Below are 56549 nucleotides of genomic sequence, written 5' to 3' on the forward strand. Positions count from 1 at the left end.
GACACCGCCATGGCCGACCAACTCGACACCGCCGTCGAACAACACGGCAAGGGCGACCTCGCCGCACTCCTGGCAGGCGGCGACACCTGGACGGTCGTCGGCTGACCCTGCCGTTCGCTGTCACGGAGCCCGGGAGCGCTGCTGCTCCCGGGCTTCGTCGTAGGCGCTGCGGGCGCCGAACACGTCGTCCATTTTGACGCTCTTTCGCATACTTACTGCTATGCCAGTACCTTACTTCAAAGTGGGTACTTTCAAATGGTTAGCGCCCCTCGTAGAGTGAGTGCATCGGCACGGGCCGACAGGCCACCACCCCCGCAAGGAGTCAGCACCATGAGCATCGTCGTCACCGGAGCCACCGGACAGCTCGGCAAGCACGTCATCGAAGGCCTGCTGGAGCGCGTCCCGGCCGACCGGATCACCGCCGTCGTACGCGACGAGGCGAAGGGCGCGGCGCTCGCCGCGCGCGGAGTGCGGCTGGCCGTCGCGGACTACGACCGCCCCGAGACCTTCGCCGGCGTGTTCGCCGCCGGCGACCGGGTGCTGCTCATCTCCGGCAGCGAGATCGACAAGGACCGGGTGGCCCAGCACCAGGTCGTCATCGACGCCGCCAAGGCGGCCGGGGTCGCGCTCCTCGCCTACACCAGCGCACCGGGCACCCTGACGAGCGCACTCGCCGACACGCACCGCGGCACCGAACGGGCGATCCTCGCCTCCGGGCTGCCGTACGTCCTGCTGCGCAACGGCTGGTACCACGAGAACTACACCGAGAACCTGGCCCCCGTGCTGGCGCACGACGCGGTCGTCCAGGCCGCCGGTGACGGCCGTGTCTCCTCGGCCTCCCGCGCCGACTACGCGGCCGCCGCCGTCGCCGTACTGGCCGGCGAGGGGCACGAGAACGCGACGTACGAGCTGGGCGGCGACGAGTCGTGGAGCTTCGCCGAGTACGCGGCCGAGCTGAGCCGGCAGACCGGCCGGGAGATCGTCTACACCCCGGTCTCCGTCGAGGCCCTCACCGGCATCCTCACCGGCGCCGGGCTGCCCGAGCCGCTGGCCGTGGCCCTGGCCGACACCGACGCCTCCATCGAGAAGGGCGAGCTGGTCGTCACCAGCGGCGACCTCGCCCGTCTGATCGGCCGGCCGACCACCCCGATCGCCGAGTCGATCGCCGCCGCGCTCAAGGCCTGACCCCTTTCCGGCACCCCCCGGCTGTCATGACCGTATGCCGATACGGGCATGACAGCGGGGGGTGCTCGGCGCTACCGTCGTTCCCGCGTGCCGACGACGGGGCACGCGAGGACGCGAGAGGGGGCCCTGTGGCCGGGAAGTCGAAGAGCGAGCACCGTACAGGTCTGCTGAACGGCTTCGCCGCCTATGGGATGTGGGGGCTGGTCCCCCTGTTCTGGCCCCTGCTGAAGCCCGCGGGCGCGCTGGAGATCCTCGCCCACCGCATGGTGTGGTCCCTGCTCTTCGTCGCCGCGGCCCTGCTCTTCGTACGGCGCTGGGCCTGGGCCGGTGAGCTGCTGCGCCAGCCGCGCCGGCTCGCACTGGTCGCGGTGGCCGCCACCGTCATCTCCGTCAACTGGGGCGTCTACATCTGGGCCGTGAACGCCGGCCATGTGGTCGAGACCTCCCTCGGCTACTTCACCAACCCGCTGGTCACCATCGCGATGGGCGTCCTGCTGCTGAAGGAGCGGCTGCGGCCCATACAGTGGGCGGCGGTCGGGACAGGCCTCGCCGCCGTCGTCATCCTCACCATCGGCTACGGCCGCCCGCCGTGGATCTCCCTCTGCCTCGCCTTCTCCTTCGCCACCTACGGGCTGGTGAAGAAGCGGGTCGGACTCGGCGGTGTCGAGTCGCTGGCCGCCGAGACCGCGATCCAGTTCCTCCCCGCGCTCGGCTACCTGGTCTGGCTCGGCGCGCACGGCGACTCCAGCTTCCTGAACGGCAGCCCCGGCCACGCGGCCCTGCTCGCCTCCAGCGGCCTGGTCACCGCGCTCCCCCTGGTCTGCTTCGGCGCGGCCGCGATCCGGGTGCCACTGTCCACACTCGGGCTGCTCCAGTACCTGGCGCCCGTCTTCCAGTTCGCGCTGGGCGTCCTGTACTTCCACGAGGACATGCCCCCCGTGCGGTGGGCGGGGTTCGCCCTGGTCTGGGCGGCGCTGCTCCTGCTGACCGGCGACGCGTGGCGCGCCGCGCGCCGCCCGGCGCCCCCGCTCGCCGTCCCCACCGCGCCCCGGGCGGACGCGGCACCGGTGGACGCCTAGCCAGGGCTGCTCCCAGGGGGACCACAACCTGGTCTCCCCCTGCTTCCCCCGCCCGGTCTCTCCTCTTTTCCACAGCCCGTTGGGCTGCTTTTCCACAGCCCGGTCGGCTTGTCGGACCCATGCACTATCGTGATCAATCGCCTGGTCGCAGGGGCCAACTGCCCCGGAATCAGGGCGACAACGCAGCGGCGATCACGGAAATCGGGGGACGGGGCGATGGTCAACGCACCGGCGGGAGGCACCGCCGACTGGGCGGCCACCGGATCGGCACCGGGCGTGCCGCCGGCGCCCGGCGTGCTGACCGTCTCCGCGGGCCCGACCACATGGGCCTGGGTCGCGGTGCGCATCGACGCGGCCGCCGACCTCACCGAGACGGCGGAGTACGCGGCGCTGACGGAGACGGAACGCCGCATCAAGGCGGTCGCGGCCGAGACCGCCTGGCTGAGCGGGCAGTGGAACACCAGCCACGGCGAGCGGCTCGAACTGCGCTATCTCACCGACCCGGCGGAGCACCGGATCTCCTGCGCGCTGCTCGGCCGGGTCCAGGCGCCCACCCCGGCCGCCGCGGAGGCCGCCGCGCTCGCCCTGCGCGGCCGGCTGGCCACGCTGCCGCGCCATGTGAGCGCCAGCCCGGTCGAGGACCCGGCCGAGGTGGCGCGTCTGCTGACGCCGTTCACCCCGGAGCCGTACTCGGGCCTGGCCGAGATCCGCAAGCGGTACCGCACGGGCCTGCCCAACCGCCCCGACGCGGGCGTCCGCTACTACCTCTCGCCGCAGCCCTTCACCGCCTCCGCGCCACCGTGGGACGCGCTGTGGCGGGCGCTGGCCGAGCACCCGCACCCGGTGCTGCTGACCATCGGCCTGGAGCCGTACGTCGTACCGGACGACCTGGGCCCGCTGCTGCACCGGATCGCCACCCAGTACGGCAGACTCGGCACCCCCGGCCAGCTGCCGGACGGCCTGTGGTCGCCGGGCGCCCAGCTCGCCGCGGACGCCTTCGCCGTCGACGCCTCCCGGATCTACGCGGACGCCGCGCGCCGCTACACCGACCGCGCCTTCCGCACCCGTATCGCCCTGGCCTCCCCCGCCCCGCTGCCCGAGTCGCTGGCGGAACTGGCCGGCGCGACGATCTCACCGCAGGAGCTGGCCCGTGAGCAGGGGGTGCTCACCGAGACGTTCACCGGCCCCGCGCACACCGTGATCCGCCCCACCCCCGCGGAGCTGCCGGGCGCCTGGCACGCCCTGACCACCCTGGAACAGGCCCGCTGGGGCGGCGACCATGCCTGGCGGCTGCCCGAGCCGCTCTCCCCTCCGCTGCGGCTGCTCGCCGAACTGGTCGACGCCCGGGAGGCCAGCGCCGCCTTCCGGCTCCCGCTCGCCGTGAACGGGCATATGGCCGGCTTCCCGGTACGGCGGCCGGGCCTGGCCGGCGAGACGGTGTACCAGGCGTCGGGCCCGTCGCTCACCCTGGGCCGCCAGCTCGTCAACGACACCCCGGCCGGCCCGCTGGGCATCGCCCTGGGCGACCTGACCCGGCACGCCCTCTTCGTCGGCACCACCGGCTCGGGCAAGACCAACACCACCCTGGCCTTCTGCGAACAGATCTGGCGCGACCACGCGGTGCCCTTCCTCGTCCTCGAACCGGTCAACTCCGACCTGGACGACTACCGCTGGCTGGCCACCCGCCCCGGCTTCGAGGACCTGCTGGTCCTGACGGTCGGCGACGAGACCACGGCGCCGTTCCGGCTGAACCCCTTCGAGGTGCCGGCCGGCGTCCGTATCAGCACCCATATCGCCGGGCTCATGGCCTGCTTCGACGCGGCGTTCGGCCTGTGGGACCCGCTGCCGAACATCTACAACCGCGCGCTGCGTGCCACGTACGCCCGCAAGGGCATCGTCCCGACGGACATCGCGGACTCCGCTCAGGAGTGGCCCACACTGCGGGACTTCATCGCCGAGATGCGCCGGCAGTGCGAGGCGCTCGACTACTCGGGCGAGGTCCGGGACAACATCATCGCGGCGTCGCGGCTGCGGGCCGAGGCGCTGGCCGAGGGCGCCTGCGGGAGCACGCTGGACGTGGCCCGGTCGTACCCGGTGACCGAGCTGCTGAACCGTCCGGTGGTGGTGGAGCTGGCGGCGGTCGGTGACAACGAGAAGGAGCAGTCGCTGATCACCGCGCTGATCCTCCAGTCGATGACCGAGCACTACAAGGCCAACCGGGCCGGCGGCTCCCTCGCCCATGTCACGGTGATCGAGGAGGCGCACCGTCTGCTCGGCCGGCCCGCGGGCCAGTCCGGTGACAGCAAGGAGGGCAACGCCCAGGCCCGCGCCGCCCAGGCCTTCGCCAACACCCTGGCGGAGAACCGGAAGTACGGCGAGAGCATCGTGATCGTCGAGCAGGTGCCGGGCAAGCTGGTGGAGGACGCCTACAAGAACACCAACCTGAAGGTGATGCACCGGCTGCCGGCCGCGGCCGACCGGGAACTCATCGGCGGCACCATGCGGTTCTCCGCCGACCAGGAGCGGTACGCGGCCACCCTGGAGCCGTTCCAGGCCTTCGTCCACCACGACCGGCTGGACCGCCCGGCCCTGGTCGCGGTCCCGGACGTGCGCGCGGCGGCGGCCCGCGAGGCGGGTGTCCCGCGGGCGCCCCTGGCCACTCCCGCCGAACTCTCCGCCCGGTTCCGCTCGATCGCCGCGGCCCACCCGTCGATCGAGGACGCCCTCGCCCCCTTCCCGGAGTGCGAGGGCTGCCGGCACCGCTGCCTCTTCCGCTCCCGTGCGGCGACGGCGGTCTGGCCGGAGGACGGCAAGGAACTGCGGCAGCGCGTCACCTCCTACCCCAAGTCCAAGCAGGAACAGGCGACCTGGTGGCAGTCGACGGCCACCTGGATCGGCGACATCGCGGACCGGGTCCCCCTCCCCGCAGCAACCAGCGAGCCCACGGCTGCCGCCGACTACCAGGCCTGCGTCTTCACCCACGTCGCCCGGGAAGCCTGGCAACGCAAAACCCTTCCCTGGGTCCGCCTCTTCCGCACCCACCAACCCCCCGAGGGCGGCGCGTGACCGACCGCCGGCCGGTGGGCGCCGGTTATGGCTTTGCCAGCCGGGCCGCCCTGTCCGTCAGGCGGATCATGCGGGCGCGGGCCGAGTCCAGGGGGTGAAGGTCTTCGGCGGCGGGGCCGGGCTCCGCGGCGAGGTGCGTCCAGAGGTCGATGAGGTCGTGGCCGAGCCGCAGCCCCACCTCGGGGTCGCGTACCGCACGCCACGCCATCGCCGCGCTCTGCACATTGCCGTAGGCCGCCTCCGCGTCCCGCGCCTGCCGGCGCTGGCGGGCGAGGTCGAGGGAGAGGCGGAAGGCGCGGACCGGGTCGCCCGCCAGGTAGGCGATGTAGGCGGTGAGTTCGCGCAGGTGCAGCACCTCGGCGTGGTGCGGGCCCAGCGCCGCCGTCGCCTCTTCGACGGTACGGTCCACGAGGTCCACCGCCAGCTCGATACGCCCTTCCCGCACGGCCTCGTTGATCCGCGCGATCGGCTCGCCCAGCAGCTCGGCGCCCTCCGCGGTCTCGGTCAGCGGGCCGTCGCCCAGCATCTCCTCGGCGACGGCGTCGAATCCGCGGGGAGGGGTGTGGGTGGTCGTGTAGTCGGGGAGGACGGACTCCGCTTCGGGGGCTGCCGGTGCCGGGGCGGACATCACCGGGACGGGGGCTGCCGGTGCCGGGGCGGACATCACCGGGGCGGGGGCGGACTCTTCCGCGGGCTTCTGCGGCCGTACCGGCGGCGCCACCCGCGTCGGCTCCCCCGCCACCCTGCTGGATCCGTCCGCCGAGACCTCCAGGGGAACCACGCAGCCGGCGACGTCGTCCTGGATGGTGGCGTGTATCGGGGCGCCCAGGCTGATGGCCAGGCGCTGGAGGTGGTTCAGGACGGCCTGCTGGATGTCCTCCCCGGGGGCCGCCATGACCGATGTGCCGCCCACCGACGCGTCGCCCGCGCCGAACACCCGGACGGCCACCGCCGCCGGGTGCGCCACGGGCTGTAGTGCCCGCTTCTTCTCGAAGCTGAGTCGGGCCATCGGTGTGCCTCTCTCCCCCGCCGTGCGATCCGGTCGTACCCCTCGTGTCGTACTCACCAGTCTGTCCCCTCGGTACGGCTCACGCGTCACCGCGACGTCACAGCCTCGTCCCAGATGCCGGGCCGTCCCGCCTGCGCGAGGGTTGCTGTTCATGGTGGTCATGCCGCTCGCCGTGATCTCGGGGAGCCAGCGGCAACTGCGTTGGTGCGAGGAGGGGTTTGTGGTGCGGTGGACGGTTCACGGGGAACGGGCGGTATACGACACGCCCTGGGTGCGTCTGCGGTCGCTCGACGTCGAGCAGCCCGACGGCGCCCGGGTCGACTACCACGTGGTGCGGTTGCGGGATGTCGCGGTGACGGCCGCCGTCGACGGGCAGCGGCGGGTCCTGATGCTGTGGCGGCACCGGTTCGTCACGGACACCTGGGCGTGGGAGTTGCCGATGGGCCTGGTCGAGGACGGTGAGGAGCCGGTGCGGGCGGCCGCGCGGGAGCTGGAGGAGGAGACGGGCTGGCGCCCGGGATCGCTGCGGGAGCTGGTGTACGCGGAGCCCGCCGCCGGTATCACCGACGCCCGGCATTTCGTGTTCCGCACGGACGACGCCCGGCGGATCGGTGCCCCGACCGAGCGCAACGAGTCCGACCGGATGGAGTGGATCCCGCTCTCCCGGGTGCCCGCGATGATCGCCCGCCGGGAGATCGTCAGCAGCGCGACGCTGGTCGGTGTCATGGCGTTGCTGCTCGGCAGTGGTTCCGGTGACGGGTCTTCCACCTGAGCACTATTCTCTTGCGTGTGCATATAATGCAGGTGCATTGTGTTGCGCAGTGCCCGTCCGCCGGTGATCCCTGGGGGTAGTCATGACCACACGCCGTTTCCTGTTCGTGCTGGGCAGTGCCCGTGCCGAGGGCAACACCGAGCTGCTGGCCCGCGCGGCCGCCGAACAGCTGCCGGCGGATGTCGAGCAGCAGTGGATACGGCTCGCCGAGCATCCGCTGCCCGACTTCGCGGACCTGCGGCACGGCAGCGACCACGCGCAGCCGCCGTCCGACAGCACGGAGGCCCTGCTGCTGGACGCCACCCTCGCGGCCACCGACATCGTGATCGCCTCGCCGCTGTACTGGTACTCGGTGTCCGGCCTCACCAAGCGCTACCTGGACTACTGGTCGGGCTGGCTGCGCACGCCCGGCGCGGACTTCCGGGCGACCCTGGCCGGCCGCACCCTCTGGGGCATCGCCGCCCTGGCGGCGGAGGAACCGTCCGTCGCCGATCCCTACATCGGCACGCTCAACAACTCCGCCGCCTACATGGGCATGCGGTTCGGCGGGGTGCTGCTCGGCAACGGCACCGCACCCGGTGACGTACTGAAGGACACCGAGGCGCTGGCCCGCGCGAAGACGTTCTTCGACCGGGAGGCACCCTTCGCGCGCTACCCGCACGAGACGGCCGGGGAACCGCCCACGACTACGCGCTGATGTCCTTCGTCGTGAACCGGGCCCAGGCCGCCGAGCCGAACACGGCCGCGTACAGGGCCTGGAGGCCGAGGTTGTTCATCAGGTCGTCCCAGTAGACGGGGTCGCGTATCAGGTCGGCGAAGGACAGCCAGTAGTGCGAGAAGAGGTACGGCTGCACGGCGTGCAGCTGGGGTATCTGGTCGAGGATCTGCACGGTGATCAGGAGCCCCACGGTGGTCGCCATCGCCGCTATGCCGCTGTTGGTGAGGGTCGACACGAACAGGCCGAGCGCCGCCACCCCGACCAGTGAGGCGGCCACGACCAGGGCGATCAGCAGGGCCCGGCCGAGTCCCTCGGCGAAGCCGATCCGGGTGCCCGATATGGTCGTCAGCTCGCCGAGCGGGAACAGCAACGCGCCGACCAGCAGCGCCGAGACCGCGACCACCAGCGTGGCCAGCAGACAGAAGGCCAGCACGGTCGCGTACTTGGTGAGCAGCAGACGGGTCCGGCCGGCCGGGGCGACCAGCAGATAGCGCAGGGTGCCCGCGCCCGCCTCGCCCGCTATCGCGTCGCCCGCGACGACACCGACGGCCATCGGCAGAAAGAACGGCAGGGTCGCGGCCAGCGCCGTGAACACCAGGAACAGGCCGTTGTTGGTGACCTGCGTGATGAACGCCGGGCCGCCCGCCCGGTGGTCGCCGCCCACCCCGCCGCGCGTCTCGATCTTCACCGCGATCCCGATCAGCACCGGCACCGCGGCCAGCACCCCGAGCAGCGCGAGCGTGCGCCAGCGCCGGACGGTGGTGAACAGCTCACTGCGGAGCAGACCGAGAGTCCAGAGCGGGCTGGGGCGGCGAGCGGCCGGGGGCGGGGGTGCGCCCGGCAGCGTCTCAGCCCCGCCCGGAAGGGTCTCAGCCCGTGACATCGAAGCCCTCCCCGGTCAGCGCCACGAACGCGTCCTCCAGCGAGGCCCGTTCGAGCGTGAAGCCGCGCACTCTTATGCCGGCCGCGACCAGGGCCGCGTTCACCTCGGCGAGGTCCCGCGCGGGTGGTTCCCCGGTGACCCGGTCGCCGTCGGTGGTGACGTCCGCCAGCCCCAGCTCCTTGAGCACCCGGGCCGCCTCGGCCGGGTCCGGAGTGGTCACCGCCAGCCGCCCGCGCGCCCCGGCCGCCAGCTCGGCCACCGAGCCCTGCACGACGAGCCGGCCCTGCGTCATGACCGCCGCGTGGGTGCAGACCTGCTCGATCTCGTCGAGCAGGTGCGAGGAGAGGAACACGGTGGTGCCGTCGGCGGCCAACTCCCGGACCAAGGTGCGGATCTCGCGCATGCCCTGCGGGTCGAGGCCGTTGGTCGGCTCGTCCAGGACGAGCAGCCGGCGCGGCTGGAGCAGGGCGGCGGCCAGTCCCAGGCGCTGCTTCATGCCGAGCGAGTAGGCCCTCGCCTTCTTGCCGGACGCGGCGGTGAGACCCACCCGGTCCAGCGCGGCGGCGACGCGTGCGTGCCGGGTGCGGGGGTCGGCGGTCGGGTCGGCGGCGTCGTAACGCAGCAGGTTGTCCCGGCCGGAGAGGAAGCCGTACAGCGCGGGGCCCTCGATCAGCGCGCCCACCTGGGGCAGCACGGCACGGGCCGCCCGGGGCATCGGGCGGCCCAGTACCCGGGCCGTGCCGGAGGTCGGCTCGATCAGGCCCATCAGCATGCGGATGGTGGTGGTCTTGCCGGAGCCGTTCGGGCCGAGGAAGCCGAAGACGCTGCCCGCCGGGACGGTCAGGTCCAGGCCGTCGACGGCGAGCTGTCCGCCGCGGTAGCGCTTGGTGAGGCCGCGGGTGGCGATGGCATACGGCGGGGCGTCCTCCACGGCGTGCGGGTCCGGGACAGGCGGGTCAGCGGCGCGTGGGTCCGTGTCCCCTGAAGCGCGCAGGTCCTGTGACGGCTCGCCCATCGGCTCCCCCTCGTCCCGTGCCCGCCCGGGGAGGCGAAGGCCGCCTCCCCGGGGCCCGGCCCCGCCCCCCGGCAGGGCCTACTTGCCCTCGTTGGCCGCCTTCACCAGGGCCTCCTTGGTCACCGCTCCGGCGTACACCTTGCCGTCGTCGGTGATCAGCGCGTTGACCAGGCGGGTGGAGAAGACCGTGCCCTTGCCGAACTTCCCGGAGACCTGGTCGCCGAGCGTGCCGAGGAAGCCGCCGAGGTCACCGCCCTTGGCGCCGGTGGGCAGGCCGCCCTTGGCACCGGTGTCGAAGGTGGCGACGGACGACCAGCCCTTGCCCAGCACCTCGGCCGGATCGAACCCCCGGGCGAAGTCCCGGCCCGCCGGAGCGTGCTCGCGGGCCTTGTGGCCCTGCTTGTCCTCGGTGACCTTCGCGCCCTTGGGCGGGGTGAAGTCGAAGGCGGCGGCGGCCGGCTTGGCGAAGGAGACCTGGGTGAAGCCCACGTCGACGACGGCGGCGCCGCCGCTCTTCGGGGTCAGCGTGAACTTCAGCGGCAGGCCCGTCTTCGCGTCGACGGCGATGCTGATCGCGCCGACCGTGGTGCCCGACTGCCTGGGCTTGATCAGCAGCTTGTAGGCGTCCCGCCCGGCGACCTGCGCGGTGCCGTCGACGGTGACGGACGTGGTGTCGTCCACCGCCTTCAGGGCCTGGTCGGCGAAGTCCTTGGGCGTGGCCGGCGGCTCGCCCGCGCGCTCCCCGTGCCGGGCGCCGTCAGCGGCCTTGGTGCTGTGGTGGACCTGGTTGCTCCGGCTGTCGTACCCCCAGACGTCCCGGCCGTTGTGGATGATGCTGTACTCGGCGCCGGTCTCCAGCAGCGACAGCTTCTGCCGGTCGGGGCCGTCGGCGGCGACGCGCAGCGTGTGCGTGCCGGAGACCAGCTCGGTGAGCTTGGCCTGCGGGTCGGCGGAGGAGCCGTCGCCCTTGCCCGCGCCGGAGGCGAGGCTGTTCTCCAGGCCGCCGAGGTTCGGCAGGCCGAGGTCGGTGCTGATCTTCACGGTGCCGGACAGCTGCTGCACGTCCGACTTGGCGATCTTCTCGATGAGCTGCTGTGCGGTGACCCGGGGCAGGTCCGGGTCGCCGGAGTTGGCGAGCGCCGGGACCAGCCCGATGGTGGCCGCCGCCACTCCCACCACCGCGACCGGCACGGCGTACCGGGCGGCCTTGCGTCGGCCGGAGCGCGCGTCCTCGTCCCGCGCAGCGCTCGGTGCGTCGTCGGATTCGTACGGTGCCATGTGTGCCTTACCTCCGTCGTCGGCGGCGGCTGTCCTCACGCTGGTCCACCTGAGCCGCCATTCTCACCCGAATCGGTGAGGAGTGGTGATTTCCGTGGTTTCCATCTCACCAAATCGGCCATGAGAAAGCGTCAGACCTCGGAGCCAACTCCATGTACGCCTGGGGTATGACATGGAGGCGCTGCGACCGCTTCGAACCCGTAGGGGTCGGGCCCGCACAGGGCTCGGACAGGGCCCGCACGGCATCCGCCGAACGGGCGTCAGCCGGCGCGGTGGACCACCGCGTCGCACAGCTCCAGCAGCGCCGCCTTGGCGTCGCACTCCCGCAGCGGCGACAGCGCGGCCCGCGCCTCCTCCGCGTACCGCACCGTGTCCCGGCGGGCCTGCTCCAGCGCGGGGTGGGCGCGCAGCGCGGTCAGCACCTCGGCGTGCCGGGCGTCGTCGCTGAGGTCGGAGTCGAGCAGCTCGCACAGCGCGATGTCCTCGGGCAGACCCAGCCGGGCCGCCCGCTCGCGCAGCCGGAGCACGGGAAGGGTCGGAATGCCCTCGCGCAGGTCGGTGCCCGGGGTCTTGCCGGACTCGTGCGAGTCGGAGGCGATGTCCAGGACGTCGTCGGCGAGCTGGAAAGCGACCCCGAGCCGCTCGCCGTACTGGGTGAGGACGTCGACGACCGTCTCGTCGGCGCCGGACATCATCGCGCCGAACCGGCAGGAGACCGCCACCAGCGAGCCCGTCTTGCCGGCGAGCACGTCCAGGTAGTGCTCGACCGGGTCACGGCCGTCCGAGGGACCGGCCGTCTCCAGGATCTGGCCGGTGACCAGCCGTTCGAACGCGAGGGCCTGGACCCGGACCGCCTCGGGGCCCAGGTCGGCGAGGATCTGGGAGGCCCGGGCGAAGAGGAAGTCGCCGGTGAGGACCGCGACGGAGTTGCCCCAGCGGGTGTTGGCGCTGTCCACGCCGCGCCGCACGGCGGCCTCGTCCATGACGTCGTCGTGGTACAGCGTGGCCAGATGGGTCAGCTCGACGACGACGGCCGACGGCACCACGCCCGGGGCGTAGGGGTCGCCGAACTGCGCCGCGAGCATGACGAGCAGTGGCCGGAACCGCTTCCCGCCGGCTCGTACGAGGTGCTGTGCGGCCTCCGTGATGAACGGGACCTCGCTCTTGGTGGCCTCGAGCAAGCCTTCCTCGACAGCCGTCAATCCGGCCTGGACATCGGCTTCCAGAGCCTGGTCCCGCACGCTCAGCCCGAACGGCCCGACGACGGTCACGAGGGGTCTCCTGTCTGCTGGTGTCTGCTGGCGATTACACGGTTTGTCGATAGGTCGCTGCCATCACTCGAGTCAGCGTATCCGGTCCTGTTTCGATCACCGATAGCGCCCACCGGTCCAGCCCGGTCGGCATCGGATCATGATCACTAAGGTTTCGATCGGATGGTAAGAACGGACATCTATCGACTTAACAGAACTCCATGTGCCTTGTCGCGCCCTGCGGGCAACTCCATTACATCCATTACACCCATTACATCCAATGAATACCTTGAATCCCTCATGTCCGTTTTGGAATGACTTGCTATTCCGTGAATTGGGTCACGCGGCCAGTCCCGGGCACCCCTCCCTCGCAGGCCCGCTTCCTCCTTGTTCTGCAAGCGAGTTGAGCATTGGCAACCGCAAAGGATCAAGTACCCCATATGGCGCAGACCAAGGTCAAATAGTGCGTTGTGTGAATCCAGTACTTGTTCCCGACATGTGCTCTCGCATACGTTCCGGGCCGTCGGGCGGACGCCGAATCCTGCCGCCGCCCGCATACCCATCCACGAACCCATTCGTACGGCAGGAGCGGGGGACCCAGGTAAGCCGCCGGACCGGAAGGCACACGCCGCACCGGCCCGGCTAGGGGTGAAGCCATGCCTCCTCCAGGGCACGGCCGGGCACCTCCCCGCCCGAACCCGACAGCTCACCTCGCAGGCGCCGGAGAGGAACGCCCCCATGTCTGCTGCCGCTCAGCCCCGCCGTCCCCGCACCAACCGCCTGGTCCGCGCGCTCGCCGTCGCCGGCACCGGCGTCGCCGTCCTCGCCCTGCCGCTCATCGGCGCCACCACCGCGTCCGCCGCCACCGGCACGACCGCCACGGCCTCCACCACGCTCGCCGGGTACCCGAACAACCTCGACGGCTGGATCCGCGAGTCGCTCGCGATCATGGCCCAGAAGGGCATTCCGGGCACCTACAACGGCATCTACCGCAACGTCATGCGGGAGTCCTCCGGCAACCCGAACGCCATCAACCTCTGGGACTCCAACGCCGCCGCGGGCATCCCGTCCAAGGGTCTGCTCCAGGTCATCGACCCGACCTTCCAGGCCTACCACGTGGCCGGCACCTCCTTCGACCCCTACGACCCGGTCGCGAACATCACGGCCGCCTGCAACTACGCCGCCGCGCGGTACGGGTCCATCGACAACGTCTTCGGCGCGTACTGAGGTCCCCGACCGGCCGGTGCCTACTGAAGAACCGGTCAGTCGGTAGGGAAGAGTCTTTCGAGGACGACGGCGATGCCGTCGTCCTCGTTCGACAGGGTGACCTCGTCGGCCACCGCCTTCAGTTCCGGATGGGCGTTGGCCATGGCGACCCCGTGCCCGGCCCACTCGAACATCGGGACGTCGTTGGGCATGTCCCCGAACGCCAGCGCCCGGTCGGCGCCGGTGCCGAGCCGCTCAGCGGCCAGCGCCAGCCCGGTCGCCTTGGTCACCCCGCGCGGCTGTAGCTCCACCATGCCCGGGCCCGACATGGTGACCGTCGCCAGCGACCCCACCACCGCGCGCGCGGTGGCCGCCAGCTCGTCGTCCGACAGGGTGGCGTGGCGCAGCAGCACCTTGCTGATGGGCGCGGACCACAGGTCGTCGCGCCGGCCGACCCGGACCGCGGGCAGGGCCGGATGCGGCATCCGGTACCCGGGCTCGATGAGCGTGAGCCCGTCCACCCCGTCCTGGTCGACGGCGGCGAAGACCTGTCCCACCTCCGCCTCGATCTTGCCGAGTGCCGTCTCGGCCAGCTCCCGGTCCAGCCGTACCGACCACACCAGACGGCCGGCCCCGGCGTCGTAGACCTGCGCGCCCTGCCCGCACACCGCGAGCCCCGTGCAGCCGAGCACGGCCAGCAGGGACCGTACCCGCGGGGCCGGGCGGCCCGTGACCACCAGATGCCGGGCACCGGCCCGCGCCGCCCGCGCGAGCGCGGCGAGCGACCGGTCGGAGACGGTGTCGTCACCGCGCAGCAGGGTTCCGTCCAGGTCGGTGGCGATGAGTGAATATGCGGGGGAGGGTGCCATGATCAGAGAATACGGACACCACGCCCCGCCGACTCATCTGTCACAGCGCGCACTTGTGTGCTGATCACCCCCAACTGGTGTGTGTCTTCCCGCCGATGACGCACCGCGTCGGCCAGAACTCAGCCGTGGGCCGCGGCCAGGTGCTTCGCCAGGCGCGGGGAGGCGAAGTCCGTACCGCACACGAAGCGCATCACCGGGCCGTACGAGGACGCCGCCGGCAGGCCGGTGAAGTACAGGCCGGGTACGGAGGAGACGAAGCCGGCACCGAGCTTGGGCGTGCCCCGGCTGAGCGCGAGCCGGGTGCGCAGCTCATGGCCGAGGAAGTCCATCGCCGCGATGTCGACGCGGTAGCCGGTCGCGGCGATGACATGGTCGGCGGTGAGCCGCTCGGTACGGCCGCCGTGGGTGCGGACGGTGAGGACGGGGGTGCCGTCCGGCGCCTCGGCGCTCACCACCCGCTGCACCTCCCGCACCTGCACGGCGCTCTCGAAGCGCTCGCGCAGCCACCAGGCGCCGAGCGGGCCGAGGACCCGCCGGACCAGGTAGTGGCGGGTGGCCTCGGGCAGGTGGCGGTAGGGCTGCGCGTGGTAGCTGAGCGCCCACAGCGACCAGGCGCGGCCGAACGGGGACTCGGGGCGCAGCTTCGGCTGGTCCCAGGGCGGGGCGCCGAAGGCGACCCGGCCGCGGCCGCGCGCGACCACGCGCACCCGTGCGCCCGCCTCGGCGGCGAGCGCCGCCGTCTCCAGCGCGGACTGGCCGGCGCCGATCACGATCAGCTCCTTGCCGGCGAAGCGGCCGAGGTCGTGGTGCTGGGAGCTGTGCGAGACCGGGCCCGCCGGGGCGGGGCCGCCGGCCGCCGCACCGGCCAGTTCCGGGGGCAGATGCGCCAGCCCGGACAGGCCGGTGGCGACGACGACCGCGCGCGCGGTGAACAACTCCCCCGAGTCCAGCTTCAGTTCGAAGCCTCCGCTCCTGTCCCGGTCCACGGAGACGACCCGCACTCGCTCCAGGTCGGGGACCAGCCGCTGCTGGAACCACTCGCCATAGGCGATGAACGTCTCCGCCGGGATGATGTCCTCGTCGGTCACCAGGCGGCGGATCCCGGCCGCGTCGCAGTAGTCGCCCAGGGTGTGGCCGGACTGCGGGCAGTGGAAGCTGGAGGCGGCGGGGGTCGATTTCAGGAGCATGCCCTCGGGCATGTGGTCACGCCAGCTGACCATGGGGTCGCCGAAGACCCGGGCGGGGATGCCGCGCGCCCGTAGATGGGCGGCGGTGGACAGGCCGAACGGCCCCGCCCCGATGACTGCAACCGGTCGCATCACGAAGTCCCTCCCCAGGACGCGGTGCGCCACCCCTCGGTGGCCTTGCCTACTTCGTGGAGGTGCTGCCGCCGCGGCGGTTGGTCCGCCACAGCTGATAGAGGTGCTTCGCGCCCGGGCGCACGAAGCGGGCGAGCATCGTGAGGAACGGCAGCGGGTCGTCGCCCGCGAACCAGGCCAGTTCGGTCCCGCTCGCCCTCGCCGGTGCGTGCGGCGTCGTATAGCCGCTGCGGCGGTAGGCGAGGAGGGCGGGCAGGTCGATGTTCTCCACGATGTAACGGTGGCCGGTGCGCTGTTCCCCCTCCGGAACGGTGCGGCCGGTCAGGTCCAGGTGCATCGCGCGGACGACGTCCACCCCCGACTCGCTCTCGAAGAGCCGGAACTGGGCGCCCATGCGCGGGTTGAAGTCGAGGAGCTTGTACTGTCCGTCGCGCCGGTCGAAGCGCAGGTCGAGGTCGATGATGCCGCTGAAGCCGATCTGTTTGATGAAACGGGTGGCGAGGTCGGAGAGTTCCGGGTTGTCGACGACGTACGCGTTCGCCGTCATGCCCGCGTGCGGCGGCCAGGAGCGGACCTTCACCCCGGTGAACAGCGCGAGCGGGGCGGAGTCCCGGTCGAAGCAGGCGTGCACGATCCAGTCCTCGGCCTCCTCGCGCGGCAGATACTCCTGGAGGACCACTCCGGGGTCGTCGCCCCAGTCGCGGGCGAGGCCGAGCAGGCCCGCGCGGGTGGCGATCCGCGTGGTGCCGTTCACCGCGGGGCGTTCACGGCGGACGAACGCCTCGCGGTTCTTGGCCACCACCGGGAAACGGGCCGTGTCGGCGAAGGCGGCGATGTCGTCGTACGAGCGCGGGAACGCGGTCTGCGGGCACGCGACACCGTGTTCCACGCACAGTTCGTGCAGTCCCTGTTTGCTGGCGAGCCGGCGGGGCAGCGCGGGGTCCACGCGCGGGAAGAGGAAGGAGCCGGCCAGCTCGTGCTGGTGCTCGGCGATCAGTACGGCGGCCTCCTCGTCCGTCGGGACCAGCACCGCCGGGCGGCCGATCCGGCGGCCGATGCGCAGCAGGCCCTCGACCAGGTGGCCGGGGTCCTCCGCGCCCGTCGTCGGCCAGACGAACGCCTTCTTCAGATAGCGCGAGGCGGCGGCCGGCGTGTACGCGTCCTCGGTGACGGCGTACATGGGCACCCCCAGCCGGCCCAGGCTGCGGATGGCCCCCACACCGCCGTGGTGCAGCGGATAGTCGCCGAACTTGACGATCAGTCCCGGTACGTCACGGTCGACCTCGAACGGCATGCCGACGGCGGTCTTGGCCACGGGTCCCCCCACGTGTCCCCCCAACGGAACGGACCCACCCCGTCCGTGTCCCAAAGGACGCTAAGCCGGAATTGCCCGCTCCGACAAGGGTCATTCGGACATTGCGAACCCTTTAGACATTGTGCGAGCAACCTTTCGAGCGGTGCGCCGAGCGTCGTACCGCGCGCGGACGCCACCGCCGTGCCGGGAGGCCTGGGGCTCTGCCCAAGACATGCCACCCGGCCGTAACGTGTGGCGCAACCACATGGAACGCATCGCCATGCATGGCGCGGATGAGAGTGAGGCAGCACCACATGCCCCCCTTCGACGTCCCCGAGGGCGACCCCTTCGGCCCGCACAACCTTCCCTATGGCGTGTTCTCGCCCTCCGGCAGCACGGAGCGAAGGGTCGGTGTCCGGCTCGGGGACCACGTCCTCGACGCGGGCGCCGCGGCCGCCGCGCTCGGCTCGCCGTACCACTCCCTGCTCGCCCGTCCCACCCTCAACCCGCTGCTGGCCGCCGGCCGCACCACCTGGTCGGACGTACGGCGCGCCCTCACCTCCTGGATCACGGACCCCGTCCACCAGGAGGCGATCGAGCCGCTGTTCCACCCGCTGTCCGAGGTCACCCTGCACCTGCCCGTCGAGGTGGCGGACTACGTCGACTTCTACGCCTCGGAGAACCACGCCAGGAACGTCGGCCAGATCTTCCGCCCGGACGCCGAGGACTCCCTCACGCCCAACTGGAAGCACCTGCCGATCGGCTACCACGGCCGCTCCGGCACGATCGTCGTCTCGGACACGGACGTCGTACGGCCCTCCGGGCAGCGCAAGGGTCCCGGTGACCCGGCACCCGTCTTCGGACCGTCGGTCCGGCTGGACATCGAGGCCGAGGTCGGGTTCGTCGTGGGCATGCCCTCCGAGCTGGGCCGGCCGGTCGCACTGGCCGACTTCGAGGACCATGTCTTCGGCCTCTGCCTGCTGAACGACTGGTCCGCGCGGGACATCCAGGCCTGGGAGTACGTCCCGCTCGGCCCGTTCCTCGGCAAGTCCTTCGCGACCTCCGTGTCGGCGTGGATCACCCCGCTGGAGGCGCTGGAACACGCGCGCGTGGCGCCGCCGGAGCGCACGCACCCGCTGCTGCCCTACCTGGACGACTCGGCGCCCGGCATCGAGCCCGGCGGCTACGACCTGCGGATGTCCGTCTCGATCAACGGCCATGTCGTCTCCGAACCCCCCTTCTCCACCATGTACTGGACCGCCGCCCAGCAGCTGGCCCACATGACGGTCAACGGCGCCTCGCTGCGCACCGGCGACCTGTACGGCTCCGGCACGGTCAGCGGGCCCGAGGAGCGCCAGCGCGGCTCCCTGCTGGAACTGACCTGGAACGGCCGCGACCCCCTCGAACTCCCCGACGGCAAGCGGGCGTTCCTGGAGGACGGCGACGTGGTGACCCTGTCCGCGTGGGCCCCGGGCCCGGACGGCACCCGGGTGGGCCTCGGCGACGTCACCGGGCGGATCGTGGCGGGCTGAGGCACCGGCCGGCCCACGGGCGGCGGCGGTTCGTCCCGGGCACCTGACGTGTGCCGCGTGTCCCGTCATACTGACGGGACACGCACCACCCAGCGGCGCGCGTCCCCGCGCGCCGCCGCCGATATCCGCACACCTCTCCGACCAGGAACCGGAGCCCCGGCATGACCGTCTGCCTGCTCCTGCTGAGTGTCGTCGCGCTGACGGCGGCCGTCCCGGCACCGCGCGCGCTGACCCGCGCCGGCTGGCCCGAGCGGGAACCCGTGGTCGCGTTGTGGGTGTGGCAGTGCCTGGTCGCCACCGTCCTGCTGTGCTGTCTGACGGCACTGGTGCTGGGCGCGGCGGCCGTCTTCCACACCGTCCGCGACCGGGTGTTCGCGCCGGCGCCGCCCTCCGTCACCGCCGCCTACGACCTCTCCGCCGCCCCCGTGTGGGCCACCGCGCTGACCGTCGTGCTGGCCTGCGGGGCCGCCTGGACGACCGCGATGCTCGCCCGGGAGCTGGTCGAGGCCCGTCGCAGCCGCGACCAGGCCCGGGCGCAACTGCGCGAACGCGCCCCCGAGCTGCCGGCCGGGCTGCCCGCGGCGCGCGGTCCGATGCTGGTGCTGGAGGACGAGTACCCGGACGCCTGGTGGATGCCCGGGCACCCGGCTCAGCTCGTCGTCACCACGGGGGCGCTGCACCGGCTCACCGACCACCAGCTGGACGCCGTCCTGACCCACGAGCGGGGTCACGCCCGCGCCCACCACGACTGGCTGCTGCATCTGTCCACCGCGCTCGCCACCGGCTTTCCGCGCGTGCCGCTCTTCGCCCACTTCTGCGACCAGACGCACCGCCTGGTGGAACTGGCCGCCGACGACGCCGCCTCCCGGCGCTGCGGGCATCTGACGACCGCCCTCGCGCTGATCGAGCTGAACCAGCACCGGGGCGTGCTGTCCTGCGCCTCCAGCCGCCGGCTGCTCGGCGAACGCGTGGACCGGCTGCTGGAGCCGCCGCCCCGGCTGCTGCGCCGGCAGCGGGCCCTGACGACGACGGTGGCCGCGCTGGTGCCGCTGCTGCCCCTCCTGATCACCTTCGCGCCCGGACTGCTGACGACGCTGGCCTGACCGGCCGGGCGGCGGTGCGGCGGTGCGGCCGGGCGAACGGCAGCTCCGTCCAGTCGCCCGCTATATCCAGTCGTCCGGCTCCGGCTCCGGTTCCTCGGCCGGCTCGGGCCAGTGGTCCTCCTGGCCTGGGCCGGCGGCCGGGTTCGGGGCCGGGTTCGCGCCGTCGAGGGTCGCCAGCACCGCGAGGACGCCCTCCCCGTAGGTCGCCAGCTTCTTCTCGCCGACGCCGTTCACCGTGCCCAGCTCCCGCACCGAGCCGGGCCGGCGGGTGACGATCTCCCGCAGGGTGGCGTCGTTGAAGATGAAGTACGCCGGGACGCCCTGCTCCCGGGCCTGCTCGGCACGCCAGGCACGCAGCGCCTCGAAGGCGGGCAGCAGCTCGTCGGGCAGCTCGGCCGCGGCGGCTCTCGGCTTGCGGTCGCCGCCCGAGGAGCCCGACCGGGACCGGGAGACGGCCGGCTTCTTCGGCTCCTTGCGCAGCGGCACCTCGCGCTCCCGCCGCAGCACCGAACCGCTCGCCTCGGTGAGCACCAGCGTGCCGTACTCCCCCTCGACCGCGAGCAGCCCCTGCGCCAGCAGCTGCCGGATGACGCCCCGCCACTCCGCCTCGGTGAGGTCCTGGCCGATGCCGAACACCGACAGCTGGTCGTGGTCGAACTGGATCACCTTGCCGGTGCGCTTGCCGAGCAGGATGTCCACGATCTGCATCGCGCCGAACTTCTGCCCACGCTCCCGCTGGAGCCGTACCACCGTCGACAGGGCCTTCTGGGCGGCGATCGTGCCGTCCCAGGTCTCCGGCGGGGTGAGGCAGGTGTCGCAGTTGCCGCAGTCCGCGGCCGGGGCGTCCTGGCCGAAGTAGGCGAGCAGCTGGCCGCGGCGGCAGCGGGCGGTCTCGCAGAGCGCGAGCATCGCGTCGAGGTGGGCCTGGGCCCGCCGGCGGAACGCCTCGTCGCCCTCGCCGGACTGGATCAGCTTGCGCTGCTGGATGACGTCGTTGAGGCCGTACGCCATCCAGGCCGTGGAGGGTAGGCCGTCCCGGCCGGCGCGGCCGGTCTCCTGGTAGTAGCCCTCGATCGACTTGGGCAGGTCCAGGTGGGCGACGAAGCGCACGTCCGGCTTGTCGATGCCCATGCCGAAGGCGATGGTCGCCACCACGACCAGGCCGTCCTCGCGCAGGAACCGGGACTGGTGCGCGGCGCGGGTGCCCGCGTCCAGGCCCGCGTGGTACGGCACCGCCGCGATGCCGTTGGCGGTCAGGAACTCCGCCGTGCGCTCCACCGAGTTGCGGGAGAGGCAGTACACGATGCCGGCGTCGCCCGGGTGCTCCTCGCGGAGGAAGGCGAGCAGCTGCTTCCTGGGGTCGGCCTTGGGGACGATCCGGTACTGGATGTTGGGCCGGTCGAAACTGGCGACGAAGTGGCGGGCCGACGGCAGGTTCAGCCGCTGGGTGATCTCCTCGTGGGTGGCGCGCGTGGCCGTGGCGGTCAGGGCGATCCGCGGGACGTCCGGCCAGCGCTCGCCGAGGAGGGACAGGGTGAGATAGTCCGGGCGGAAGTCGTGGCCCCACTGGGACACGCAGTGCGCCTCGTCGATCGCGAAGACGGAGATCTTGCCGCGGGAGAGCAGGTCGAGCGTGCCCTCCAGACGCAGTCGCTCCGGGGCCAGGTAGAGCAGGTCCAGCTCGCCGGCCAGGAACTCGGCTTCGACCGTGCGACGCTCGTCGAAGTCCTGGGTGGAGTTGATGAAGCCGGCCCGCACACCGAGGGCGCGCAGGGCGCCCACCTGGTCCTGCATGAGCGCGATCAGCGGGGAGATCACTATGCCCGTACCGGGCCTGACCAGGGCGGGGATCTGGTAGCACAGCGACTTGCCGCCGCCGGTCGGCATGAGGACGAGGGCGTCGCCGCCCGCCACCACATGCTCGATGATCGCTTCCTGCTCGCCCCGGAAGGCCTCGTATCCGAAGACCCGGTGCAGTGTGGCCAGCGCCTCGCTGGCGGCCGCTCCCGGCCCCTCGGTCACCCTTGGCATCTCGCTGATCCCGCCCGTCGCGCCCATCGTCCTGTCCCCCGCCGGTCCCCCGTGTGTCGTCCGTCGACCACTTCCTCAACGATAGGGGGCCGGACCGACAGCCCCGAAGTTATCCACAGGCTCGGTCGGATCCGGTGCGGTGTCGCTCGTCACTGCGCCAGGAAGCGGACAGTCCCGCTGCCCGGCGCCCTCGGGGAAGAGGGAGCCGGGCAGCGGCCGGTCCGGTGGGCAGGGTCAGCGCACGAACACCCCGGCCTGGCCCGCCAGGTCCAGGAAGTACTGGGGTGCCACACCCAGGACCAGCGTGACCGCGACGCCGACCCCGATCGCCAGCGTGGTCAGCGGCGACGGCACGGCCACGGTCGGGCCCTCGGGCCGCGGTTCGCTGAAGAACATGAGCACGATCACCCGGATGTAGAAGAACGCCGCGATCGCCGAGGAGATCACACCGATCACCACCAGCGGGACCGCGCCGCCGTCCGCCGCCGCCTTGAACACGGCGAACTTCCCCGAGAACCCGGAGGTCAGCGGGATACCGGCGAAGGCCAGCAGGAACACCGCGAACACGGCCGCGACCAGCGGCGAGCGGCGGCCGAGCCCCGCCCACTTGGACAGGTGGGTGGCCTCGCCGCCCGCGTCGCGGACCAGGGTGACCACGGCGAACGCGCCGATCGTCACGAACGAGTAGCCGGCCAGGTAGAAGAGGACCGAGGAGACGCCCTCCTTCGACGTGGCGATGACACCCGCGAGGATGAATCCGGCGTGCGCGATGGACGAGTACGCCAGCAGTCGCTTGATGTCGGTCTGGGTGATCGCGACGATCGCGCCGCCCAGCATGGTGATGATGGCCACCGCCCACATCACCGGCCGCCAGTCCCAGCGCATGCCGGGCAGGACGACGTACAGCAGGCGGAGCAGGGCGCCGAACGCGGCCACCTTGGTCGCCGCCGCCATGAAGCCGGTCACCGGGGTCGGGGCGCCCTGGTAGACGTCGGGCGTCCACATGTGGAACGGCACCGCGCCCACCTTGAACAGCAGCCCCATCACGATCATCGCGGCGCCGACCAGCAGCAGCGCGTCGTTGCCCATGGTGTTGGCGAGGGCCGGGTCGACGTCGGTGACCGTGCCGTCGACGACCTGGGCGATCCGCGCGTACGACACGGAGCCCGCGTAGCCGTAGAGCAGGGCGATGCCGAACAGGGTGAAGGCGGAGGCGAACGCGCCGAGCAGGAAGTACTTGACCGCGGCCTCCTGCGACATCAGCCGCTTGCGGCGGGCCAGCGCGCACAGCAGGTACAGCGGCAGGGAGAAGACCTCCAGGGCCACGAACAGGGTCAGCAGGTCGTTGGCCGAGGGGAAGACCAGCATGCCGCCGACCGCGAAGAGGAGCAGCGGGAACACCTCGGTGGTGGTGAACCCGGCCTTGACCGCGGCCTGCTCGCTGTCGCTGCCGGGCACGGATGCGGCCTGGGCGGCGAAGGAGTCGACGCGGTTGCCGTGCGCGGCCGGGTCCAGGCGCCGCTCGGCGAAGGTGAACAGGGCGACCAGAGCGGCCAGCAGGATCGTGCCCTGGAGGAAGAGGGCCGGGCCGTCGACCGCGATCGCCCCCATGGCGGCGATGTGCGCCTTCGTGGTGCCGTAGCCGTCGGCCGCCAGCCCGACCACCGCGGCGAACGCGGCGCACAGCGCCACGACGGAGACGAACAGCTGGGCGTAGTAGCGGGATCTGCGCGGGACGAACGCTTCGATCAGCACGCCGACGAGCGCGGCGCCGATGACGATCAGAGTCGGCGACAATTGTCCGTATTCGATCTTCGGCGCCGGGATCTTGGCGATCGGGTCGGCCGCGGTTGTCCACAGGCTGTGGACGGCTGTTGCGCTCACTTGGCCGCCTCCACCGAGGGCTTGGGGTCGGTCTTGTGTACGTCGGACATGGTCTGCTGGACCGCGGGGTTGACGATGTCCGTGACGGGCTTCGGGTAGACGCCGAGGAAGATCAGCAGCACGATCAGCGGGGCGACGACCACGAGTTCCCGCACCCGCAGGTCGGGCATCGCCGACACCTCGGGCTTCACCGGGCCGGTCATCGTCCGCTGGTACAGCACCAGGGTGTAGAGGGCGGCGAGGACGATGCCGAAGGTGGCGATGATGCCGATCGCCGGGTAGCGCGTGAAGGTGCCGACCAGGACCAGGAACTCACTCACGAACGGTGCGAGACCGGGCAGCGAGAGCGTGGCGAGGCCGCCGATCAGGAAGGTGCCGGCGAGCACCGGGGCGACCTTCTGCACTCCGCCGTAGTCGGCGATGAGCCGCGAGCCGCGCCGGGAGATCAGGAAGCCGGCGACGAGCATCAGCGCGGCCGTGGAGATGCCGTGGTTGACCATGTACAGGGTGGCGCCGGACTGGCCCTGGCTGGTCATCGCGAAGATGCCCAGGATGATGAAGCCGAAGTGGGAGATCGACGCGTACGCCACCAGACGCTTGATGTCCCGCTGGCCGACGGCGAGCAGCGCGCCGTAGACGATGCTGATCAGCGCCAGTACGAGGATCACGGGCGTCGCCCACTTGCTGGCCGCGGGGAACAGCTGGAGGCAGAAGCGGAGCATCGCGAAGGTGCCCACCTTGTCGACGACCGCGGTGATGAGGACGGCGACCGGGGCGGTGGACTCCTGCATGGCGTTGGGCAGCCAGGTGTGCAGCGGCCACAGCGGCGCCTTCACCGCGAAGGCGAAGAAGAAGCCGAGGAACAGCCAGCGTTCGGTGCCGGTCGCCATGTGCAGCGTGCCGTTCGCGCGCGCGTGGGCGATCTCCTGGAGGGAGAAGTTCCCGGCGACCACGTAGAGGCCGATCACCGCGGCCAGCATGATCAGGCCGCCGACCAGGTTGTAGAGCAGGAACTTCACCGCGGCGTACGACCGCTGCCGCGAGGCCGCCTCCTCCCCGTGCTCGTGCGCACGGTCCCCGAAGCCGCCGATGAGGAAGTACATCGGAATGAGCATCGCTTCGAAGAAGATGTAGAAGAGGAAGACGTCCGTGGCCTCGAACGAGATGACCACCATCGCCTCGACGGCGAGGATCAGCGCGAAGAAGCCCTGGGTGGGCCGCCAGCGGCGGCTGCCCGTCTCCAGCGGATCGGCGTCGTGCCAGCCGGCCAGGACGATGAAGGGGATCAGCAGGGCGGTCAGCGCGATCAGCGCGACCGCGATGCCGTCGACGCCCAGCTCGTACCGGACCCCGAAGTCCTTGATCCAGGCGTGGGACTCGGTGAGCTGGTAGCGGGCGCCGCCCGGGTCGAAGCGGACCAGGACGGTGATCGCCAGGGCGAGCGTGGCGAGCGAGACGAGCAGCGCCAGCCACTTGGCGGCGGTGCGCCGCGCGGCCGGCACGGCGGCCGTGGCGACGGCCCCGAGCGCCGGGAGCGCCGCCGTCGCTGTCAGCAGGGGAAAGGACATCGGTATCAGACCGCCCTCATCAGCAGGGTCGCGGCGACCAGCAGGGCCGCGCCGCCGAACATCGAGACCGCGTAGGAGCGGGCGAAGCCGTTCTGGAGCCGGCGCAGCCGTGCGGACAGACCGCCGAAGCCGGCCGCCGTGCCGTTGACGACACCGTCCACCAGGGTGTGGTCGACATACACCAGGGAGCGCGTCAGGTGCTCGCCGCCGCGCACCAGGACCACATGGTTGAAGTCGTCCTGGAGCAGGTCGCGGCGGGCCGCGCGGGTGAGCAGGGAGCCGCGCGGGGCGACGGCCGGGACGGGCTTGCGGCCGTACTGGGCCCAGGCGATGCCGACGCCGATGACCAGGCAGACCATGGTGGCCCCGGTGACCGTCGCGGCGCCCACCGGGGAGTGGCCCTCACTGTGCCCGGTGACCGGCTCCAGCCAGTGCAGGAAGCGGTCGCCGATGCTGAAGAAGGCACCGCCGAAGACCGAGCCGAACGCCAGCACGATCATCGGGATCGTCATGACCTTCGGGGACTCGTGCGGATGCGGTTCCGTGTGCGCGCCGCGCGTCTCGGCGGCCGGTTCCACGCTGGGCTCGGCCGGGGACGGGGTGGGCTGGTTCCGCCAGCGCTCCTCTCCGAAGAACGTCATCAGCATCACGCGCGTCATGTAGAAGGCGGTGATGGCGGCGCCCAGCAGGGCCACGCCGCCGAGGATCCAGCCCTCGGTGCCGCCCTTGGCGAAGGCCGCCTCGATGATCTTGTCCTTGGAGAAGAAGCCGGACAGGCCCGGGAAGCCGATGATGGCGAGGTAGCCGAGGCCGAAGGTGACGAACGTGACCGGCATGTACTTCCGCAGGCCGCCGTAACGGCGCATGTCGACCTCGTCGTTCATGCCGTGCATGACCGAACCGGCGCCGAGGAAGAGGCCGGCCTTGAAGAAGCCGTGGGTCACCAGGTGCATGATCGCGAAGACGTAGCCGATGGGGCCGAGGCCCGCGGCGAGGACCATGTAGCCGATCTGGGACATGGTCGAGCCGGCCAGCGCCTTCTTGATGTCGTCCTTGGCGCAACCGACGATCGCACCGAACAGCAGCGTGACCGCGCCGACCACGGTGACGGCCAGCTGGGCGTCGGGGGCCGCGTTGAAGATCGCTGCCGAGCGGACGATGAGGTACACGCCCGCGGTGACCATCGTCGCCGCGTGGATCAGGGCCGAGACCGGGGTCGGGCCCTCCATGGCGTCGCCGAGCCAGGACTGGAGCGGCACCTGCGCGGACTTGCCGCAGGCGGCGAGCAGCAGCATCAGGCCGATCGCGGTCAGCTTGCCCTCGGAGGCGTCGGTGGCGTGGCCGAGGACCGGGCCGAAGGCGAAGCTGCCGAAGGTGGTGAACATCAGCATGATCGCGATCGACAGGCCCATGTCGCCGACCCGGTTGACCAGGAAGGCCTTCTTCGCTGCCGTGGCAGCGCTCGGCTTGTGCTGCCAGAAGCCGATCAGCAGGTAGGAGGCGAGACCGACGCCCTCCCAGCCGACGTACAGCAGCAGGTAGTTGTCGGCGAGGACCAGCAGGAGCATCGCCGCGAGGAACAGGTTCAGGTAGCCGAAGAAACGGCGGCGGCGCTCGTCGTGCTCCATGTACCCGACCGAGTACAGGTGGATCAGCGAGCCGACACCCGTGATCAGCAGCACGAACGTCATGGACAGCTGGTCCAGGCGGAGGGTGGCGTCCGCCTGGAACCCGGCCACCGGGACCCAGCTGAACAGGTGCTTGACGAGGGTGCGGTGTTCGGCGTTCCTGCCGAGCAGATCGGCGAACAGGACCAGGCCGAACACGAAGGAGACGGCCGACAGGAGCGTGCCGACCCAGTGGCCGACGCGGTCCAGGCGCCGGCCGCCGACCAGCAGGACGGCCGCTCCGAGCAGGGGCGCCGCGATGAGCAGCGCGATCAGGTTCTCCACGATTCTTCCGACCCCTTACAGCTTCATCAGGCTGGCGTCGTCGACCGAGGCCGAGTGGCGGGTGCGGAACAGCGACACGATGATCGCGAGGCCCACCACGACCTCCGCGGCGGCGACGACCATCGTGAAGAAGGCGATGATCTGGCCGTCGAGGTTGCCGTGCATCCGGGAGAAGACGACGAACGCGAGGTTGCAGGCGTTCAGCATCAGTTCGATGCACATGAAGACCACGATGGCGTTGCGCCGGATCAGGACGCCGGTCGCACCGATCGTGAACAGCACCGCGGCGAGGTAGAGATAGTTGACCGGGTTCACTTCGACGCCTCCTCGGACCGCTTGAACGTCGCCGGTTCGACCGCCCTGCGCTCCAGGCGTTCCTCCGCGCGCTGCTCCAGCGCCCTCAGGTCCTCCAGCGCCTCCGCGGACACGTCACGGATCTGGCCGCGCTCGCGCAGGGTCCGGTTGACGGTCAGCTCGGAGGCGGTGCCGTCGGGGAGCAGGCCCGCGATGTCCACGGCGTTGTGCCGGGCGTAGACACCGGGAGCGGGCAGCGGCGGGACGTGCGTGCCCTCGCGGACGCGCTGTTCGGACAGCTCGCGCTGGGTGCGGGCGCGCTCGGTGCGCTCGCGGTGGGTGAGCACCATGGCGCCGACGGCGGCCGTGATCAGCAGGGCGCCGGTGATCTCGAACGCGAAGACGTACTTGGTGAAGATGAGGGAGGCGAGGCCCTCGACGTTCCCGCCCGCGTTCGCCTTGCCGGCGCCGTCGAAGTCCTTCAGGGAGGCGTTCCCGATGCCCGCCAGGAGCAGCACGCCGAAGCCTGTCCCGCACAGCAGGGCCAGCCAGCGCTGGCCCTTGATGGTCTCCCGCAGCGAGTCGGCGGCCGTGACGCCGACGAGCATCACCACGAACAGGAACAGCATCATGATCGCGCCGGTGTAGACGACGATCTGCACGATGCCCAGGAAGTAGGCGCCGTTGGCGAGGTAGAACACCGCCAGGACGATCATGGTGCCGGCCAGGCTCAGGGCGCTGTGCACGGCCTTCTTCATGAAGACGGTGCCCAGGGCGCCGAGCACGGCGACGGTGCCGAGCACCCAGAACTGGAAGGCCTCGCCGGTCGAGGTGGAGTAGGCGGCGAGCTGCGCGCTCATGCCTCCACCTCCTCGGTGTCCGCGCCCTCGGCGGTCTCCCCCTTGGAGACGGCGACCTGGCGGACCGTGCCGGGCGCGGCCTGGGTGACCACGCCCCGGTAGTAGTCCTGTTCGTCCGTGCCCGGGAAGATCGCGTGCGGGGTGTCGACCATGCCCTCCTCGAGACCGGCGAGCAGCTGCTCCTTGGTGTAGATGAGGTTGGCGCGGCTGGAGTCGGCCAGTTCGAACTCGTTGGTCATCGTGAGCGCGCGCGTGGGGCACGCCTCGATGCACAGGCCGCACAGGATGCAGCGGGCGTAGTTGATCTGGTAGACGCGGCCGTACCGCTCGCCGGGCGAGTAGCGCTCCTCGTCGGTGTTGTCGGCGCCTTCGACATAGATGGCGTCGGCGGGGCAGGCCCAGGCGCACAGCTCGCAGCCGACGCACTTCTCCAGGCCGTCCGGATGGCGGTTGAGCTGGTGCCGTCCGTGAAACCGCGGAGCCGTGGTCTTCTTCTGCTCCGGGTACTGCTCGGTCAGCCGCTTCTTGAACATGGCCTTGAAGGTCACGCCGAAGCCGGCCACGGGGTTCAGGAAACCGGGCTTGGTCTCCTTGGGCTCCTCAGCCATCGGACGCCTCCTTTCCCTGCGAAGATCCGACAGTTCCGTCACTGACAGTGTCCGGCCCGCCACTGACAATCAGCTCCCGCTCGCGGCGGGGGCGCCGCCTGGGCACCGGCGGCAGCTCCTGTCCGGGCAGCGGCGGCACGGGGAACCCGCCCGCCATCGGGTCGAATTCCGGCTCGGCGGCCACCTCCTCGGCCGCCTGCGCCTTCGCCCGGAACATGTCGGCGACGAAGGAGATCAGCAGCAGCGCGAGGACGCCGCCGCCGACGTACAGGGCGATGTCGGCGAAGTCGTAGTTCTCGTTGCGCAGCGCCCGTACGGTCGCGACCAGCATCAGCCAGGTCACCGAGACCGGGATGAGGACCTTCCAGCCGAGCTTCATCAGCTGGTCGTAGCGGACCCGCGGAAGCGTGCCGCGCAGCCAGATGAAGAAGAACAGCAGCAGCTGGACCTTGATCACGAACCAGAGCAGCGGCCACCAGCCGTGGTTCGCGCCCTCCCAGAAGCCGCTGATCGGCCAGGGCGCGCGCCAGCCGCCGAGGAACAGGGTGGTCGAGACGGCCGAGACCGTCACCATGTTGACGTACTCGGCGAGCATGAACATCGCGAACTTGATCGACGAGTACTCGGTGTTGAAGCCGCCGACCAGGTCGCCCTCGGACTCCGGCATGTCGAAGGGCGCGCGGTTGGTCTCGCCGACCATGGTGACGATGTAGAGGATGAAGGAGACCGGCAGCAGCAGGATGTACCAGCGGTCGTGCTGCTGCTCCACGATCCGGGACGTCGACATCGACCCCGAGTAGAGGAACACGGACGCGAACGCGGCGCCCATGGCGATCTCGTACGAGATCATCTGCGCGCAGGAGCGCAGGCCGCCGAGGAGCGGATAGGTGGATCCGGAGCTCCAGCCCGCGAGCACGATGCCGTAGATGCCGACGGAGGCGACCGCGAGGATGTAGAGCATCGCGATCGGCAGGTCGGTGAGCTGCATCGTGGTGCGCTGGCCGAAGACCGAGATCTCGTTGTCGGCCGGCCCGAAGGGGATCACCGCGATCGCCATGAAGGCCGGGATGGCCGCGACGATCGGCGCGAGGACGTACACCACCTTGTCCGCGCGCTTGACGATGACGTCTTCCTTGAGCATCAGCTTCACGCCGTCGGCGAGCGACTGGAGCATGCCCCAGGGCCCGTGCCGGTTGGGGCCGATGCGCAGCTGCATCCAGGCGACGACCTTGCGTTCCCAGACGATGGAGAACAGCACGGTCACCATCAGGAAGGCGAAGCAGAAGACGGCCTTGACGACGACCAGCCACCACGGGTCGTGGCCGAACATCGAGAGGTCTTCAACAGCGAGGTACGGGCTCATGCCTCCACCTCCTCAGGGGCCTCTCCGGCGACTGCCGCCGGGCCGATACGGACGAGGGAGCCGGGCCGCGCCCCGGTGTCGGAGGCGACGCCGGAACCGGCGGAGTTCAGCGGGAGCCAGACCACCCGGTCGGGCATCTCGGTGATCAGCAGCGGCAGTTCGACGCGGCCGGCCGGGCCGGTGACCACGAGGGTCTCGCCGTCCCGCACACCGGCTTCGGCGGCCGTCGCGGCCGACACGCGTGCGCGTGCGGCGTGCCGGGTGCCGGCGAGCGCCTCGTCGCCCTCCTGGAGGACGCCCTGGTCGAGCAGGAGCCGGTGCCCGGCGAGCACCGCCTCGCCGGCGGCCGGCCGGGGCAGCACGCCCGCCACCTCCAGGGGATCGGTGGCCCGGGCGCCGTCCCAGGAGCCGAGCCGGTCGATCTCCGCGCGGGTGCTGCGCAGATCGGGCAGGCCCAGCCGGCAGCGTCCGTCGGCGCCTTCGGCACGGTCCATGGCGTCGGCGAGCATGTGCAGCACGCGCGTGTCGGTCGGCGCCAGGCGGCGGGTCATCTGCTCGGGCTTCAGCGCCGCCTCGAAGAAGCGCACGCGGCCCTCCCAGTTGAGGAAGGTGCCCGCCTTCTCGGCGACCGCGGCGACCGGCAGGACGACGTCGGCGTGCTCGGTGACCTCGCTGGGCCGCAGCTCCAGCGAGACCAGGAAGCCGACGCTGCGCAGCGCCTCACGCGCGCGTGCCGGGTCGGGCAGGTCCGCGACCTCGACGCCCGCGACCACGAGGGCCGACAGTTCGCCGGTCGCGGCGGCCTCGATGATGTGGTGGGTGTCGCGGCCGTAGCGCAGCGGGAGTTCGGCGAGTCCCCAGGCGGCGGCGACCTGCTCCCGCGCGCGCGGGTCGGTCGCCGGACGGCCGCCCGGCAGCAGCGAGGGCAGCGCGCCCACCTCGATCGCTCCGCGCTCACCGGCCCGGCGCGGGATCCACACCAGCTGGGCGCCGGTCGCCGTGGCGGCGCGTACGGCGGCGGTGAGCCCGCCGGCCACGGCGGCCAGCCGCTCGCCCACGACGATGACGGCGCCCTCGGCGCGCAGCGCCTCGGCGGCACGGGTGCCCGGCTCCTCCAGGCCGACGCCGCCCGCGAGCGCGTCCAGCCACTCGGTCTCGGTGCCGGGAGCGGCCGGCAGCAGGGTGCCGCCCGCCTTCTCCAGGCCCCGGGTCGCGTGCGTGGCCAGCGCGAACACCCGCTGCCCGCGCTTGCGCCAGGCCTTGCGCAGCCGCAGGAAGACGCCGGGGGCCTCCTCCTCCGACTCGAAGCCGACCAGCAGGACGCCGGGCGCCTGCTCCAGCGCCGTGTACGTGACACCCGTACCGTCGAGGTCACGGCCGCGGCCGGCCACCCGGGCGGCCAGGAAGTCGGCTTCCTCGCCGCTGTGCACGCGCGCGCGGAAGTCGATGTCGTTGGTGTCGAGCGCCACGCGCGCGAACTTGCTGTACGCGTAGGCGTCCTCGACGGTCAGCCGGCCGCCGATGAGGACGCCGGCCCGGGAGCGGGCGGCGGTCAGGCCCCGCGCGGCCACGTCCAGGGCCTCGGGCCAGGAGGCGGGCTCCAGTACCCCGTCGGCGTTGCGGACGAGTGGGGTGTCGAGGCGGTCCTTGAGCTGTGCGTAGCGGAACGCGAAGCGCCCCTTGTCGCACACCCACTCCTCGTTGACCTCGGGGTCCGGGGTCGCGAGCCGCCGCATCACCTTGCCGCGCCGGTGGTCGGTGCGCACGGCGCAGCCGCCCGCGCAGTGTTCGCACACCGAGTGCGAGGAGACGAGGTCGAAGGGGCGGGAGCGGAACCGGTAGGCCGCCGAGGTGAGCGCGCCGACCGGGCAGATCTGGATGGTGTTGCCGGAGAAGTACGACTCGAACGGGTCGCCCTCGCCGGTGCCGACCTGTTGCAGCGCGCCCCGCTCGACCAGCTCGATCATCGGGTCGCCGGCGATCTGGTGGGAGAAGCGGGTGCAGCGGGCGCACAGCACGCACCGCTCGCGGTCGAGCAGCACCTGGGTGGAGATAGGTACGGGCTTCTCGTACGTCCGCTTGCGGCCTTCGAAGCGGGACTCGGCGTTGCCGTGCGACATGGCCTGGTTCTGGAGCGGGCACTCGCCGCCCTTGTCGCAGACCGGGCAGTCCAGCGGGTGGTTGATGAGGAGCAGCTCCATCACACCGTGCTGGGCCTTCTCGGCCACCGGCGAGGTGAGCTGGGTCTTCACCACCATGCCGTCGGTGCAGGTGATGGTGCAGGACGCCATCGGCTTGCGCTGGCCCTCGACCTCCACGATGCACTGCCGGCAGGCGCCGGCCGGGTCCAGGAGGGGGTGGTCGCAGAAGCGGGGGATCTCGATGCCGAGCTGCTCGGCGGCCCGGATGACCAGGGTGCCCTTGGGCACGCTGATCTCGATGCCGTCGATCGTCAGCGTGACGAGGTCTTCCGGCGGGACCGCCGCCTCTCCGCCCCCCGCGGGGGCGCTCGTGGTCACGGTCATGCGTTCACCTCCGGGCGGTCCGCCCAGGCCGTCGACTTGGCCGGGTCGAAGGGGCAGCCCCGGCCCGTGATGTGCTGCTCGTACTCCTCACGGAAGTACTTCAGCGAGGAGAAGATGGGGGACGCGGCGCCGTCGCCGAGGGCGCAGAAGGACTTGCCGTTGATGTTGTCGGCGATGTCGGCGAGCTTGTCGAGGTCGGCCATGGCGCCCTTGCCGGCCTCGATGTCCCGGAGCAACTGCACCAGCCAGTACGTCCCTTCGCGGCAGGGGGTGCACTTGCCGCAGGACTCGTGGGCGTAGAACTCGGTCCAGCGGGTCACCGCCCGCACCACGCAGGTCGTCTCGTCGAAGCACTGCAAGGCCTTGGTGCCGAGCATGGAACCCGCGGCGCCCACCCCTTCGTAGTCGAGGGGGACGTCGAGGTGCTCGTCGGTGAACATCGGCGTGGAGGAACCGCCCGGGGTCCAGAACTTCAGCCGGTGTCCGGGCCGCATCCCGCCGCTCATGTCGAGGAGCTGGCGGAGCGTGATGCCGAGCGGGGCCTCGTACTGGCCGGGGCTGGCGACATGGCCGCTGAGCGAGTAGAGCGTGAAGCCCGGGGACTTCTCGCTGCCCATCGACCTGAACCAGTCTTTCCCGTTTTTCATGATGGCGGGAACCGACGCGATCGACTCGACGTTGTTCACTACAGTCGGACAGGCATAGAGGCCTTCCACCGCAGGGAAGGGGGGACGCAGCCGCGGTTGGCCACGGCGGCCCTCGAGCGAGTCGAGCAGTGCGGTCTCCTCACCGCAGATGTACGCCCCGGCGCCGGCGTGCACGGTGAGAGTGAGGTCGAGCCCGCTGCCCAGGATGTTCTCGCCGAGATAGCCCGCCGCGTAGGCCTCGCGCACGGCCTCGTGCAACCGCCGCAGAACGGGGACCACTTCACCCCGCAGATAGATGAAGGCATGCGACGACCTGATGGCATAGCACGCGATCACAATGCCCTCGATGAGGCTGTGCGGGTTCGCGAAGAGGAGCGGGATGTCCTTGCAGGTCCCGGGCTCCGACTCGTCGGCGTTGACAACTAGATAGTGCGGTTTTCCATCACCCTGAGGAATGAACTGCCACTTCATTCCGGTCGGGAATCCCGCGCCGCCGCGGCCTCGCAGCCCGGACTCCTTGACGTACGCGATCACGTCGTCCGGTGACATGGCGAGCGCCTTGCGGAGCCCCTCGTACCCCTCGTGCCTTTGGTAGACGTCCAGGGTCCAGGACCGGTCCTCGTCCCAGAAGGCCGACAGCACGGGTGCGAGCAGCTTCTCGGGGCTGGTGTCCTTGAGTTCGGGTACCACGGTCATCACTCCCCCTCCTCGGTGGCAGGCCCTGCCGGGTGGGCAGGATCGGAGGCCGATGTCCGAAGCGGCGCGTCATGGGAACTGAGGTGCTCGGACGGCGACGGCTCGTGCACCGTGTCCTGCGGCACCTCCTGCGGACCTCCGCGCGGATGGACCACGCGCGCGGGTGCGGCCTCTCCCCTTGCCAGGCGAAGGCCCACCAGCGACGCGGGTCCCGCACTGCCGCTCTCCTCGACGGCCCCGGGCCGCTCGTCGGGGAAGCCGGCCAGGATCCGCGCGGTCTCCTTGAAGGTGCACAGCCGCGCCCCGCGCGTGGGCTCCACCGGCCGGCCCGCGCGCAGGTCGTCGACCAGGCGCTTGGCGCTCGCCGGGGTCTGGTTGTCGAAGAACTCCCAGTTGACCATCACGACCGGCGCGTAGTCGCAGGCCGCGTTGCACTCGATGTGCTCCAGGGTGACCAGGCCGTCGTCGGTGGTCTCGCCGTTGCCGACGCCCAGGTAGTCCTGGAGGGTCTCGAAGATCGCGTCACCGCCCATCACCGCGCACAGCGTGTTGGTGCACACGCCGACCTGGTAGTCGCCGGAGGGCTTGCGCCGGTACATGGTGTAGAAGGTGGCGACCGCGGTGACCTCGGCGGTGGTCAGGCCCAGCATGTCCGCGCAGAACCGCATCCCGGTGCGCGTGACGTGCCCCTCCTCCGACTGCACGAGGTGCAGCAGCGGCAGCAGCGCGGACCGGGAGTTCGGGTAGCGCGCGATCACCTCGCGCGCGTCCGCCTCCAGCCGGGCCCGGGCGTCGTCCGGGTAGGGGGGCGCGGGCAGCTCGGGCATGCCCAGGCCGACGCCCCGCTCCGTAGAAGAGGTGTTCACCGGTCGACGCCTCCCAGCACGGGGTCGATGGACGCAATGACGACGATGACGTCGGCCACCTGGCCGCCCTCGCACATCGCCGCCAGTGCCTGAAGGTTGGCGAAGGACGGGTCGCGGAAGTGGACCCGGTAGGGGCGGGTGCCGCCGTCGGAGACGACATGCGCTCCCAGTTCGCCCTTGGGTGACTCGACGGCCACGTACGCCTGTCCCGGCGGGACGCGGAAGCCCTCGGTGACCAGCTTGAAGTGGTGGATCAGGGCCTCCATGGAGGTGCCCATGATCTTCTTGATGTGGTCGAGGGAGTTGCCGAGCCCGTCGGGTCCCAGGGCGAGCTGGGCGGGCCAGGCGATCTTCTTGTCGGCGACCATGACCGGTCCGGGCTGGAGCCGGTCCAGGCACTGCTCGACGATCCTGAGCGACTGGCGCATCTCCTCCAGGCGGATCAGGAAGCGGCCGTAGGCGTCGCAGGTGTCGGCGGTCGGGATGTCGAAGTCGTAGGTCTCGTAGCCGCAGTACGGCTGGGTCTTGCGCAGGTCGTGCGGCAGGCCGGCGGAGCGCAGGATGGGGCCGGTGACGCCGAGGGACATGCAGCCGGTCAGGTCGAGATAGGCGATGTCCTGCATGCGGCCCTTGAAGATGGGGTTCCCGGTGGCGAGCTTGTCGTACTCCGGGAAGTTCTTCTTCATCTTCTTCACGAACTCGCGGATCTGGTCCACCGCGCCGGGCGGCAGGTCCTGGGCGAGTCCGCCGGGGCGGATGTACGCGTGGTTCATCCGCAGGCCGGTGATCAGCTCGAAGAGGTCGAGAATCATTTCACGATCACGGAACCCGTAGATCATGATCGTGGTGGCGCCCAGCTCCATGCCGCCGGTGGCGATGGCGACCAGGTGGGAGGACATCCGGTTCAGCTCCATCAGGAGCACTCGGATGATCTTGGCGCGCTCGGTGATCTCGTCCTCGATGCCGAGAAGCTTCTCGACGGCGAGACAGTAGGCGGTCTCGTTGAAGAAGGACGTCAGGTAGTCCATGCGCGTCACGTACGTGGTGCCCTGCGTCCATGTGCGGTACTCGAGGTTCTTCTCGATACCGGTGTGCAGGTAGCCGACGCCGCAGCGGGCCTCGGTGACCGTCTCGCCCTCGATCTCCAGGATCAGGCGGAGCACTCCATGGGTGGACGGGTGCTGGGGACCCATGTTGACGACGATGCGTTCGTCGTCGGCGCGGGCCGCGGACCGGACGACCTCGTCCCAGTCGCCACCGGTGACCGTGTAGACGGTGCCCTCGGTGGTTTCCCGGGCGGCTGCTGAGGGGGTGCTGCTGCTCACGAGTACGACCTCCGCTGGTCCGGAGCCGGGATCTGGGCGCCCTTGTACTCGACGGGGATGCCGCCGAGGGGGTAGTCCTTGCGCTGCGGGTGGCCCTGCCAGTCGTCCGGCATGAGGATCCGGGTGAGGGCGGGGTGGCCGTCGAAGACGATCCCGAAGAAGTCGTAGGTCTCGCGCTCGTGCCAGTCGTTCGTCGGATAGACGGAGACCAGCGACGGGACGTGCGGGTCGCTGTCGGGACAGCTGACTTCGAGGCGGATCAGCCGGTTGTGGGTGATCGAGCGCAGGTGGTAGACGGCGTGCAGCTCGCGTCCCTTGTCGTGCGGGTAGTGGACGCCGCTGACGCCGGTGCACAGTTCGAAGCGCAGGGCGGGGTCGTCGCGCAGGGTCTGGGCGACGCGGAGCAGGTGCTCGCGTTCGATGTGGAAGGTCAGCTCGCCCCGGTCGACGACCGTCTTCTCGATGACGTTGTCCGGGAGGAGGCCCTGTTCCTCCAGGGCGCCCTCCAGCTCGTCGGCGATCTCGTCGAAGGCGCCGCCGGGGCCGCCGTAGGGGCGGACCGCCGGTCCCGGGAGCCGGACCGAGCGGACCAGACCGCCGTAGCCGGAGGTGTCGCCGCCGTTGTTCGCGCCGAACATGCCGCGCTGGACGCGGATCTCCTCGCCGCCCTGGCCGCGCTGACCGGGAAGGTTGGAGGCGGAGAGGTCCTTCTCGGGGTTCACCCCGTTCGCGGACCCGTTCGCGCCGTGGGTGCCGTTGGCGTCGCTCACCGCAGCAGCCCCTTCATCTCGATCGTGGGCAGGGCCTTGAGCGCCGCTTCCTCGGCCTCGCGAGCCGCTTCCTCCGCGTTGACCCCGAGCTTCGAGGTCTGGATCTTGTGGTGCAGCTTGAGGATCGCGTCCATCAGCATCTCGGGGCGCGGCGGGCAGCCGGGCAGGTAGATGTCGACGGGCACGATGTGGTCGACGCCCTGCACGATCGCGTAGTTGTTGAACATGCCGCCCGAGGAGGCGCAGACGCCCATGGAGATCACCCACTTGGGGTTGGGCATCTGGTCGTAGATCTGCCGCAGGACGGGGGCCATCTTCTGGCTGACCCGGCCTGCGACGATCATCAGGTCGGCCTGGCGCGGCGAGCCGCGGAAGACCTCCATGCCGAACCGTGCCAGGTCGTACCTGCCTGCGCCGGTCGCCATCAGCTCGAAGGCGCAGCAGGCGAGGCCGAAGGTGGCGGGGAAGACGGACGCCTTGCGCACCCATCCCGCGGCCTGTTCGACGGTGCTCAGCAGGAATCCGCTCGGCAGCTTTTCTTCGAGTCCCATGTCAGTTAGGCCCCTCAGTCCCATTCCAGGCCGCCGCGCCGCCATACGTACGCGTAGGCGACGAAGACGGTGAGCACGAAGAGCAGCATCTCCACGAGCCCGAAAATCCCCAGGGCGTCGAAGGTGACGGCCCAGGGGTAGAGGAAGACGATCTCGATGTCGAAGACGATGAAGAGCATCGCCGTCAGGTAGTACTTGATGGGGAAGCGCCCGCCGCCGGCCGGCGTGGGGGTCGGCTCGATACCGCACTCGTAGGCATCGAGCTTGGCGCGGTTGTACCGCTTCGGACCGATCAGCGTGGCCATGACCACGGAGAAGATCGCAAAGCCTGCCCCGAGGGCTCCCAGTACGAGGATGGGCGCATACGCGTTCACCGCTCCTCGCTCCTCTCAGTCGGCGCTGACTGCGGTTGCACTGGGCTCACTTCCGCCTCACCGGTCCCACAGGTCCCGCTCGTCCCGGGCCGAAGATCGAGAACATGTGAAGCAGGTCACAAGCCCAACTGCCTCGCATCTTATGCCCGCCGCTCTGTGATCTGCGACACGGGGTATTCCACAAGCTTTGTGATCTCTGCCACCTGACGAAGGATCATCAAGTCGGATGATGGGTGATCTTCATACTCGAAGCGTTCAGTTGATCACGAGAAGTGACATTTTCGCTTGTCGCCGCAGGCCGGAGGGTGTGCCTCAATATCAAGAAAGTTCGCCTGCATGCAAATTCGCGCTGGGCGATGGATCTTGATAGTGGACCCCGTTCACACATCAGTGGTAGGGCGGGGGCCGGATGTGGACGAGCGGTGAGTGCGTGCACGCGTTCACGAGCACCCGCGCGCGATGGACGCCCGGCTTCCGGTGACCGTTCCGTGACCTCCGCCACACCGATGAGAGGCGGCTGAGAACCGGGCTTGGCCATCGACCCCAACCAGTGGTAGGCGGGGGGCAATCCGGACGTAATGATCAAAGACCGTGATCAACGGCTTGATCATCGAGGTCCGCTATGTCCGTTACGGCGTCAATAAAGAGCGACACGCCCGGGATTCGGGGGCTCGGTTGAGTAACTGTGGCGCAGCACACGTTTCTTGAAGATATGAAGGAGCCCCTGGTACCGGTTGTTCCCATGTCCCACACCGCTCACATACGCAGCCACCGGAAGCCCCGCCGCAACGCGTCGACCCTCGCGATGCGGGCCGGAGTTGCCGGTGGCGTCCTCAGCACCCTGGCAGTCGCCGGGGCGTCCGGCTCGGCGAACGCGTCCGAGCCGGTGACGCAGACCCTTGAACTGCCCACCCTGACGGCCGATCTGGCCGCTCAGGCGGCCCAGTCCGCGGACGCCACCCAGCAGGCCGCCGCGAACTACCAGCTGGATGCCGAGCGGGACGCGGCTGCCGCAAAGGCCGCGAAGCAGGCCAACTCGGACCTCGCCGAGGCCAAGAAGAAGGCCGCTGCCAAGAAGAAGGCCGAGGAGGAGGCCCGTAAGGAGGCCGCCGCCCGCGCCACGCGCAGCACGCAGCGGACGACCCTCAACACCACGGCGGACTCCGGCTCCACCAGCACCACGACGACCACCACCAGCACCTCCACGGCCACCGGCTCGGCCGCGGCCGTCGTCAGCTTCGTGAAGGCGCAGCTGGGCAAGGCGTACGTCTCCGGCGCCACCGGCCCGTCCGCCTACGACTGCTCCGGCCTGGTGCAGACGGCCTTCAAGCAGGTCGGCATCAGCCTGCCGCGGGTCTCCCAGGACCAGTCGACCGCCGGCACCCAGGTCTCGCTGAGCAACCTCCAGCCGGGCGACATCCTGTACTGGGGCCCCGCGGGCAGCGCGTACCACGTGGCGGTGTACGTCGGCGACGGCATGTTCGTCGGCGCCCAGAACCCCTCCGACGGCGTCGTGGAGCACCCGCTGTCCTACGACCAGCCGACCGGCGCCGTGCGGGTGCTCTGAGCGCACCCCGCACCTCTCGCACAGCCCCTCGCACCCGTAGGGCCGCAGCCGCTCGTAGGCAGCGGCCCTACGCGCGCAGACCGGCGACACACGCCCTCCCCGCCTGCCATGCTCTGGCTGGGCCGCCGTCCGGCGGTCCGTCACGAGCGAAGGAGAGCGTGCGATGCCACGCGTGTTCGTACAGGGAAGCCCCGTCGGCTCCTACCCCCGCTACGCCCCCGAGGCCGGGCGCGGCGCGGTGCGCCGGATCACCGAGGTCGGCGAGGAGGTGCTGCACCGGCCGTGCCGGGACGTCACGGAGTTCGGGCCCGATCTCGCCGCCCTGATCGACGACATGTTCCGGACCATGTATGTCGCCGAAGGGGCGGGGCTCGCGGCGAACCAGGTCGGGGTCGATCTGCGGCTTTTCGTGTACGACTGCCCCGATGACGAGGGAGTCCGGCATGTCGGACACATCGTCAATCCGGTGCTGGAGACGCCCTTGAGCGGCCGGCGGCTGCTGGACGAGGGCGAGGGATGCCTGTCGGTGCCCGGTGCCGTGATGGACGTACCCCGGCCGGACCGGGCCGTCGTACGCGGGCAGGACAAGGACGGCAATCCGGTCGCCATCGAGGGAACGGGGTATTTCGCGCGCTGCCTCGCCCATGAGACCGACCACACCCAGGGGCATGTCTATCTGGACCGGCTCTCCCGGCGGGAGAAGAAGGACGCGCTTCGGCAGATGGCGGACCGGCGGGACGAGGTGTTCGCCCGCCGGGCCGCCAGGGCCGAGGAGCTGAGCCTGAGCAGCTGACTGTTCAGGCCTTCGGGGCCACCTTGCTCAGGCCGTTGATGATGCGGTCCATCGCGTCGCCGCCCGTGGGGTCGGTGAGGTTCGCCAGGAGCTTCAGCGTGAACTTCATCAGCAGCGGGTGGGTCAGGCCGCGCTGGGCGGCGATCTGCATGACCTTCGGGTTGCCGATGAGCTTCACGAAGGCGCGGCCGAGGGTGTAGTAGCCGCCGTAGGTGTCCTTGAGGACGCGCGGGTAGCGCTGGAGGGCGATCTCGCGCTGTGCGGGCGTGGCCCGCGCGTGGGCCTGGACGATGACGTCGGCGGCGATCTGGCCGGACTCCATGGCGTAGGCGATGCCCTCGCCGTTGAAGGGGTTCACCAGGCCGCCGGCGTCACCGACGAGCAGCAGCCCGCGCGTGTAGTGCGGCTGGCGGTTGAAGGCCATGGGCAGGGCCGCGCCGCGGATCGGGCCGGTCATGTTCTCCGGGGTGTAGCCCCAGTCCGCGGGCATGGAGGCGCACCAGGCCTTGAGGATCTCGCGCCAGTCCAGCTCCTTGAAGGAGGCGGAGGTGTTGAGCACCCCGAGCCCCACGTTGGAGGTGCCGTCGCCCATGCCGAAGATCCAGCCGTAGCCGGGCAGCAGCCGGTCCTCGGCGCCGCGGCGGTCCCACAGCTCCAGCCAGGACTCCAGGTAGTCGTCCTCGTGGCGGGGGCTCTCGAAGTACGTCCGCACGGCGACGCCCATCGGGCGGTCCTCGCGGCGGTGCAGCCCCATCGCCAGGGACAGCCGGGTGGAGTTGCCGTCGGCGGCGACCACGAGCGGCGCGCGGAAGGTGACCTCGCGCTTCTCCTCGCCGAGCTTGGCGGTGACGCCGGTGATGCGGCCGGTGCGGTCGTCGACGACGGGGCCGCTGACATTGCAGCGCTCGTACAGCCGCGCCCCCGCCTTCTGGGCGTTGCGGGCGAGCTGCTCGTCGAAGTCGTCACGCTTGCGGACCAGGCCGTAGTTGGGGAAGGAGGCGAGATCCGGCCAGTCCAGCTGGAGGCGGACGCCGCCGCCGATGATGCGCAGGCCCTTGTTGCGCAGCCAGCCGGCCTCCTCGGAGATGTCGATGCCCATGGCGACGAGCTGCTTGACCGCGCGCGGGGTGAGGCCGTCGCCGCACACCTTCTCGCGGGGGAACTCGGTCTTCTCCAGGAGCAGGACGTCGAGACCCGCCTTGGCGAGGTGGTAGGCGGTCGTGGAGCCGGCCGGCCCCGCGCCGACGACGATCACATCGGCGGTGTGCTCGGAGAGGGGCTCCTTCACGACGGTCACGGCGGGATCTCCCCAAGTTCGAAATCTGCGTGCCGACCGGCACTGGACATGGGCAGTCTATTCAGCAGAATTGATCACCCGGCTGAAGGGCTGCGTTGTGAACCGACCTCTCCCCGCGGTACGGCTGCGCGTTCCCACTCACGAGGACGCGGTCGCCTGGCACCGGGTCTTCGACGATCCCGAGGTCATGGAGTTCTACGGCGGCAGACCGGCGGCCCTGTCGGTCTACGAGGAACTCACCGCGCGCCAGCGGCGGCACGACGCCGAACTCGGCTTCTGCCTCTGGACGCTGCTGGACGAGGCGGGCGAGGTCATCGGGTTCACCGGCGCCCAGCCCTGGCGGCCGCGCTGGGGCCCGGTCGGCGAGATAGAGATCGGCTGGCGGCTCGGCCGGGCGCACTGGGGCAAGGGGTATGTCACCGCGGCCGCGCGCGAGACGCTGGAGCGGGTGCGGGCGGCCGGGGTGCCGGAGGTGGTGGCGCTGGTCCGGCCGGGCAACGAGCGGTCGATCGCGGTGGCCCGGCGGCTCGGCATGCGGCCGGCGGAGACCTATCCGCATCCGACCCTGGACGAGCAGACGCTCTGCTTCCGTCTCCCTCTGAAACCTGCTTCCGACTTCCCCCTCACGCACGCAGAGTAGCCGTCTGTCACGGACCGACACCGGCGCCTTCCAGCCGTGCCGCCCGGGAGTTACCCTTCCAGTACCGCTGGGGGTGACATCTGTGCCTATACCACCCAAAACACCCGAAGTACGTGTGCCACGGCTGGTCGGTCTGATGGCCGTGGACGCGCGAGAGACCGCCCGGACGCGGGGTCTCTTCCTCAACGCGCCGGACCGCCCGGACTTCCACCGCACCGTCGTCGACTACGTCGTACGCCAGTATCCGCAGCCCGGGGCCGAGGTGCCGCCGGACTCGATGGTGTACGTGTGGTTCGACTTCGGTGAGGGCGAGGGCGGCGGGGGCGTGCGCGAGCCACGCATCCCACAGCCGCCCACGGGCGGGCTCCAGCGCGAACTGGACGAGCCCGGAGACGCCTTCGAGGCGGTCAACCGGTAGTCGGCCGGCCGGCCATCGACCGGTCGTGCGACCGGTCAGTCGCCCTTGAAGCCGCGGTGCAGCGCGACCACGCCGCCGGTCAGATTGCGCCAGGCCACCTTGGACCAGCCCGCCTTGCGCAGCCGCTCGGCGAGGGCGGGCTGGTCGGGCCAGGCGCGGATGGACTCGGCGAGATAGACGTAGGCGTCCGGGTTGGAGGAGACCGCGCGCGCGACCGGCGGCAGCGCCCGCATCAGGTACTCGGTGTAGACGGTCCGGAAGGGCGCCCACGTCGGCTGCGAGAACTCGCAGATCACGACCCGGCCGCCGGGCCTGGTCACCCGGTACATCTCGCGCAGCGCCGCGTCGAAGTCCTGGACGTTGCGCAGCCCGAAGGAGATCGTCACCGCGTCGAAGGTGTCGTCCTTGAACGGCAGCCTGGTCGCGTCACCGGCCGTGAACGGCAGCCAGGTGTGCCTGCGCTTGCCGACCTGGAGCATGCCGATCGAGAAGTCGCAGGGGACGACGTACGCGCCGGTGCGGGCGAAGGGCAGCGAGGAGGTCGCGGTGCCCGCGGCGAGGTCGAGGATCTTCTGCGCGGGGCGGGCGTCGACCGCCTTCGCCACCTCCTTGCGCCAGCGCCGGTCCTGTCCCAGGGACAGCACGTCGTTGGTCAGGTCGTACCGGTCCGCCACGTTGTCGAACATCGAGGCGACTTCGTGCGGCTGCTTGTCCAGGGATGCGCGGGTCACCCGGCCATTGTTGCAGCCCGCCCGCCGGGAAGGAGCGGGGGCTTGGGGTGGTGTGTCCGGGCGCGCGCCGGCTCAGCGGCGGCGGAACAGCAGGCGGCCCGACAGCACGGTCGCCACACAGGTGGCGGCGCCCCGTGCGGGCAGTTCCGTCTCGTCGGGGACGTCGAAGACGGCGAAGCGGGCCGCCGAGCCGGGGCCGGGCGCCGGGGCGAACACCGCGGGCGCACCGGTGGCGAACGGGTCGAGGGACGGCGCACCGGGCGGGCGGGCGGCGCGGCCGGCCAGCACCAGTCCGGTGCGCCGTACGGCGTCCCGCACCGCGCGGTTGGTCAGCTCCGCGCAGGCCGCCGCGACCGTGCCGTGGGCCAGCATGCGCTGCGCCCCGCGCCGGGCACTGGCACCCCAGCGGGCGTCGTCGAGCGCGAGCGCGGCGAGGGCGGCGCCGGTCAGCGGCTCGGTGCCCAGCTCGTCGGCCTCCCGGGGGTCCGGGTGGTACGCCTGCTCCAGCAGTTCGGTGCCGTGCGTGTTGACGAGCCCGGGAGTGAGGATGCCGGGCCACTGGCGCACCCGCGCGCGGGGGTACGCCCCGGCCAGCTCCTCCAGGGTGCCGGCGGCCGCGATCAGCTCGCCCTCGACGGCGAGGGCCCGGCCCCTGGAGTCGGCGTGGATCGTCAGCACGGCGCGCTCAGCTGGACGTCAGCAGCTTCAGCTCGGGGTGGGCGGTGCCGCCCTCGATCGCCGTGGAGGAGATGTGCGAGACCACGCGGTCGTCGACGGGGTCGTTCGCCGGGTCGTCGTGCACGACCAGGTGCTCGTACGTCGTCGAGCGCTGCGCCGGGACGCGGCCCGCCTTGCGGATCAGGTCGATGATCTCCAGGCGGTTGGAGCGGTGCTTGGCGCCCGCCGAGGAGACGACGTTCTCCTCCAGCATGATCGAGCCGAGGTCGTCCGCGCCGTAGTGCAGCGACAGCTGGCCGACCTCCTTGCCCGTGGTGAGCCAGGAGCCCTGGATGTGCCGGACGTTGTCGAGGAAGAGGCGGGCGATCGCGATCATCCGCAGGTACTCGAAGAGGGTCGCCTGGGTGCGGCCCTTCAGATGGTTGTTCTCGGGCTGGTAGGTGTACGGGATGAAGGCCCGGAAGCCGCCCGTGCGGTCCTGGACGTCCCGGATCATGCGCAGGTGCTCGATGCGCTCGGCGTTGGTCTCGCCGGTGCCCATGAGCATCGTCGACGTCGACTCCACGCCCAGCCGGTGCGCGGTCTCCATGATCTCCAGCCAGCGCTCGCCGCTCTCCTTGAGGGGCGCGATCGCCTTGCGGGGGCGCTCGGGGAGCAGTTCCGCGCCGGCGCCCGCGAACGAGTCCAGGCCGGCCTCGTGGATCCGGGTGATGGCCTCCTCCACCGAGACGCCGCTGATCCGGGCCATGTGCTCGACCTCGGAGGCGCCCAGCGAGTGGATCACCAGCTGCGGGAAGGCCTCCTTGATGGCCTTGAAGTGCGACTCGTAGTACTCGACGCCGTAGTCCGGGTGGTGGCCGCCCTGGAACATGATCTGGGTGCCGCCCAGCTCGACGGTCTCCGCGCAGCGGCGCAGGATGTCGTCGAGGTCGCGGGTCCAGCCCTTGTCCTTGTCCTTCGGGGCCGCGTAGAAGGCACAGAACTTGCACGCCGTGACACACACGTTCGTGTAGTTGATGTTGCGCTCGATGATGTACGTCGCGATGTGCTCGGTACCCGCGTACATCCGGCGGCGTACGGCGTCGGCGGCGGCGCCCAGCGCGTGCAGGGGGGCGTCCCGGTAGAGGTCGAGGGCCTCTTCCGGGGTGATCCGCCCACCGGCGGCCGCACGGTCGAGGACAGACTGGAGGTCGGCCTTCTCGGTCACCAGGGCGTCCCTTTCGTCAAGGTTGGGAGACGGATGGGCGGACCGAACCAGCCTACGCCAGCGGTTTCGGCGGCCGGACGTCAGGCCGCGTACGCGCCGGCCAGCAGTCCGGCGAGCGCGCCGGCGAGCAGGAACGGCCCGAACGGGACGGCCGTCTTGCGGCCCGCGCGCCGGGCCAGGACCAGGACTCCGCCGTACAGCGCGCCGAGCAGGAACCCGGCGAAGGTGCCGAGCAGCACGGTGGGCCAGCCGTACCAGCCGAGTACGGCGCCCATCCCCACGGCCAGCTTCACATCGCCGAAGCCCATGCCGCTCGGGTTGAGGAGGTACAGCGCGTAGTAGCCGCCGCCCAGCGCGAGGGCGCCGTACAGCGCGGTGGTCCAGTGCCCGGCGTGCTCGGGCAGCAGGGCGGTGAGGCCCAGCAGGGCGAGGGCGGCGCCGGCCAGCGGCAGGGTGAGCGGGTCGGGCAGCCGCCGGACCCGGAAGTCCACGGCGGCCAGCAGCACGCCGACGGGCGCGAGCAGCAGCCAGACGGCCAGTTCGGGACGGGTGCCGGTGGCGGCGGCCAGCGCGGCGCAGACCAGGGCGGTGGCGGTGGCGAGAAGAGGGGCGGAGGGGAGACCGGTGCCGGCGCGGGCGCGGTGCGGGCAGCGCGGGCAGTGCGCCGGACCCAGCCAGCCGTGCAGCTCATGGCCGTCCGCGCACGCCTCGCGCCAGCCCTCGCCCTGCGGGACGGCAAACCGGTGCACGGCCCTGGGCAGCAGCGCGCCCGCCGCCGCGCCCCACAGTGCGGCCACGGCCCACAGCAACTCGTCACTCGTCACAGCCGCATCGATACCCCGACCGGGCACGCCGTATCGTTACGGCGCATGTGGTCAGGAGAGCAGCCTCCGGGCGGACAGCACCCCAACCCGTACCAGCAGCCCGGCTATCACCAGCCGAACCCCTATCAGAACCCCAGCCCGGGCCCGTATCAGACCCCGAGCCCGGACCCGGGCGGGAACAGGGGGCGGAACCGGACCCGGCTCATCGCAGGGATCGCCGCGGCGGCCGTCGTGGTGGCCGCGGGCGTCACCGGGTTCCTGATGCTCGGCGGCGCGAAGCACAAGGGTGCCGACCCGGGGCCGACCGGCCCGGCGTCGCCGTCGGCGAGTTCAGCCAATCCCCGGGCGTCCGACGCCCGGACGGCGACCGTCAAGGGCTGGAAGGTCGTGACGAACCCGGCCCAGGGGATCGCGTTCGACGTCCCGCCGCAATGGGAGCTGCTGTCCCGCAGTTGGGTCACGTACGTCTCCAAGAACGGGGATCCGGAGGACAAGCCGCTCATCGCGATACGCAATGTCGCGGCCCTGAAGCAGAAGTGGTGCTCCTCGGACGACGACGGGGACGGTACGGCGGAGAACACCCCGCTTGCCGAGGTGGGGAGCCGCGGCAACAACGGCTACCGCAGCACCCGGCAGATCGCCGGTTCCGACTCCGGGACCTGGGTGTACGGCGGCTACACCCAGCCGGACAGGAAGAAGGTGAAGCAGGGCCCCGTCGAGGAGTTCACCACGAACTCCGGTCTCACCGGCAGCCTGGGCACGGCCCGGTCCGTGGGGGTGCAGAAGTCGAAGAAGTGCACCACCGACGGCAAGGCGTGGGTCTTCGCCTTCAAGAACTCCGCCGGGGACCTGGTCTCGTGGTCGTTCTTCGGCGCCGCTAACGTGCCCGAGGAGGTGCCGGACGCGACGATCCGGAAGATCGTCGCGACCGTACGGCTCGCCAAGATCTCGGAGTCCGACTCCGACTCCTGACGCGGTGGCGGTGCGTCAGCCCACCTTCGACATCAGGGATTCGGGGTTGCCTTCGGCCGCACTGTCCGAGGTGTACTTCAGGCGGTCGCCGACCGGGGTCAGCTCGATCTGGTGCGGTGCCGGGTCGCAGCCCAGGTGGTTGCCCTCGGCGCCGGCCGAGGTGACGAGGAGCTGGGTCCTCGTCACCTTCTTCAGGGTGAGGATGTCGGTGCAGACCGCGCCGATCTGGTCGGTCTGCTTCAGCCGGCCCAGCTCCTGTCCCACGGCGGCCTGGTGGACGGTGACCCGGAAGGTGCCCATGGAGAGGGTGCTGCCGAGTGCGGTGCCGGTGGCCTGGCCCTCCCAGGTGCCGAGGTAACGGGCCGGGATGACACCGGGCCGTCCGCTGGGGGCGCCGCTGCTCGGTGCCGGGCTCTGGGCGGAGTTGCTGCCTCCGGCCGATTCGTCGCCGTCCGTGAACCAGGGGCGGAGCAGGGCGCCGAGGCCCAGGGTGGTGAGGGCCAGCGCGCCGGCGACGGCGAGGGCGAGGGTGCAGCTCAGTTTGCGGCCGTGGCCGGTCTCGGTGGGGGTGGTGGTCGCGGCGAGGCTGAGGGAGAGGCGGCCGGGGGTGGGGTGGGGGGTCTCGGGTGGGGGTGTGGTGTCCGGTGCGGGTGGCCCCGGTGGGGCGGATGCGCCGTCGGCGGCCGCGGGTGGGGCCGTGAGGGCGGCCGCGGAGACCGGAGCAGGGCCCGCAGGCGTACGCATCACGGGCGCGGGACCGAACTGGCCCTGCCCGCCCGCCGCCCCGGACCCCGTCGACCCCGTACCGAGGTGCAGCGCTCCCGAAGGGAAGGTCAGGGGGCCGGAGGGGTGGGTGTCGGATGTGTCCAGGTTGAGGAGGTGTACGGCGCTGCGGCTGACCTGTTCCACCAGGGGGCCCGGTAGCCAGCCGCCCGTGATCAGGCGGGCGGCGCCTTCGGGGGCGAGGCGGTTGCTCAGCTCGGCGGGGGTCGGCCGGGCCGTCGGGTCCTTGGCCAGGCAGGCCAGCGCGAGCTCCCGCAACGATCCGGTCAGCGAACCCAGTTCGGGCTCCTCGTGCACGACCTTGTAGAGCAGCGCGGCGGAGGAGTCGCCGGGAAAGGGCGACGCGCCGGTCGCCGCGTGGACGAGGACCGCGCCGAGGGAGAAGACGTCGGCCGCGCCCGTGACGGCCTTGCCGAGGATCTGCTCGGGCGCCATGTAGCCGGGCGAGCCCAGGGACACACCGGTGGAGGTCAGGGACGCCGTACCGTCCGTGGCGCGGGCGATGCCGAAGTCGATGAGGAGCGGGCCGTCCAGGGTCAGCAGCACGTTGGAGGGTTTGACGTCCCGGTGGACCAGGCCCAGGCCGTGGACCGCGCCCAGCGCCTCGGCGAGGCCCGCGCCCAGCCCCCGTACCGTGTGCTCGGGCAGCGGCCCGGTGGCGGCGACGGCCGCCGCGAGGGAGGGACCGGCGGCGTAGCCGGTGGCGACCCAGGGCACCGGGGCGTCCGGGTCCGCGTCCAGGACCGGTGCGGTCCAGGCGCCGCCGACCCGGCGGGCGGCCGCGACCTCGCGCCGGAACCGGGCGCGGAACTCCTCGTCGAGCGCGAAGTGCGGGTGCACGATCTTGACGGCGACCGTGCGGCCTCCCGCGCTGCGGCCCAGGTAGACGCGGCCCATGCCGCCGGAGCCGAGTCGGCCGAGCAGCCGGTAGGGGCCGATGCCGGTGGGTTCGTCGGCTTCCAGCGGCTGCACGGCGCCCCCCGTTTTTTGTCCCCGCACCCCAACGCCTCTGCCCGGGCGCCTGGTCGGGCGCCCGTGCCCACCGTAGTGACTACGGCTGAAGCAGGTCCACCCTGACATCGGCCGGGAAGCCCGTGGTCGGGCCGATCCGGCGGGCGAACTCGGCGACCGCCGACAGCTGCGGCGGGCCGAAGCTGAAGTCGAGGGTGGTGAAGTACTGCTCCAGGGTCGCCTCGTCGAAGGCCTCCCACTGGGCCGCCTGCTCGGCGACCTTGCCGACCTCCTCCAGGGAGAGGTTGCGGGAGGCGAGGAAGGCCTCGTGGACCTGGCGGGTGATGGCCGGCTCGCGCTCCAGGTAGTCCCGGCGGGCCGCCCACACGGCGAAGACGAACGGCAGGCCCGTCCACTCCTTCCAGAGCGCGCCGAGGTCGTGCACCTGGAGGCCGTAGCGGGGGGCGTCGAGGAGGTTGGCGCGCAGGGCCGCGTCGCCGATGAGGACCGCCGCCTCGGCCTCCCGCATCATCAGGCCGAGGTCGGGCGGGCAGGTGTAGTAGTCGGGCTTGACGCCGTAGCGGTCCGCGAGGAGCAGCTGGGCGAGGCGGACGGACGTGCGGGAGGTGGAGCCGAGGGCGACCCGGGCGCCGTCCAGCCGGTCGAGCGGGACCTGGGAGACGATCACGCAGGACATGACGGGGCCGTCGCAGCCCACGGCGATGTCCGGGAACGCGACCAGATCGTCGGCGTTGCGCAGGAACTCGACCAGGGTGATCGGGCCGATGTCGAGGTCGCCGCGCACCAGCTGTTCGCTGAGCTTCTCCGGCGTGTCCTTGGTCAGCTCGAAGTCGAGGAGCGTGCCGGTTCTCGCGAGCCCCCAGTAGAGGGGCAGGCAGTTCAGGAACTGGATGTGGCCGACACGGGGCCGCCGGGAGCGAGAATTGTCCACATCGCGAGACTAGACCCCGTGGAGTACGGTGCCCGTACCGACCCCACCGCCGAACGGGCTAACGGATGTTCAAACATCCGGGTGAAGTGATCTTGACCTCTATTGCATTCGGCTGCCCGCGTGCTAGGCTCGCCGCAAGTTGCAGTTTGGTTTCCCTTGCAGTACAGAGCCTGCGGAGCATGTGACCGCGGGCTCTCGTCGTTTTCAGACATATGCAGTTGTGCAGCACCGTTACACACTTGCAGGTTCTGGAGCAGGGCAAACCCTTTTGGGCCCAAGGAGGGCTTATGGCTACCGGAACCGTTAAGTGGTTCAACGCCGAAAAGGGCTTTGGCTTCATCGCCCAGGAGGGCGGCGGCCCCGACGTCTTCGTTCACTACTCCGCGATCAACGCCAACGGCTTCCGCTCCCTCGAGGAGAACCAGGCGGTGACCTTCGACGTCACCCAGGGCCCGAAGGGCCCGCAGGCGGAGAACGTCACCCCCGCCTGATCTCTCCCTGATCGCAGAACCTGAGAGCAGTACCCAAGGAGCCCCACGCCGTCCGGCGCAGGGGCTCCTGCCTTTTCCCGTTCGTTTTCCGTTCACCTGTGCTGCATGATCAGGACGAACTTCGTTCCCGCGGCGAGCGCCTCGTAGGAGTGCGCGAGATCCCCCCGGTACGACATGTAGTCCCCGGGGCCGAGTTCCACGGTCTCCCCGCGCGGGCCCGCCTTGACCCGGCCCTCGCTGACCACGATGTGCTCGGTGGTTCCTGGAATATGCGGCTCCGAATCCCGCACGGTCCCGGGTTCCAGCCATACGAAGTAAATGTCCCGGCGTACGCCGGGCGGGCTCGCGGACAGCAGTGAGGCCAGGTAGCTGGACTGGTCGGAGTGGACCGTCGGGCCCTCGCCGGCGCGAAGCACCTGGACGCTGGGCGCGGGCGACTCCACCAGGGTGCTGAAGGGCACGCCGAGCGCGACCGCGAGCGCCCAGATCGTCTCCATGCTCGGGTTGCCGCACGCCGCCTCCAGCTGGGACAGCGTGGACTTGGCGATGCCGGCGCGCTTGGCCAGCTCGGACAGGGACAGCCCGGTGCGGGCGCGCTCCCGCTTCAGGGACGCGGCGATCCACTCCATGGGAAGCCGGGAGGGCACCTCGGACATGTCGTTCGCTCCATCGGTACGTTCGTTCGCCTTGACGGACAGGCGGGTTGCTGTCCATCGTAGGAAACATGCGTTCGCCACAACGAACAACCACTCCGCCATCGCCGACCGCCCCCGACGACTCCTCCCTGGTGCGGGACAGCTCCCTCGTCTGGCTGGCCAGCGGCATCGTGGGCGTCTCCTTCGGCGCCGTCTCCGTCGCCGGGGGCCTGCCGGTGTGGGTGCCCGTGCTGATGTCGATCGTGGTGTACGCGGGGTCGGCCCAGTTCAGCGCGGTCGGGGTGCTGCTCGCCGGGGGCGGGCCGGTCGCCGCGGCGGCCACCGGGCTGCTGCTGAACACCCGCGTCGCCGCCTTCAGCCTGGCCGTCGCCGAGATCATCGGCACCGGCCGGCTGAGCCGTCTGCTCGGCGCCCACCTGGTCACCGACGAGACCGTGGCCTTCGCCCTCGCCCAGACCGATCCGGTACGGCGGCGGCGGGCGTTCTGGATCTCCGGGCTCGGCCTGTTCGCCGTGTGGAACATCGGCGTGCTGGCCGGCGCCCTGGCGGGCAAGGCCCTCGGTGACACCGCCCGCTACGGCCTGGACGCCGCCTTCCCGGCCGTCCTGGTCGCGCTGATCCTGCCCACCCTGCGCCAGGACGCGACGGTACGGCGGTGCGCGCTGCTCGGCGCCGCCCTGGCCCTCGCGGTCACGCCCGCCGTACCGGCCGGGGTGCCGGTGCTGCTCGCCCTCGCCGGACTGGTCCTGCACCGCCGGCCCGCCGGGCGGGAGGTCGCCGGATGAACGCCACGGTCGCCGTGATCCTGGCCCTCGCGGTCGGCACGTACGCCTTCCGGCTGGTCGGCCCGGTCCTGCACGGCCGGGTGACGGTCCCGCCCCGGGTGCAGCAGCTGGCCTCGGCGGGCGCGGTGGTCCTGCTCGCCGCCCTGCTGGCCACCGGCGCGCTCACCGAGTCCGGCGGCTTCGCCGGCTGGGCCCGCCCCACCGGCGTCCTGGTGGGCGCCCTCCTGGCCTGGCGCCGAGCCCCCTTCGCGGTGGTGGTGATCGGCGCGGCGGCGACAACAGCGCTGCTGCGGATGGCCGGGGTGGCCTAGGGCTTCCGCCAGACGGTCAGGTCTCCGGAGACGAAGCCGATCTCCGGCATCGCGGTCGACTTGGTCTGGATCACGAACAGCGCGATGTCACCGGAGGAGTGCTTGATGCAGATCTCGGTGCCGTTCGCCGCCGAGGCCAGCGGGAGCCGGTGCCTGTTGGCGCGGTGAAGCATGAGCCGGCAGTCGTCGTACGTGGTGCCCGGCTTGCCGAACATCTGGACGAACACGCTGGTGTCGCTCTCCAGCTCGCATCCGACCGTCTTGCAGTCGAAGCGGATGTCTCCCTTGCGGTTGTCCAGGTTGGCGTACGGGTCCGCCAGGCTCAGCGAGTTCTTCGTGTCCACCATCACCGGGGCGTAGGCCTGGGCCTGCGGCTGCCGCGGCGGGGCGGAGGGGTCCGCCGCAGAAGACCCCGCGGGGCCGGAGGAGGCCGAGGTCTCCGGGGTGGACTTTGGCGACGACGGCGACGACTGCGACGAGCGGGCGAGGGCGCCCGCGCCGGAGGTCGTGGAGCCGGCCGCGTCCCGGTGGCCGAGCCCGCCCCGCGCGTCCATGACCGCCCAGGCCAGCGCCGCCACCAGCAGCGCGCCCCCGGCGACCCCGGCGGCCGCGCGCAGCACGGTGCGGCGCCGACGGCCCTTCCCGTCCCCGGGCGAGGGCCGGGGCGCCGAGACCACCGGCACGGTGTAGGCGGGGGTCGGCTCGGGCACCGGAGCGGGCACCACCGCCGGGGGCCCGGCGAGGTCCCGCCACACGGCCGGTGCCCCGCCCGCGTCGGTCCCCTCCCCCAGCCGCGTCCGGCACCACTCCAGGACCTCCGCCACCGTGGCCCGCTCCGCCGGCTCGGCGGCCAGGCACCGCGCCAGCACCGGCCGCAGCGGCTCGGGCAGCACGGTCAGGTCGGGTTCGGAGTGCACGATCCGGTACAGCACGTTGAGGGCCGGGCCGTCCCCGTACAGCGGCCTGCCCAGCGCCGCGAAGGCCACGGTCTGGGCGAGCGCGAAGACATCGGTCGCCGTGCCGACCTCGGCGCCGGACGCCTGCTCGGGGGCCATGAACACCGGAGTGCCGACGGTGCCGCCCGTCGCCGTGTACGCGGTGCCGTCGGCGGCGAGCGCGATACCGAAGTCGATCACCCGGGGCCCGTCGGCGGCCAGCAGCACGTTCGACGGCTTCAGGTCCCGGTGCACGATCCCCGCCCCGTGGATCACCTGGAGCGCCTCGGCCACCCCCGCCATCAGCCACAGCACCGCCGGCACCGGCAGCGGGCCGCGCCGGGCGACGGCGTCCGCCAGCGAGGGACCGGGCACGTAGAGGGTGGCCAGCCAGGGCGGTGTGCCGTCCGCGTCCGCGTCGATCAGTTCGGCGGTGTACGCGCCCCGGACCCGCCGGGCCGCCGCTATCTCCCGCCGGAACCGCCGCCGGAAGTCCGGGTCGTCGGCCAGCTCCGGCCGTACGACCTTGAGCGCCACCGGGCGGCCGCCCCGGGTGTGCGAGAGGTAGACCCGGCCCATGCCGCCCGCGCCGAGCCGCGCGGCGAGCCGGTAACCGGCCACCGCCGGTGGATCGTCCGCCTGGAGTGGCTGGAAGACGTCTGTCGCGTGGTCCATCGGCCCACTTCCCCCGTTCTCTGAGCCGGCCAAACCACAGCAGCCTAGACGGGGGTGTCAGTGCCGCCCGGTACGGTCCCGGGCATGAGCGATGACGTGGACTTTCTCGCCGCCACCCGTACCTTCTACGACACCGTCGCCGAGGACTACGCCGGGCATTTTCCGGGGGTGACCGCCCGCACTCCGGTGGAGCGGGCGTTGATCGGTGCGTACGCCGAACTGGTCGGGGCCGGTGGGAAGGTCGCCGATCTCGGTTGCGGGCCGGGCCGCAACACCGCCTACCTCGCCTCGCTCGGCCTGGCCGCGTTCGGGCTCGACCTGTCCGGGGCCATGCTCGCCATCGCCCGCCGGGAGAACCCCGGACTCCGCTTCGAGCAGGGGTCCATGCTGGAGCTGCCGCTCGCCGACGGCACGCTGGACGGCGTCGTCTCCTGGTACTCCAGCATCCACACCCCCACGGCCGAACTGCCGCGGCTGTTCGCCGAGTTCCACCGGGTGCTGGCGCCCGGCGGCCATCTGCTGCTCGCCTTCCAGGTGGGCGAGGAGCCGCTGCGGCTGGCCCAGCCGTGGGGGCAGCCGGTGACCCTGGACTTCGAACGCCGCCGCCCGGAGCAGATGGCGGCGCTGCTGGCCGAGGCCGGGTTCGCGCTCGGCTCGCGTACCGTCCGCGAGCCGGACGAGGGCCTCGGCGAGTCCGTACCGCAGGCCTTCCTGCTGGCGCGCAAGCCGGTGCGCCCGGCCTGAGCGGCGCCGCTCAGCCCCACTGGGCCTCGGCGAGGGAGGTGACCGGCTGCGGCTTGCCGATCACGGCCAGGGCGACGAAGAAGTTGATCTGGCCGATCGCGATGGTGAGGGTGGCCAGCGCCTTCTGGTCGTAGTGCCGGGCCGCCTCGGCGTACAGCTCGTCGGTGACGCGCTCCCGGCCGGGCGGGGCGGGCTGGAGGGTGGCCTCCACCAGGGCCAGGGCGGCCCGCTCGGCGTCGGTGAAGCAGTGGGCGTCCTGCCACGAGGAGACGGCGGTGATGCGCTCCTCGGTCTCCCCGGCCTTGCGGAGGAAGCCGGTGTTCAGCACCGTCAGATAGGTGTTGCCGACGATCTGCCCGGCCCGCAGGTGGACGAGGCTGATCGTGGTGCGCGGCACCGAGCGGTTGCCGGTGGCCCGGAAGAGGGCCGCGCTGACGTCGGCCAGCTCGGGCACGAACTCGGTGGGGTCCGGCATCCGGGAGATCGGGGTGTGCGCCATGGCTGTGCTCCTTCGCATCGTCTGCTCGGCGTTCTCACCGCACTGACGGACGGGCGCGGGCAGATGTGACGGGGATGCCAGGGCGGTTTCCGCGACCGTGGCGGCCGGTCAGGACGCGGCGGCGGTCCTGCACTCCACGACCGTGTCCGCGAAGGCGCGGGACGGGGGGCTGAGGGCGTCCCAGCGGCGGACGGCCCAGCCGACGGGCAGGGGGCGCAGGCCCGCGAGGGGGACGAGGCGCAGCGGGCCGTCGCCGGGCGCCGGCAGCCCGGGTACGGCGGGGACCACGGCCCGCCCGACGCCCAGCTCGGCGAGGAGCAGGGCGGTGTCCCAGTCGGCGACGCTGGGTTCGTAGGCGAGGCGGACGCCCAGCTCGGCGCAGGCGGTGTCGAGGTGGACGGCGGAGGTGGAGTTCGGGGGCAGCCGGATGAGCCGTACGCCGGCCAGGTCGGCCGGGTCCAGGCGGTGCCGTCCGGCGAGGGGGTCGTCGGCGCGGACGGCGAGCAGCCAGGGGAGTTCGACGACCGTGCGCTGCTCGATGCCGCGGACCGGGGGGCCGACGGTGACCCAGGCCAGGTCGAGGGTGCCGTCGGCGAGGGCGTCGAAGCTGCTGCGGCCCGAACTGACCGTGCGGAACTCGAGGTTGACCCTGGGGTGGCGGCGGCGGAAGGTGACCACGGCGTCGGACATGAAGTGCCGGACGGTGGTGGCGCCGGTGGCGACGCGGACATAGCCGCTGTGGCCGTCGCGGAGGTCGCGCAGCTGCCGTACGGCGAGGTCGAGGCCGGAGATCCCCTCGGCCGCGGCGGCCTCCAGCATCCGCCCGGCCTGCGTCGGGACGACTCCGCGCGGCTGCCGCTCCAGCAGGGCGACGCCGGTCTCCTTCTCCAGCCGCTTGACGTGCTGGCTGACGGCCGACTGGGTGCAGCCGAGGTCCCGGGCGACGGAACTCAGGCTGCCGGCGCGGCACACGGCCACGAACACACGCAGGTCCTCCAGGGTCATGTCCCCAAGCTAACACTTGGAGTTGGGGAGAAAACCCAAGGATTGACTGGGCGTCAGGCCGGTACGAGGATCGTCTGCGGGCCGCGACCGACCCAGGCGGCAACCCGCTCCGCGCCCTCGCCGAGTCCGGACGACGCGGGAACAGCGTGGAGCGGGTGCCGACCACCGGCGCGGGCCTGTCGGCCCTCAGCGCGTGTACAACTCCTCGATCCGGTCGGAGAAGTCGGCCGTGATCCGCTCCCGGCGGAGCTTCATCGACGGGGTGAGATGGCCCGCCGCCTCGGTGAAGTCGTACGGCAGCACGGCGAACCGGCGGATGGACTCGGGCCGGGAGACCAGCTTGTTCGCCTCGTCCACCGCCCGTTGCAGGACCTCCTCCAACTCCGGGTCGCCGATGAGCAGTTCCGGCGGCACCGGGTGCTTGCCGATCATCTGGCGCCAGTGGCCGACGCCGTCCGGGTCCAGGGTGATGAGGGCCGCCACATACGGGCGGGCGTCGCCGACCAGCATCACCTGGGAGATCAGCGGGTGCTGGCGCAGCCAGTTCTCCAGCGGGGCCGGCGCCACCGACTTGCCGCCCGCCGTGATCAGCAGCTCCTTCTTGCGGCCGGTGATGGTGAGATAGCCCTCGTCGTCCAGCCGGCCGAGGTCGCCCGTCGGCAGCCAGCCGTCCCGGGTCGCGGGGACGACACCGCCGGCCTGCGGATCCCAGTAGCCGCGCAGGACATGGTCGCCGGCGACCA

The 56549-nt window shown here is 71.4% G+C and carries 52 protein-coding genes and 1 riboswitch (1 of these 53 running past the window's edge); of the genes, 17 read left to right on the forward strand and 35 right to left on the reverse strand.

Annotated features, from left to right (window positions below; all coding sequences use genetic code 11):
* Positions 1-330 precede the first annotated feature (330 nt).
* From ACWCV9_RS31935 to ACWCV9_RS31945, 3 genes are all read left to right on the forward strand, one after another.
* The gene (locus ACWCV9_RS31935; RefSeq protein WP_450791799.1) at positions 331-1185 is read left to right on the forward strand and encodes an SDR family oxidoreductase; all 855 of its coding nucleotides are present in this window, start codon (positions 331-333) and stop codon (positions 1183-1185) included.
* 128 nt (positions 1186-1313) lie between these two features.
* Positions 1314-2264 carry an EamA family transporter RarD gene (gene rarD, locus ACWCV9_RS31940; RefSeq protein ID WP_385841817.1) on the forward strand — a complete coding sequence of 317 codons (951 nt, stop codon included), beginning with the start codon at positions 1314-1316 and terminating at the stop codon, positions 2262-2264.
* Between the two features lie 216 nt (positions 2265-2480).
* Positions 2481-5330: an ATP-binding protein gene (locus tag ACWCV9_RS31945; RefSeq protein WP_450791801.1), complete on the forward strand. Its 2850-nt coding sequence runs from the start codon at positions 2481-2483 to the stop codon at positions 5328-5330.
* 25 nt (positions 5331-5355) lie between these two features.
* Here the strand turns inward: ACWCV9_RS31945 and ACWCV9_RS31950 are convergent, their stop codons facing one another.
* Positions 5356-6339 carry a hypothetical protein gene (locus ACWCV9_RS31950; RefSeq protein ID WP_450791803.1) on the reverse strand — a complete coding sequence of 328 codons (984 nt, stop codon included), beginning with the start codon at positions 6337-6339 and terminating at the stop codon, positions 5356-5358.
* Positions 6340-6562: 223 nt separating this feature from the next.
* Between ACWCV9_RS31950 and ACWCV9_RS31955 the strand changes: the two genes are divergently transcribed.
* Positions 6563-7111, forward strand: coding sequence for an NUDIX hydrolase (locus tag ACWCV9_RS31955; RefSeq protein WP_450791805.1), 549 nt, complete (start codon positions 6563-6565; stop codon positions 7109-7111).
* An 82-nt stretch (positions 7112-7193) separates the two neighbouring features.
* Complete coding sequence (locus ACWCV9_RS31960) at positions 7194-7808, forward strand: flavodoxin family protein (protein WP_450791806.1); 615 nt, start codon at positions 7194-7196, stop codon at positions 7806-7808.
* On the opposite strand, the gene ACWCV9_RS31965 is transcribed toward ACWCV9_RS31960, so the two are convergent.
* The 4 genes from ACWCV9_RS31965 to ACWCV9_RS31980 all read right to left on the reverse strand — a co-directional run bounded on the left by ACWCV9_RS31965 (position 7798) and on the right by ACWCV9_RS31980 (position 12276).
* The gene (locus tag ACWCV9_RS31965; RefSeq protein WP_450791808.1) at positions 7798-8712 is read right to left on the reverse strand and encodes an ABC transporter permease; all 915 of its coding nucleotides are present in this window, start codon (positions 8710-8712) and stop codon (positions 7798-7800) included. The two genes, ACWCV9_RS31960 and ACWCV9_RS31965, sit on opposite strands and share 11 nt — an antisense overlap.
* Entirely contained in the window at positions 8699-9727 is a 1029-nt protein-coding gene (locus tag ACWCV9_RS31970; RefSeq protein WP_450791810.1) for an ABC transporter ATP-binding protein, read from the reverse strand. Before ACWCV9_RS31970 ends, ACWCV9_RS31965 begins: the two co-directional genes overlap by 14 nt.
* 78 nt (positions 9728-9805) lie before the next feature.
* On the reverse strand, positions 9806-11005 hold the full coding sequence (locus tag ACWCV9_RS31975) for a LolA family protein (protein ID WP_450791812.1): 1200 nt from the start codon (positions 11003-11005) through the stop codon (positions 9806-9808).
* A gap of 260 nt (positions 11006-11265) precedes the next feature.
* A complete protein-coding gene (locus ACWCV9_RS31980) occupies positions 11266-12276 on the reverse strand; it encodes a polyprenyl synthetase family protein (protein WP_385841825.1) in 1011 nt (336 codons plus the stop codon).
* Between the two features lie 532 nt (positions 12277-12808).
* A riboswitch (cyclic di-AMP (ydaO/yuaA leader) is annotated at positions 12809-12988 on the forward strand.
* Positions 12989-12993: 5 nt separating this feature from the next.
* Here ACWCV9_RS31980 and ACWCV9_RS31985 point away from each other — a divergent pair.
* The gene (locus ACWCV9_RS31985; protein WP_385841826.1) at positions 12994-13482 is read left to right on the forward strand and encodes a transglycosylase SLT domain-containing protein; all 489 of its coding nucleotides are present in this window, start codon (positions 12994-12996) and stop codon (positions 13480-13482) included.
* Positions 13483-13517: 35 nt separating this feature from the next.
* Here ACWCV9_RS31985 and ACWCV9_RS31990 read toward each other — a convergent pair whose 3' ends face one another.
* From ACWCV9_RS31990 to ACWCV9_RS32000, 3 genes are all read right to left on the reverse strand, one after another.
* Positions 13518-14330 carry an HAD family hydrolase gene (locus tag ACWCV9_RS31990; RefSeq protein ID WP_450791814.1) on the reverse strand — a complete coding sequence of 271 codons (813 nt, stop codon included), beginning with the start codon at positions 14328-14330 and terminating at the stop codon, positions 13518-13520.
* Positions 14331-14449: 119 nt separating this feature from the next.
* The gene (locus tag ACWCV9_RS31995) at positions 14450-15649 is read right to left on the reverse strand and encodes an FAD-dependent oxidoreductase (protein ID WP_450791816.1); all 1200 of its coding nucleotides are present in this window, start codon (positions 15647-15649) and stop codon (positions 14450-14452) included.
* A gap of 49 nt (positions 15650-15698) precedes the next feature.
* Positions 15699-16943 (reverse strand): carboxylate--amine ligase, encoded by a 1245-nt coding sequence (locus ACWCV9_RS32000; protein ID WP_450792003.1) that lies wholly within the window; start codon positions 16941-16943, stop codon positions 15699-15701.
* Between the two features lie 314 nt (positions 16944-17257).
* On the opposite strand from ACWCV9_RS32000, the gene fahA reads away from it, so the two are divergent.
* Positions 17258-18475, forward strand: coding sequence for a fumarylacetoacetase (gene fahA / locus ACWCV9_RS32005; RefSeq protein ID WP_450791818.1), 1218 nt, complete (start codon positions 17258-17260; stop codon positions 18473-18475).
* Positions 18476-18636: 161 nt separating this feature from the next.
* Positions 18637-19578, forward strand: a complete 942-nt coding sequence (locus ACWCV9_RS32010; protein WP_450791819.1) for a M56 family metallopeptidase — start codon at positions 18637-18639, stop codon at positions 19576-19578.
* Between the two features lie 60 nt (positions 19579-19638).
* Here the strand turns inward: ACWCV9_RS32010 and recQ are convergent, their stop codons facing one another.
* The 15 genes from recQ to ACWCV9_RS32085 all read right to left on the reverse strand — a co-directional run bounded on the left by recQ (position 19639) and on the right by ACWCV9_RS32085 (position 37892).
* Entirely contained in the window at positions 19639-21636 is a 1998-nt protein-coding gene (gene recQ / locus ACWCV9_RS32015; protein ID WP_450791820.1) for a DNA helicase RecQ, read from the reverse strand.
* Positions 21637-21843: 207 nt separating this feature from the next.
* Positions 21844-23493, reverse strand: coding sequence for an NADH-quinone oxidoreductase subunit NuoN (gene nuoN / locus ACWCV9_RS32020; protein ID WP_450791822.1), 1650 nt, complete (start codon positions 23491-23493; stop codon positions 21844-21846).
* Positions 23490-25061, reverse strand: coding sequence for an NADH-quinone oxidoreductase subunit M (locus ACWCV9_RS32025; protein WP_450791824.1), 1572 nt, complete (start codon positions 25059-25061; stop codon positions 23490-23492). The genes nuoN and ACWCV9_RS32025 overlap by 4 nt, the downstream gene beginning before the upstream one ends.
* Before the next feature lie 5 nt (positions 25062-25066).
* Positions 25067-27013: an NADH-quinone oxidoreductase subunit L gene (gene nuoL / locus ACWCV9_RS32030; protein WP_450791826.1), complete on the reverse strand. Its 1947-nt coding sequence runs from the start codon at positions 27011-27013 to the stop codon at positions 25067-25069.
* 15 nt (positions 27014-27028) lie between these two features.
* Positions 27029-27328 carry an NADH-quinone oxidoreductase subunit NuoK gene (nuoK, locus tag ACWCV9_RS32035; protein WP_385841835.1) on the reverse strand — a complete coding sequence of 100 codons (300 nt, stop codon included), beginning with the start codon at positions 27326-27328 and terminating at the stop codon, positions 27029-27031.
* Positions 27325-28167 (reverse strand): NADH-quinone oxidoreductase subunit J, encoded by an 843-nt coding sequence (locus ACWCV9_RS32040; RefSeq protein WP_450791828.1) that lies wholly within the window; start codon positions 28165-28167, stop codon positions 27325-27327. The genes nuoK and ACWCV9_RS32040 overlap by 4 nt, the downstream gene beginning before the upstream one ends.
* Positions 28164-28775, reverse strand: a complete 612-nt coding sequence (gene nuoI / locus ACWCV9_RS32045; protein ID WP_450791830.1) for an NADH-quinone oxidoreductase subunit NuoI — start codon at positions 28773-28775, stop codon at positions 28164-28166. The genes ACWCV9_RS32040 and nuoI overlap by 4 nt, the downstream gene beginning before the upstream one ends.
* Positions 28768-30138 (reverse strand): NADH-quinone oxidoreductase subunit NuoH, encoded by a 1371-nt coding sequence (nuoH, locus tag ACWCV9_RS32050; RefSeq protein WP_450791831.1) that lies wholly within the window; start codon positions 30136-30138, stop codon positions 28768-28770. The genes nuoI and nuoH overlap by 8 nt, the downstream gene beginning before the upstream one ends.
* Positions 30135-32663 carry an NADH-quinone oxidoreductase subunit G gene (locus ACWCV9_RS32055; RefSeq protein ID WP_450791833.1) on the reverse strand — a complete coding sequence of 843 codons (2529 nt, stop codon included), beginning with the start codon at positions 32661-32663 and terminating at the stop codon, positions 30135-30137. The genes nuoH and ACWCV9_RS32055 overlap by 4 nt, the downstream gene beginning before the upstream one ends.
* Positions 32660-34006, reverse strand: coding sequence for an NADH-quinone oxidoreductase subunit NuoF (nuoF, locus tag ACWCV9_RS32060; RefSeq protein ID WP_385841840.1), 1347 nt, complete (start codon positions 34004-34006; stop codon positions 32660-32662). Before nuoF ends, ACWCV9_RS32055 begins: the two co-directional genes overlap by 4 nt.
* Positions 34006-34872: an NADH-quinone oxidoreductase subunit NuoE gene (nuoE, locus tag ACWCV9_RS32065; protein ID WP_450791835.1), complete on the reverse strand. Its 867-nt coding sequence runs from the start codon at positions 34870-34872 to the stop codon at positions 34006-34008. The genes nuoF and nuoE overlap by 1 nt, the downstream gene beginning before the upstream one ends.
* A complete protein-coding gene (locus tag ACWCV9_RS32070) occupies positions 34869-36197 on the reverse strand; it encodes an NADH-quinone oxidoreductase subunit D (protein ID WP_450791837.1) in 1329 nt (442 codons plus the stop codon). The genes nuoE and ACWCV9_RS32070 overlap by 4 nt, the downstream gene beginning before the upstream one ends.
* Entirely contained in the window at positions 36194-36967 is a 774-nt protein-coding gene (locus ACWCV9_RS32075; protein WP_450791839.1) for an NADH-quinone oxidoreductase subunit C, read from the reverse strand. Before ACWCV9_RS32075 ends, ACWCV9_RS32070 begins: the two co-directional genes overlap by 4 nt.
* Positions 36964-37518 carry a NuoB/complex I 20 kDa subunit family protein gene (locus tag ACWCV9_RS32080; RefSeq protein WP_385841844.1) on the reverse strand — a complete coding sequence of 185 codons (555 nt, stop codon included), beginning with the start codon at positions 37516-37518 and terminating at the stop codon, positions 36964-36966. Before ACWCV9_RS32080 ends, ACWCV9_RS32075 begins: the two co-directional genes overlap by 4 nt.
* Before the next feature lie 14 nt (positions 37519-37532).
* Positions 37533-37892 carry an NADH-quinone oxidoreductase subunit A gene (locus ACWCV9_RS32085; RefSeq protein WP_053654533.1) on the reverse strand — a complete coding sequence of 120 codons (360 nt, stop codon included), beginning with the start codon at positions 37890-37892 and terminating at the stop codon, positions 37533-37535.
* A gap of 742 nt (positions 37893-38634) precedes the next feature.
* Between ACWCV9_RS32085 and ACWCV9_RS32090 the strand changes: the two genes are divergently transcribed.
* Positions 38635-39459, forward strand: a complete 825-nt coding sequence (locus ACWCV9_RS32090; RefSeq protein WP_385841845.1) for a C40 family peptidase — start codon at positions 38635-38637, stop codon at positions 39457-39459.
* A 163-nt stretch (positions 39460-39622) separates the two neighbouring features.
* Positions 39623-40252, forward strand: a complete 630-nt coding sequence (gene def, locus ACWCV9_RS32095) for a peptide deformylase (RefSeq protein WP_450791842.1) — start codon at positions 39623-39625, stop codon at positions 40250-40252.
* Between the two features lie 4 nt (positions 40253-40256).
* Here the strand turns inward: def and ACWCV9_RS32100 are convergent, their stop codons facing one another.
* Entirely contained in the window at positions 40257-41549 is a 1293-nt protein-coding gene (locus ACWCV9_RS32100; protein WP_450791843.1) for a geranylgeranyl reductase family protein, read from the reverse strand.
* 97 nt (positions 41550-41646) lie between these two features.
* Between ACWCV9_RS32100 and ACWCV9_RS32105 the strand changes: the two genes are divergently transcribed.
* Positions 41647-42189: a GNAT family N-acetyltransferase gene (locus ACWCV9_RS32105; protein ID WP_450791845.1), complete on the forward strand. Its 543-nt coding sequence runs from the start codon at positions 41647-41649 to the stop codon at positions 42187-42189.
* A 115-nt stretch (positions 42190-42304) separates the two neighbouring features.
* The gene (locus tag ACWCV9_RS32110; protein ID WP_450791847.1) at positions 42305-42607 is read left to right on the forward strand and encodes a PASTA domain-containing protein; all 303 of its coding nucleotides are present in this window, start codon (positions 42305-42307) and stop codon (positions 42605-42607) included.
* A gap of 35 nt (positions 42608-42642) precedes the next feature.
* On the opposite strand, the gene ACWCV9_RS32115 is transcribed toward ACWCV9_RS32110, so the two are convergent.
* The 4 genes from ACWCV9_RS32115 to ACWCV9_RS32130 form a co-directional block, all read right to left on the reverse strand.
* On the reverse strand, positions 42643-43338 hold the full coding sequence (locus tag ACWCV9_RS32115; RefSeq protein WP_450791848.1) for a demethylmenaquinone methyltransferase: 696 nt from the start codon (positions 43336-43338) through the stop codon (positions 42643-42645).
* 72 nt (positions 43339-43410) lie between these two features.
* The gene (locus tag ACWCV9_RS32120; protein WP_450791850.1) at positions 43411-44016 is read right to left on the reverse strand and encodes a hypothetical protein; all 606 of its coding nucleotides are present in this window, start codon (positions 44014-44016) and stop codon (positions 43411-43413) included.
* Positions 44017-44023: 7 nt separating this feature from the next.
* Positions 44024-45223, reverse strand: coding sequence for a cyclic dehypoxanthinyl futalosine synthase (gene mqnC / locus ACWCV9_RS32125; protein ID WP_385841852.1), 1200 nt, complete (start codon positions 45221-45223; stop codon positions 44024-44026).
* Positions 45224-45303: 80 nt separating this feature from the next.
* Positions 45304-46047 carry a prepilin peptidase gene (locus ACWCV9_RS32130; protein WP_450791852.1) on the reverse strand — a complete coding sequence of 248 codons (744 nt, stop codon included), beginning with the start codon at positions 46045-46047 and terminating at the stop codon, positions 45304-45306.
* Between the two features lie 45 nt (positions 46048-46092).
* Here ACWCV9_RS32130 and ACWCV9_RS32135 point away from each other — a divergent pair, with 45 nt between their 5' ends.
* Positions 46093-47019, forward strand: coding sequence for a hypothetical protein (locus ACWCV9_RS32135; RefSeq protein WP_450791853.1), 927 nt, complete (start codon positions 46093-46095; stop codon positions 47017-47019).
* A 15-nt stretch (positions 47020-47034) separates the two neighbouring features.
* Here ACWCV9_RS32135 and ACWCV9_RS32140 read toward each other — a convergent pair whose 3' ends face one another.
* Positions 47035-48774 (reverse strand): serine/threonine-protein kinase, encoded by a 1740-nt coding sequence (locus ACWCV9_RS32140; RefSeq protein WP_450791855.1) that lies wholly within the window; start codon positions 48772-48774, stop codon positions 47035-47037.
* Positions 48775-48853: 79 nt separating this feature from the next.
* The gene (locus ACWCV9_RS32145; protein ID WP_450791856.1) at positions 48854-49705 is read right to left on the reverse strand and encodes a menaquinone biosynthetic enzyme MqnA/MqnD family protein; all 852 of its coding nucleotides are present in this window, start codon (positions 49703-49705) and stop codon (positions 48854-48856) included.
* A 287-nt stretch (positions 49706-49992) separates the two neighbouring features.
* On the opposite strand from ACWCV9_RS32145, the gene ACWCV9_RS32150 reads away from it, so the two are divergent.
* Positions 49993-50196 carry a cold-shock protein gene (locus ACWCV9_RS32150; protein WP_003948780.1) on the forward strand — a complete coding sequence of 68 codons (204 nt, stop codon included), beginning with the start codon at positions 49993-49995 and terminating at the stop codon, positions 50194-50196.
* 92 nt (positions 50197-50288) lie between these two features.
* On the opposite strand, the gene ACWCV9_RS32155 is transcribed toward ACWCV9_RS32150, so the two are convergent.
* A complete protein-coding gene (locus ACWCV9_RS32155; RefSeq protein ID WP_450791858.1) occupies positions 50289-50852 on the reverse strand; it encodes a helix-turn-helix domain-containing protein in 564 nt (187 codons plus the stop codon).
* Positions 50853-50920: 68 nt separating this feature from the next.
* Between ACWCV9_RS32155 and ACWCV9_RS32160 the strand changes: the two genes are divergently transcribed.
* Both ACWCV9_RS32160 and ACWCV9_RS32165 read left to right on the forward strand, forming a co-directional pair.
* The gene (locus tag ACWCV9_RS32160; RefSeq protein ID WP_450791860.1) at positions 50921-51637 is read left to right on the forward strand and encodes an AzlC family ABC transporter permease; all 717 of its coding nucleotides are present in this window, start codon (positions 50921-50923) and stop codon (positions 51635-51637) included.
* Entirely contained in the window at positions 51634-51948 is a 315-nt protein-coding gene (locus ACWCV9_RS32165) for an AzlD domain-containing protein (RefSeq protein ID WP_385841861.1), read from the forward strand. Before ACWCV9_RS32160 ends, ACWCV9_RS32165 begins: the two co-directional genes overlap by 4 nt.
* Here the strand turns inward: ACWCV9_RS32165 and ACWCV9_RS32170 are convergent.
* Positions 51945-53558 carry a serine/threonine-protein kinase gene (locus ACWCV9_RS32170; RefSeq protein WP_450791862.1) on the reverse strand — a complete coding sequence of 538 codons (1614 nt, stop codon included), beginning with the start codon at positions 53556-53558 and terminating at the stop codon, positions 51945-51947. The two genes, ACWCV9_RS32165 and ACWCV9_RS32170, sit on opposite strands and share 4 nt — an antisense overlap.
* A gap of 84 nt (positions 53559-53642) precedes the next feature.
* Here ACWCV9_RS32170 and ACWCV9_RS32175 point away from each other — a divergent pair, with 84 nt between their 5' ends.
* Complete coding sequence (locus ACWCV9_RS32175; RefSeq protein WP_450791864.1) at positions 53643-54302, forward strand: class I SAM-dependent methyltransferase; 660 nt, start codon at positions 53643-53645, stop codon at positions 54300-54302.
* A 10-nt stretch (positions 54303-54312) separates the two neighbouring features.
* Here ACWCV9_RS32175 and ACWCV9_RS32180 read toward each other — a convergent pair whose 3' ends face one another.
* From ACWCV9_RS32180 to ACWCV9_RS32190, 3 genes are all read right to left on the reverse strand, one after another.
* Positions 54313-54801, reverse strand: coding sequence for a carboxymuconolactone decarboxylase family protein (locus ACWCV9_RS32180; RefSeq protein WP_450791866.1), 489 nt, complete (start codon positions 54799-54801; stop codon positions 54313-54315).
* Positions 54802-54909: 108 nt separating this feature from the next.
* Positions 54910-55806 carry a LysR family transcriptional regulator gene (locus tag ACWCV9_RS32185; RefSeq protein ID WP_450791868.1) on the reverse strand — a complete coding sequence of 299 codons (897 nt, stop codon included), beginning with the start codon at positions 55804-55806 and terminating at the stop codon, positions 54910-54912.
* 186 nt (positions 55807-55992) lie between these two features.
* Positions 55993-56549, reverse strand: partial view of an AMP-dependent synthetase/ligase gene (locus ACWCV9_RS32190; protein ID WP_450791870.1) — the end only. Its footprint extends 1399 nt past the window's final position; the window shows 557 of its 1956 coding nt (coding positions 1400-1956); its start codon lies beyond the right edge, outside the window; it ends in the stop codon at positions 55993-55995.

It is taken from the genome of Streptomyces sp. NPDC001606 (assembly GCF_053596835.1).

Bases quoted from the DNA above. Each gene is read 5' to 3' on its own strand.
- ACWCV9_RS31935 (WP_450791799.1), top strand. From the start codon at position 331: ATGAGCATCGTCGTCACCGGAGCCACCGGACAGCTCGGCAAGCACGTC.
- ACWCV9_RS31945 (WP_450791801.1), top strand. From the start codon at position 2,481: ATGGTCAACGCACCGGCGGGAGGCACCGCCGACTGGGCGGCCACCGGA.
- ACWCV9_RS31950 (WP_450791803.1), bottom strand. From the start codon at position 6,339: ATGGCCCGACTCAGCTTCGAGAAGAAGCGGGCACTACAGCCCGTGGCG.
- ACWCV9_RS31960 (WP_450791806.1), top strand. From the start codon at position 7,194: ATGACCACACGCCGTTTCCTGTTCGTGCTGGGCAGTGCCCGTGCCGAG.
- ACWCV9_RS31965 (WP_450791808.1), bottom strand. From the start codon at position 8,712: ATGTCACGGGCTGAGACCCTTCCGGGCGGGGCTGAGACGCTGCCGGGC.
- ACWCV9_RS31970 (WP_450791810.1), bottom strand. From the start codon at position 9,727: ATGGGCGAGCCGTCACAGGACCTGCGCGCTTCAGGGGACACGGACCCA.
- ACWCV9_RS31975 (WP_450791812.1), bottom strand. From the start codon at position 11,005: ATGGCACCGTACGAATCCGACGACGCACCGAGCGCTGCGCGGGACGAG.
- ACWCV9_RS31985 (WP_385841826.1), top strand. From the start codon at position 12,994: ATGTCTGCTGCCGCTCAGCCCCGCCGTCCCCGCACCAACCGCCTGGTC.
- ACWCV9_RS31990 (WP_450791814.1), bottom strand. From the start codon at position 14,330: ATGGCACCCTCCCCCGCATATTCACTCATCGCCACCGACCTGGACGGA.
- ACWCV9_RS31995 (WP_450791816.1), bottom strand. From the start codon at position 15,649: ATGCGACCGGTTGCAGTCATCGGGGCGGGGCCGTTCGGCCTGTCCACC.
- ACWCV9_RS32000 (WP_450792003.1), bottom strand. From the start codon at position 16,943: ATGCCGTTCGAGGTCGACCGTGACGTACCGGGACTGATCGTCAAGTTC.
- fahA (WP_450791818.1), top strand. From the start codon at position 17,258: ATGCCCCCCTTCGACGTCCCCGAGGGCGACCCCTTCGGCCCGCACAAC.
- ACWCV9_RS32010 (WP_450791819.1), top strand. From the start codon at position 18,637: ATGACCGTCTGCCTGCTCCTGCTGAGTGTCGTCGCGCTGACGGCGGCC.
- recQ (WP_450791820.1), bottom strand. From the start codon at position 21,636: ATGGGCGCGACGGGCGGGATCAGCGAGATGCCAAGGGTGACCGAGGGG.
- ACWCV9_RS32025 (WP_450791824.1), bottom strand. From the start codon at position 25,061: ATGTCCTTTCCCCTGCTGACAGCGACGGCGGCGCTCCCGGCGCTCGGG.
- ACWCV9_RS32040 (WP_450791828.1), bottom strand. From the start codon at position 28,167: ATGAGCGCGCAGCTCGCCGCCTACTCCACCTCGACCGGCGAGGCCTTC.
- nuoI (WP_450791830.1), bottom strand. From the start codon at position 28,775: ATGGCTGAGGAGCCCAAGGAGACCAAGCCCGGTTTCCTGAACCCCGTG.
- nuoH (WP_450791831.1), bottom strand. From the start codon at position 30,138: ATGAGCCCGTACCTCGCTGTTGAAGACCTCTCGATGTTCGGCCACGAC.
- ACWCV9_RS32055 (WP_450791833.1), bottom strand. From the start codon at position 32,663: ATGACCGTGACCACGAGCGCCCCCGCGGGGGGCGGAGAGGCGGCGGTC.
- nuoF (WP_385841840.1), bottom strand. From the start codon at position 34,006: ATGACCGTGGTACCCGAACTCAAGGACACCAGCCCCGAGAAGCTGCTC.
- ACWCV9_RS32080 (WP_385841844.1), bottom strand. From the start codon at position 37,518: ATGGGACTCGAAGAAAAGCTGCCGAGCGGATTCCTGCTGAGCACCGTC.
- ACWCV9_RS32090 (WP_385841845.1), top strand. From the start codon at position 38,635: ATGTCCCACACCGCTCACATACGCAGCCACCGGAAGCCCCGCCGCAAC.
- def (WP_450791842.1), top strand. From the start codon at position 39,623: ATGCCACGCGTGTTCGTACAGGGAAGCCCCGTCGGCTCCTACCCCCGC.
- ACWCV9_RS32135 (WP_450791853.1), top strand. From the start codon at position 46,093: ATGTGGTCAGGAGAGCAGCCTCCGGGCGGACAGCACCCCAACCCGTAC.
- ACWCV9_RS32150 (WP_003948780.1), top strand. From the start codon at position 49,993: ATGGCTACCGGAACCGTTAAGTGGTTCAACGCCGAAAAGGGCTTTGGC.
- ACWCV9_RS32155 (WP_450791858.1), bottom strand. From the start codon at position 50,852: ATGTCCGAGGTGCCCTCCCGGCTTCCCATGGAGTGGATCGCCGCGTCC.
- ACWCV9_RS32160 (WP_450791860.1), top strand. From the start codon at position 50,921: ATGCGTTCGCCACAACGAACAACCACTCCGCCATCGCCGACCGCCCCC.
- ACWCV9_RS32165 (WP_385841861.1), top strand. From the start codon at position 51,634: ATGAACGCCACGGTCGCCGTGATCCTGGCCCTCGCGGTCGGCACGTAC.
- ACWCV9_RS32170 (WP_450791862.1), bottom strand. From the start codon at position 53,558: ATGGACCACGCGACAGACGTCTTCCAGCCACTCCAGGCGGACGATCCA.
- ACWCV9_RS32175 (WP_450791864.1), top strand. From the start codon at position 53,643: ATGAGCGATGACGTGGACTTTCTCGCCGCCACCCGTACCTTCTACGAC.
- ACWCV9_RS32180 (WP_450791866.1), bottom strand. From the start codon at position 54,801: ATGGCGCACACCCCGATCTCCCGGATGCCGGACCCCACCGAGTTCGTG.
- ACWCV9_RS32185 (WP_450791868.1), bottom strand. From the start codon at position 55,806: ATGACCCTGGAGGACCTGCGTGTGTTCGTGGCCGTGTGCCGCGCCGGC.